This window comes from Capnocytophaga catalasegens, from assembly GCF_026005215.1.
GTDB classification, from domain to species: domain Bacteria; phylum Bacteroidota; class Bacteroidia; order Flavobacteriales; family Flavobacteriaceae; genus Capnocytophaga; species Capnocytophaga catalasegens.
On sequence record NZ_BPMA01000021.1, the window covers coordinates 48801 to 106471 of the forward strand.

Sequence of the window (57671 nt, forward strand, 5' to 3'; positions counted from 1 at the left end):
CCTGTTCTCCCCATTTTTTAATCCATTGAAAAACCGTTCCATAGCTGATTTGCAATACTCTACCAATAGCACGAAAACCCATACCTTCCAAATAAAGTTGTAAGGCAAGGCGTTTTTGTTCATCGGTTTTTTCGGTGCAACGCCTCTCTACACTAAAGTGATAATTACAATTTTTACGCTTATAGCGTTGTTTTCCAGCATTGGTTTTGCCATCTTTGGTAGATTGACTAGATTTACACTTAGGACAAGTCATTCTTTTTCGGATGCAAATATAATAAACAATATTTAATTAACAATGCCCATATTTTAAAATTTTACTATTTCTTGGTAAGAGCCTAATTTAACAATCAAAGTGGTATAATTTTATAATCCATTCAACAAAAAATTACTATCACCTTGTGATTGTTATTTTTTCACTTCAATACTGACACTAAATTAAATATTTATAGAACTATTTTTTTTATAATCTTTTTTATCTATAATTTTTTTTATCTATAATTTTTTATAGTGTTCATCAATATCAGAAGTCAATGTTTTAAGAAATGTAACCACATCTTGAACTTCCTTTTCGGTAAGTTCTTTATTAAGCTGTGTCTTTGCCATAATTTGTACAACTTCTGCTAAATCACTAACTGAACCATCATGAAAGTAAGGTGCTGTTTTTTCAACATTTCTTAAAGCTGGTACTTTGAAGAAATATTTATCTGATTCTTTGTTGGTAATGTCAAAAAGTCCATTGTCTATTTTTTCACTTTTTGTATACTCCCAATAATTACCAAAAAGCCCAAATTTTTGAAACATTTGTCCCCCAAGAGTTACTCCCGAATGACAAGTAATACAAGCATTATCAATGAAAGCTTTCAATCCATCTTTTTCTTGTTGATTTAAGGCATTTTCATTTCCATCCAAATAATCATCAAAACGTGATGCAGGATTTAATTTCCTTTCAAAAGCTCCAATAGCATTCGCTATATTTTTAAAAGTTATTGGTTCTTTTTGGTCAGGATAAACTTCTTTAAAAAGAATTTGATAATCAGCAACTTGCCTTAAACGTTTTTCCAAAAATTCTGCATTTGGTATATTGTGTTCCACAGGATTCAAAATAGGACCTTCGGCTTGTTCTTCTACATCTTTAGCTCGCCCGTCCCAAAATTGCATTGCGTGAAGACTTGAATGGAAAACTGTTGGTGAATTTCGCCCTCCTAACTCCTTCGTATCGCCTGGTGATAACGACAAATTATCCACACCAAAAGTTTCCAAATTGTGGCACGAATTACAACTGATGTTCCCTTCCTTTGACAATCGAGTATCAAAATACAATTTTTTACCCAAAGCTACTTTTTGCTCTGAAATTTCTTCTGTTGGAAGTGCTGAAACAGATTTGAAAAATGTCTCAGCCTTTGTTCTCAATTCCGATTTTTCTTCTGTACCAACAACTTGTTCATCAGGTTGTGATGTATTTTTTTTGGTAATGTTATTACACGCCACAAGCAATAATCCCGAAATAATTAATAAACTTCTTTTCATTATGTAATTTTATTTAGTTTGGGCAAAGATAGTGAAAAAGAAAATATTTAAATATGACATATGTCATATTTTTATTTTTTTATAAAATCATACCTCTAACAACAATCAATTTTATAACTTTATCATCTATCTCCAACTCTCTATCCTATAACTAAAATAGAGAGTTTTTTTATTTTAATCTTTAATTTATTAAAATATTTCTTACTTTTGTACCCAAAATTATTAAAAACAATGCTAACAGTATCAAATCTATCTGTTCAATTCGGAAAACGAGTTTTGTTTGACGAAGTGAATGTTACGTTTTCACAAGGAAATTGTTATGGAATTATCGGAGCAAATGGTGCAGGGAAATCTACTTTTTTAAAAATCCTCTCAGGAAAAAAAGAACCTACAAGCGGAAATGTTATTTTAGAACCTGGCAAGCGAATGTCTGTCTTAGAACAAGACCACTATGCTTATGACGAATTTTCCGTACTTGATACGGTAATTATGGGAAACAAAATCCTTTCGGATGTTAAAAAGGAAATGGACGAATTGTATGCAAATTATACAGACGAAAATGCTGAACGCATCGGAGAACTACAAATGCAGTTTGACGAGATGAACGGATGGAATGCTGAAAGTGATGCCGCTACCCTACTCTCTAACTTAGGTATTTCAGAAGATATGCACTATACGTTAATGTCGGAAATGGACGGAAAACTTAAAGTTCGAGTGCTTTTGGCACAAGCTCTTTTTGGAAACCCTGATGTACTTATAATGGACGAGCCTACCAATGACTTGGATTTTGAAACGATTGCTTGGCTTGAAAATTTCTTAGCAAATTATAACAATACGGTCATTGTTGTTTCTCACGACCGCCACTTTTTAGATGCTGTATGTACACATATTTCTGATATTGATTTTGGGAAAATCAATCATTATTCAGGGAACTATACCTTTTGGTACGAAAGTAGCCAATTAGCTGCTCGTCAGCGCGCTCAACAAAACAAAAAAGCCGAAGAAAAAGCCAAAGAATTACAAGAATTTATTGCTCGATTTAGTGCCAATGTAGCTAAGTCAAAACAAGCAACTTCTCGTAAGAAAATGCTTGAAAAACTTAATATTGACGAAATTAAACCTTCTTCTCGTCGCTATCCAGCTATTATTTTTGAAAAAGAACGTGAAGCAGGTGATCAAATTTTGCATGTTGAGAATCTTTCTGCTTCCATTGATGGACAAATTCTTTTCAAAAATATTGACATCAATCTGGCAAAAGATGATAAAGTAGCTCTTATTTCAAAAGATTCGCGCGCAACTACTGCTTTTTACGAAATATTGAACGCAAATCAACAGCCCGATAGTGGTAACTTTCAATGGGGTGTAACTACTTCACAATCGTATTTACCGGTTGATAATTCCAATTTCTTCAATGTAGATTTGTCGTTGGTCGATTGGCTTCGTCAGTGGGCAAAAACCGAAGAAGAGCGCGAAGAAGTATTCGTTCGTGGCTTTCTAGGAAAAATGCTTTTCAGTGGTGAAGAGGCGTTAAAAAATGCTCAAGTACTTTCAGGAGGTGAAAAAGTTCGTTGTATGCTTAGCCGTATGATGATGCTTCGTGCCAATGTACTAATGCTTAACGAACCTACAAACCACTTAGATTTAGAAAGTATTACGGCTTTCAACAATTCACTCAAAAATTTCAAAGGAAATGTAATTTTCACTACGCACGACCACGAGTTTGCTCAAACAGTTGCTACACGAATTATTGAGCTTACTCCCAATGGTATTATTGATCGTTATATGACTTTTGACGAATATATGGACGATAAAAATATTCAAGAACTACGTAAGAAAATGTATACTAATTAGATAATTAGAATTCTATTCGGTCAAAATATTAAAATCTGTACATAATGATACAGATTTTTTATTTTCAGATATTTTAAAATATTTTTTTTAGAGATTATAAATAGCTCAATTTAATTTTGTATTTTTGCCTGCAAAATTAAAATAATATAGATATATGAATATTTTAGTTTGTATCAATCAAGTACCCGATACAACTTCCAAAATAAACTTAACTGCTGATACATCTGTCTTTGACCCCACAGGAGTTGTCTTTATCGTAAATCCGAGTGACGAATCGGCTCTAACTCGCGCCATACAGTTAAAAGAAAAAATAGGGGCTAGCATTACAATCATTCATGTAGGAAAAGCAGATAGCGAACCTACTATGCGTAAAGCATTTGCTACTGGTGCAGATAAAATGATACGTATTGATGTCGAACCTACTGATGGTTTTGTTGTTGCCAATGAAATTGCACAAATTCTAAAAAAAGAATCCTTTGACCTTATTCTCTGTGGAAAAGAATCTCTTGATTATCACGGAGGTATGGTGGGTGGTTTATTAGCAACGCTAGCAAATATACACTTTGTAGATGATGTAACTTCAATAGAAATTGAAAATAATCAAGCACGCGTAGAACGTGAAACTGATGGAGGAAAATCAATCCTAAGTGTGCCACTTCCTCTACTGGTTGCTGTTCAAAAGGAACTAATTGCTGATAATGAACTTCGCATTCCGAATATTCGCAATATTATGGCAGCTCGACAAGCTCCAATTGAAGTAGTAAGCGCTATCAATGAATCTGCACAGATACAAACGCTACATCTAGAAAAACCTACTCCAAAAGATGCTATCAAAATGATTGATGCCAATAATCTTGATGAACTCATTGATGAGCTACATAATGTTAAAAAATTATTCTAATTCAAAAGATATCCAATATTATCTTTTGTAAAAAAATTAACATAAAATGATATTAGTATATACCGAATTTGAAAACGGAACGTTCAAAAAAAGTGCTTTGGAACTAATTTCCTATGCCAAAGCACTTACCAAAGATACCAAACAGGTAGTTGCTCTTACCATTAACGCTACTGGGAATTCCATATTAAGCCAATACGGAGCAAATAAAATTATTTCTGTTAATAATCCTAAACTGAACGAATTTACAGCACAAGCATATGCTGCTACAATGTTACAAGTTGCCGAAAAAGAAAACGCAGACACTATTGTGTTAAGCACTTCACCTAATGCTCGATACATTGCTCCTATTTTAGCAATACGTTGGGGCGGAGCTTATTTGTCTAATGTTACTTCATTACCTATTGAAAAATGCTTTAAAAAGACGTTATTTGCAAGTAAAGCTATCGGAAATATTACAACTTCTTGTTCAAAAAAAGTAATTTCTCTATCAGGCAATGCTTTTGGAGTACACGAAAATCCTGTTCCTCCACAAATCATTGATTTTGAACCTGAACTTCCTGAGGATTTATTTGCAATAAAAACACTTGAAAATCACAAAAATAAAGGAAAAATATCCATAACAGAAGCCTCTATCGTTGTATCAGGAGGTCGAGGACTAAAAGCTGCTGAAAATTGGTATATCATTGAAGAACTTGCCGATGTATTAGGTGCTGCAACTGCCTGTACAAAACCTGTTTCTGATATGGGTTGGCGTCCACATAGTGAACACGTAGGACAAACTGGAAAACCTGTCGCTTGCGACTTGTATATTGCTATTGGTATATCGGGTGCTATACAACACTTGGCAGGAGTTCATAATTCCAAAGTAAAAGTCGTTATCAATTCTGACCCCGAAGCACCTTTTTTTAAAGCAGCAGATTATGGTATTGTGGGAGATGCTTTTGATGTTGTTCCGAAATTGATAGAAAAAATCAAACTATTAAATTAACTAATTATTTATTGCCATAATAAATTAGATTTTTAGTTAGAGCAAGGATAATTCCTTGCTTTTTTCGTTTATCTTCAATTAAACCTATCTAAATTTTAACTTGCTCAATAATAAAATAAAAAAACGAATACATATAACAAAATGAAATACTTTTGAAATGAAAAATATTACCTCTGAAATATAACGAAATATCTTTGAGGTAAAAAATATTATCTAAAAGGTCTAACAAAATATCTTTGAAATAAAAAATATCATCTAAAAGGTCTAACAAAATATCTTTGAGATAAAAAATATCATCTAAAAGATCTAACAAAATACCTTTGAGATAAAAAATATCATCTAAAAGATCTAACAAAATACCTTTGAGATAAAAAATATTACTTAAAAGAGTAAACCGAACATCAAAAATGTATAACAGAATATCTAAAAGATGCAACGAAACATTAAAAAGACTATTCGAAAAGTATTGCAGATATTTTGAAAGATTGAAAAGATAAAACTGAATCTGTTTAAGATATTTTGGAATATTAAAAAGTAAAAAATAAAATTTGTCTAAATTTTTTTGTAAAGCAAAAGTTTAAGCGTTTTTATTCTCGCTTATTACTTCAATTTTTGTCCTGCCCAATTGGTTGCCAACGTTGTGAAAAGAACTATGCTTATAGAACTTATTGGCATCAGAATTGCAGCCACAACAGGAGATAATTTTCCCATAATAGCCAAGGTAATACCAATAATATTATAACACAACGAAAGCGCAAAACTAAATTTGATAATAATGAGTGATTTCTTACTAAGTATCAAAAATAAATCCATTTTATTCAGTACATTAGCATCCATTATTCCATCACAAGCTGGAGAAAACACATTGATATTTTCCGATACCGAAATACCTACATTACTCTGTTTGAGAGCACCAGCATCGTTCAATCCATCACCAATCATAAGCACTTTTTGGTTACTCTCTTGTAAAGAAACAATGTGTTGAAGTTTATCATCAGGTTTTTGGTTAAAAAACAACTGTGTTTTAGATGGAAGTGTTCTTGACAGATATGATTGCTCACTTTGGTTATCTCCTGACAGAATAGAAAGTTGATAATTAGGGGCAAGTCGTTCAAAAAGTTGTTTTATGCCTTTTCGATATGAATTTTGAATAATGTATTTACCTTTGTAATTGCCATTTATCGCAATATATACGGCTGTTTCGAATGTATTTTGTGGAGTTTGTATTCCTACAAAATTGGCAGAGCCAACCTTAATCGTATTTTCATCAAAAGTTGCTATTATCCCTTTGCCACTAATTTCTTCAAAATGAGAAAGGGATAAAAATGTTTCTTCTTCAATCGTTTGATAAAGCTGCCGACTTAGCGGATGATTAGAGTTACGAAGTGTGTTTTTAAGAAGTTGTATTTCTTTATGACTTAAAGTCGTTCCTTCGTAACTAATTTTATTTTTGTTAGAAGCTGTTATGGTTCCTGTTTTATCAAAAAGAATTGATTGAATTTGAGCCATTTGCTCAATAATATTGGTATTTTTTAGGTATAACTTGTTTTTTCCGAAAATTCGCAACATATTTCCCAAAGTGAAGGGAGCTGACATTGCCAAAGCACACGGACAGGCAATAATAAGAATGGCTGTAAAAACATTGAAAGCCTGTTTTACATCAATAAAATACCAGAAAATCAAAGCTATAAACGAAATAATTAAAATACTGATAGTAAAGTATTTACTAATTTTATCTGTAAGTGTTTTTACTCCTTCAAACTTATCTTTCTGGAAGATTTCGTTGCTCCAAAGTTGTGTTAAGTAACTTTGTGAAACATTTTTTATTGCTTCAATTTCAATAGCCGTTCCTTTTTGTTTTCCTCCCGCAAAGAGTTTATCTCCACTTACTTTTTCCACAGCATCAGATTCGCCTGTTACAAAGCTATAGTCAATATGAGCTTTACCTTTTAGCAAAATAGCATCAACAGGGATAAGTTCTTCATTACGAATAAGCAAGCGATCTTTTTCTTGAATATCATATACTTGTATGCTTTCTTCGCTGCCATCGGGGTGTAATTTAGTAATCCCAATGGGGAAATAACTTTTATAATCTCGTTCAAAAGATAAAAAATTATACGTTTTCTGTTGAAAAAATTTGCCAATTAACAAGAAAAAAACAAGACCATTCATACTATCCCAGAAACCTTGTCCTGAGTCGGTTACTATATCATAAACACTACGTAAAAACATAGCCAAAATACCTAAAGCCAAAGGAATATCAATATTTAAAATCTTGGAACGTATCCCTTTATATGCCGAAACAAAATAATCTGATGCCGAATACAAAAGTACAGGCAATGATAAGAAAAAAGATAACCAACGGAAAAAATATTTGTATTGATTGAGCCAAAACTCATCATTCTCAAAATATTCAGGAAAAGAAAAAAGCATTACGTTACCAAAGGCAAATCCGGCTACGCCCAATTTGTATATCAAGGTTTTATCTTGCTTTTTGATTTCTTTTTTCTGATAATCGTCAAGACTAATATATGGAGCATATCCTATATGTGAAAGTAATAAGACCAATTCTTTGAGTGAGAGTTTGTCCGATTGATAGGTAATACGAACACTTTTCTCGGGAAAATTAACAATCGAATGAATAACGTTTTTATTGAGTTTTTGCAAATTTTCCAACACCCAAATACACGAGCTACAATGTATATGCGGAATGTATAACGATACAATTTGTCGATTAGCATCATCAAACTCTAACAACTTGGTTACTATTTTATAATTATCCAAAAAAGCATATTTTTCGGAAGAATTTTCAGGGCGACTTCCCGGAGATTTTTCTAAAATATAGTAGCTCTCCAAGTTATTTTCAGACAAAATTTCATACACCATTTTACAACCTAAGCAACAAAAATGCTTGTCATCAATCGTAATAGCAGATGCGTTTTTGTCACATTCATTTCCGCAATGGAAACAAGTTTGCAAATTATTACTTTCCATAGTTTACAAATATCCTAACTATTTTAATGCAAAAATATGATAAATATCATAAATATTATATATATTTGCCTCATATTTACAATAAAAATGACAGAAAAACTAATCAATATCGAATGCAAAGATTGTAGTGCATACGAAAAAGGTATATTAAAGTCTCTTGAAATGAATAAGTTACAAGAGTTAGTATCGTGTAAAAATTCGTATTCCATAAAGAAGGGAACTATTATTTTTGAAGAAGGAGATATGCTCACAGGAGTATATTGTATAAAAGAAGGTGTTTGCAAATTGACCAAACTTAGCCTCAACGGAAAAAATCAAATTGTCCGTTTTGTTAAAAAAGGAGATATACTCGGTCAATATAATATCGTTGGGAAACAGGCAGCTAATCTCACAGCAACAGCACTCAAAGATATGAAAATTTGCTTTATTCCCAAAGAACAAATACTAACTTCATTTGCTGAAAATCCAAATTTTTCAACAGAAATCATAAGAGAAATGAGTGCTAAACTGCAAAAAGCTGATAATATTATCGTTGATTTGGCTCAAAAAAATGTAAAACAACGCCTTGCCGATACACTCTTATTTCTAAAAGAAACCTTTGGAGAAGATACACAAGGTTACATTGATATTCAGCTTTCTCGTGAGGAAATAGCCAATATTGTTGGTACAGCTACCGAATCGCTAATACGTATGCTCTCTGAGTTTTCCAAAAACAAATACATAGAAACCCACTGTAAATATATCAAAATTCTTGATCAAGCCAAGCTAAAACGTGTTTCTGTTGGTTAAAATTTTAAGGATTTTTCTTGATCCATTCGCGGAATGAATAAAAATTTTGTGGAGAAACACTATGCCCTACGGGAAATTCTTCATAAGTAAAATCAATATTCAAATTTTGTAAAAAAGGTACAGATTCTCTCGCCCATTCAATTGGAATTACTTGGTCAGAAGCTCCATGTGAGAGGTATATTTTCAGTTGTGAAAAATCATTTTGAGAGAAATTACTATCTAACATTGAAGATTCTATATAGCCACTAAGTCCAACTACTCGATGTACTTTATCAGGAAAAGAAAGAGCAATAGAAAGACTTAAAATACAGCCTTGACTAAACCCCAACAACGTTACATTATCTCTATCTAAGTCATAAGAATTACAAATTTGGTCAATGAATGTAAGTATCTGTCCTTGCGAGGTTTTGGCTTGAACAATATCACACCAACGTTCCGAATACAAATCAATAGCGTACCAAGCATATCCAAAATCTGACAGCGGATAAGGGGCTTGTACCGAAACAATAACATATTGCTCGGGAAGTTCTTCGGCAAACGAAAACAAATCTTCTTTATTGCTTCCATATCCGTGAATCATTACTATCACAGGCGATTTACCTTCCTGAGGAACTATTTTAGCAGGGCGTAGTAAATAATCTAATGAAAAAACTTGCATTATATTTTAATTTAATAAAAATTTATCTTTAACAATAATACCTAACACTTTTCCTTTGAGTTTTTCTCCTACAAAAGCACTATTTTTGGAAGTTGAGAAGATATCTTTTTTCTCAAAAATATGAGTTTCATCAACAGAAAATAAGGTCATATTGGCTATTTCATCAATATTGATAGAGTGACAAGGTAGCGAAAAACGTTTTTTAGCATTGGTTAGTAGTTCAATTACTTTTTCTATCGAAGCGTATTGAGTAAGGATACCAAAAGTAGTTTCAAGCCCGATAGTTCCGTATGCAGCCAAGTCAAATTCTACTTGTTTTTCCTCAATATCCATCGGACAATGGTCTGATGTTGCAAAATCAATAATTCCATCGCGTAGTGCTTTTCGCAGTGCTTCAACGTGTGCAATATCTCGCAGAGGTGGTAGCGTTTTATAATTTGTATCAAATCCTTCCAAAACATCATCTGTCAGATGCAGATTATAAATAGCTACACTACACGTTACGTCCAACCCTTTTGCTTTTGCCTGTGCAATAAGCTCTACTGATTTCATTGATGAAATGGTGGGAATATGTAATTTACCTCCTGTATATTCCAAAATGGCTAAATCTCGTGCAATAATCAGTTCTTCTGCCAAAGAAGGAATACCTTTTAATCCTAACTTAGTTGAAATAACATGTTCATTAACAACACCTTTGCCAGCAATATTTTTATCATTCGCAAACGAAATGACTATTCCTCCAAAATTTTGCGTATATTGAAGTGCTATTTTGAGCAAATTGGCATTAGAAATCGTCTTTTTATAATCTCCAAAAGCAACAGCTCCTGCTGTTGCCATATCGTATAGTTCAGCCAAGTGTTCTCCTTGACTTTGTAAAGTTAAAGCTCCTATCGGAAATAGCTCACTTACAGCATTTTGTGTATTATTTTTTAAAAAAGTAATTGCTGATTTGGTATCAGAAATAGGATGTGAATTGGGGTTTAACATAATTTGCGTAAAACCACTATGAGCCGCTACGTTCATTCCATTTTCAAGTGTTTCTCGTTCTTCGTGCCCTGGTTCACCAAAAGAAACGCTACTATCTGCCCAACCTTGCGAAACATATACATTTTCTATAACATTATCTGTTTCGACAGATAACGCAGGTTGTATCTGCCTTATAATTCCGTTTTCTATCAAAATATCTTGTTTTGACAAGTGAAAAGGACTTGCTTTATCAATAATAGTTGCAGATTTCAGTAGTAGTTTCATACAATAAAATTTGTTATCAATGAATTCAGCTACAAAGTTAAAAAGAAATACTCAAAACAAAAACTATAAAAAGTAAAAAAATTCTTAAAACTTAAAATAAGACACGAAAAAACTAAGGAGAAGAATTTTTCCCCTTAGATTCTGTCATTTAAAAGTAAAAAATAGTCTGAAAAACTACTATTTATTAGGTGTTTCGTTGTTTGTAGGCGTAGAAGGCAACACAGGCGTGGTTGTTTCTTGTTTGTGTCCTTCAAGAACGCGAGAGTTAGAAATATCTCCTTTGTTTTGTTTTAGTACAATATTTGATAGCAAAATACATACAATTAGTAGTGTGCCTAGTGTCCAAGTGCTTTTGTCAAGAAAATCACCTGTTTTCTTAACTCCACCTACTACTTGTGCATTACCACCGAACGAAGAAGAAAGTCCTCCTCCTTTGGGTTGTTGTACCATTACCACAAGTATCAATAAGAATGATACTAAAAGAATTACTCCTAAAAGAATGTTGAATGTAACCATAAATTATAAACTATTTTGTTGTAATTTTTTAATTGCTTTTATTTGGTCTGCAAAGAAACGACTTTTTTCTGGAATTTTCAAAATTAAAATTTGATAAGCATGAATAGCCTCCGAATATTTACCTTGTTCCAGATATACTTTTGCCAAAGTTTCAGTCATTAGTTGTTGTTCATTGGGTTGTACTTCATCAGCTAAATCAATGGTTGAGCGATAATTTCGTTTAGCTTCTATCTTTGGATTTTTTTCTAAAAATTTATCAATTAAATCGAATTTTTTAGCACGTTTATCATCTTTGTCAAAGATATTTTTTTCAGCAGAAGCGTCTTCTTGTAGCTCTTCATTTTGTCGTTTTATAGGTTGATAACGTGTTATTTCAAGCCATTGCGCAAATGAATATTTATCATTTTTTTTGAAATCCAGAGGTTTGCCCATATCTAACGACTCTTCAATTTCTCGTGTTTTGTCTGAGGTAGGGACAAATTTACCCACAATCGTATCAATAACAGCCTGTCTTTCTTCAGGAGGAATCCAAGTAGTTTTTTCTTCCGTTTTAGAAGGAGTTTTCTCAATTGTAGGCGTTACAACTTCGGGCTGCCGAGGTTCAAAAACATCTTCGCCAACGTATTGAGTAAAATCAGCTGGAATGGCTTCATCGTAGTAAGTTTTAGGCATTTCAACACGTTTTTCAGCTTTGAAAAGTGGTGTTTTTGCCTCTTTAAATGACTTTGATGTAATAAAATCAAAAAGCATTGTTCTGTCTCCTACAAGTGAAGCTGTTATTTTAAGAGCTTTATTATACCGATAGCTATTTTGAGTATATAAAACTCGCAGATGTACAGCTCTTGCCGACTGAAAATACGGATGCTCGTGTATGATATTTTCCAATTCATATACTTGTGAGAGCGTAATACTATCTGGATTGCTCACTATATTTGAAAACTCTTGTGTAGTCATTACCAATTAGCCAATGAAGCGTTAAAAATATCTTGGGAAATTCGTTCAAAAATATCTTCTAAAGCTGCCATTTTAACTGAATTAAGTTGCGCTTCGGCAGGATAGTCGTAATAATGAGAAAAACGTTTTTCAAAATCTTTTTCTGGGTCTGTATTATTTGTAAAACGTACGTTAATACTTACCGTAAGTCGGTTTTGAGCTGCGGTCTGTGAAGAAGTTGCACTCATTGGCGAAACAGAAAAATCAACGATTTCACCTTCATAAATAAGGTCTCCACCTCTATCAGTCAATGATAAATTAGTCTGATTATTTATCAAATCTTGTAAATACGTTGTGAAATCTCTATCCATTCCGGGTTCAACAATAGGAGCTCGATTTTGAAAGAAATTCACTTGAAAAGTTTTTGCATTACCGGTACTTCCCCCTGTAAAATTGTAGTATTTACATGAAAAAAATAAAAAAAATATCCCTAAAAACAATAAGATTTTTCTCAAAATAAAAAGTTTTTCAAAACTTGGGCAAAATTACAATATTAGATTTAAAAAAAATATTTTTTGAGCATTTATTTTAAAAAAATAAAAAAAACAAAAATCTACTAGAAAAACCTAGTAGATTTTATGAATTTAAGATTTATGATAAAACAATTCTTATACAATTATAAATGAATTACCTCATCGTAAGCAGCTGCCACAGCCTCCATAACTGCTTCACTCATAGTAGGATGTGGATGAACGGCCTTGAGTACTTCGTGTCCCGTGGTTTCAAGTTTGCGAGCAACAACTGCTTCGGCAATCATATCTGTTACACCAGCACCTATCATATGACAACCAAGCCACTCTCCGTATTTGGCATCAAAAATAACTTTAACAAATCCGTCTGCATTACCGCCTGCTTTGGCCTTGCCTGATGCTGAGAATGGAAACTTACCTACTTTTATATCATAACCTTTTTCACGAGCTTGTTTTTCGGTAAGTCCAACCGAAGCGATTTCGGGAGTACAATAGGTACAACCAGGTATATTTCCGTAGTCAATCGGTTCTACATGCATACCTTTTATTTTCTCTACACAGAGAATACCTTCGGCAGAAGCCACGTGAGCCAAAGCCTGTCCTGGAACTACATCACCGATGGCGTAATAACCCGGAACGTTGGTTTGATAAAATTCATTAACCAAAATTTTATCTCTTTCTGTCCTAATTCCTACGGCTTCAAGACCAATATTTTCAATATTTGTCTTAATACCTACGGCAGAAAGAAGTATATCAGCTTCTAATACGACTTCTCCTTTGGCTGTTTTTACAAAGGCTTTCACACCTTCGCCCGAAGTATCTACTTTGGTAACTTCTGCCGATGTCATAATATTGATACCCAGCTTTTTAAAACTTCTTTCTAATTGTTTTGAAACCTCTTCATCTTCCACAGGTACGATATTGGGCATAAACTCAACAACGGTAACTTCGGTTCCCATTGAATTGTAAAAATAGGCAAATTCTATTCCGATAGCACCACTTCCTACCACAATCATTTTTTTAGGTTGTTTGGGTAGGGTCATCGCCTGTCTATATCCAATAATTTTTTTTCCATCTTGAGGCATTGCAGGAAGTTCTCGACTGCGAGCTCCTGTTGCAATGATAATATGGTCTGCACTATACTCAGTAACTTTACCTTCTTTGTCTTTTACATCAATTTTTTTATCCGATTTGAGCGTTCCGTATCCTTCGATAACATCAATTTTATTCTTTTTCATCAAGAATTGAACTCCTTTGCTCATTCCTTCGGCAACACTGCGACTACGCTTGATAACAGCTTCAAAATCTTTATCAAATTCTTTTACTGAAAGTCCATAATCCGAAGCATGTTTCAGATATTCAAATACTTGCGCACTTTTCAAAAGTGCTTTGGTAGGGATACAGCCCCAATTTAGACACACTCCGCCCAAATTTTCTTTTTCAACAATAGCTGTTTTAAAACCTAATTGAGAAGCACGAATAGCTGTAACATATCCACCAGGACCACTTCCTAATACTATAATATCGTATTTATTCATCGTTATAATTATTTTGTTTGTAAAAATCGGCACGAAGGTACGATTATTTTTCTCGAAAAAAAAACATTTTTGATTCTTTTGTAAAATTTGATATTTAAGTTACTGAATTATAGATAGATGTATATTTGTATCGTTTTTAATTTTATCTAAATGAAATCTAAAAGTAAATTTTTAACAATTTTAAAAATACTCAGAATATTTGAAAAGATGTAAGACTTGTGTTTTAACAATAATATTAAAATTTTATGAAAATAGTATATATTATATTGCTATTATGTACAAGTTTTGCATATACGCAGGAAAATAAACGATGGAACTCTAATCTGGATTTAGATATTCTTTTCCCAAGCAAAGAAAAAACTACTTATTCTTATCATAATGGAGATATTTCACAAATTGCTTTTGAAAATAAAAGCGAAATAAAACTAAAAGAAAAGGTATCTTTTGGCTTTACCTATTCTTTTCAGTATCGTTTTTGGGGAGGGCTTAGCGTAGGTGCTGTTACAGGGTTAAATCATTTACCTTTGCCACAAGCCTCTCTTACAACGGTAAAACTTGGCGGACAGCTTCGCTATACTTTTGTAGAAGAATACAAAGCAGGGCTATACTTGCAGTTGGTCAGCTTTCTCCCTTTACGGAGTAATATCGAAGCAGACTTTGGGGAGGTTCGCTTGGGAGTTACAATTCCTATTTCGCAAGGAGAAGATTATAATTTTACCTTAGGCCTCTTTACTTCATATATTTCATATAGATTAAATAGACCTTTATTTTATGATGAAGTTCCCGATATATTAGAATATCGAGGTATTGGAGTTAATTTAGGTATACATTTTTAGTTAATTTAATTTGTAAAAAGTCATTTGAGTAACTCAAATGGCTTTTTTTGTCAAATCTTCGTTTTCCTTCCAAATAAATTTGTATTTTTGTCGGCACATTTTAAATAATTTTTTTTGAGATATTTTGTAGAATTTGCTTATAACGGAAAGGCATATTGTGGGTGGCAATCACAACCCAATTCGGTGAGTGTACAACAGATAATGGAACATTCGCTTAGTGTGTTGCTTTCTTGTCCTATTGCTCTTACAGGTGCAGGACGTACCGATAGCGGTGTGCATTCCAGACAAATGTTTGCTCACTTTGATTACGAGGGTATTATTCAGCATAATTTTGTTCATCGAGTAAATACTTTTTTGCCTCACGATATTGTAATATATGGCTTTTACCAAGTTGAAAATGAAGCCCATGCCCGTTTTGATGCACTTAAACGTACCTACCAATACTATATCGTACAGCATAGAAATCCTTTTTTAACAGATTTTGCCTATCATTTTCAGTGGAGTTTAGATATTGATTCGATGAACAAGGCTTGCGAAATTTTAAAAACCTATACTGATTTTCAGTGTTTTTCCAAATCAAAAACAGACATAAAAACCTATTTGTGTAAAATAGAAAAAGCTTTTTGGGAACGAAATAATGAAAATATTTTGATATTTGAAATAACCGCAGATCGATTTTTGCGCAATATGGTGCGAGCCATTGTAGGTACAATGCTCAATATTGGGCAAGGAAAACTTACATTGGAGGGTTTTAAGCAAGTTATTGAAAGTAAAAATAGAGGGAAAGCAGGGTTTTCCGTACCTGCACACGGATTATATCTAACTCAAGTTGTATATCCTGAGAGGCTTTTCAAACCAGTAAAATGATTTTTCTATTTAAAAATTAAAAGATTTTTTATTTATTAAAGATTAAAAAAATTTCTGATGCATAAAACAAAAAATTAAGAACAAAACATAGGAAATGTCAGAAAAAACCAAATACACACATACAATCAAGCAATTATTCGAGTTTGTAAAACCTTACAGAAACTTATTCGTTTTTGTAGCCTTAATTTCCATACTATTATCTGGATTGGGAGTATTACGAACCTATTTTTTCAAAGTAATCATAGATGATTTTATAGTTCCGAAAGACTATCAAGGAATGGTAGAAATAATCTGGATTATGTTAGGATTGCTTTTTGCCGAAGTCATCTCTCAAGTATCGTTTATGTATTATACCAGTTGGCTTGGTCAATATATAATTCGCGATATTCGAAATAAACTTTTTGGTTATATGATTCGCTTTAAAATGAAATACTATGACCAATCATCAGTGGGTATATTAGTTACCCGCGCTGTGAATGATATAGAGCGTATAGCCGAAATATTTTCGTCAGGATTATTTGAAATATTCAGCGAAATACTGAAAATGCTTGTGGTAATGGGAGTTATGATTTATTTCGATTGGAGATTAGCACTAATAGTTTTTGCTACGCTTCCCATTATTTTATATGCAACAAATTGGTTTCAAAAATCAATGAAAGTTGCCTTTACCGAAGTTCGCAAGCAAGTAGCCGAACTTAATTCCTTTGTACAAGAACGTCTTTCGGGTATGAAAATTATTCAACTCTTTACAAGAGAAAATTATGAATATCAAAAATTTGAAAAAATAAACAAAAAACACGAAAAAGCTTGGTTGGCTAACATTTGGTACAACTCCATTTTCTTCCCTATATCCGACTTAGTAACTTCTGTGGCTATGGGGTTGATTGTTTGGTATGGTGGGCTTCAAGCGGTAAATAATACGGGTATACAACTAGGTACAATCCTGATGTTTATACAGCTCATACAAAGGCTTTTTCAACCGCTTCGACATATTGCCGACAAATTTAATACATTACAAATGGGAGTAATTGCTGCTCAACGAGTATTTGCAATCATTGAAACACATCGACAATATACAGAAATAGAAGGAAATAATGAACTCTCTGAAGTACAAGGAAATATTCGTTTTGAAAATGTCAGATTTGGGTATAAAGAGAATGAAGAAATTTTACACGGAATTAACTTTTCAGTAGAAAAAGGGCAAACAGTAGCCATTGTAGGTGCTACTGGAGCAGGCAAATCAACTATTATCAATTTAATAAATCGATTTTATGACCTAAATGGTGGAACTATTCTAATTGATAATCAAGATATTAGAGATTTTACATTGATTTCTCTTCGCAAGCATATAGCTATTGTTCTACAAGATGTATTTTTATTTGCAGATACAATTTTGAACAATATAACTCTACGTAATCCTTCTATTAGTAAAGAAGAAGTTATACAAGCAGCCAAAGAAATAGGAATACATAAGTTTATCAAAAAACTTCCACAAGGATACGAATATAATGTAAAAGAACGTGGAGCAACACTATCTGCAGGGCAAAGACAACTAATCGCTTTCCTTCGAGCATATGTACATAAACCTGAAATTCTAATTCTTGATGAAGCTACCTCTTCAGTAGATTCTCATTCTGAAAAACTTATTAAAAAAGCAACCGAACGTATTACAAAAGGAAGAACCTCTATCATTATAGCACACCGATTAGCAACCATACAGCAAGCTGATAAAATTATTGTTTTGGATAAAGGTAATATTGTCGAAGAAGGTACTCACGATAAGTTACTGACCATTCCTAATGGATATTATCGCAACTTACAACAAGTCGCTACAAATCTTTATGAAGACAAAATATAATAAATATATCTATCAAAAAATTAAATAGCTAAATTTTAAATGCGTTCAAGTTGTGCCATATAGAATCCATCGTATCCACTTTGGCTTGCCAAGATATTATCTTCTTTAACAAATTTAAAATTCTGACCTACAAATGAAGAAAGAAAAGTATCAATTTGGTTTCTATTTTCAGATGGTAAAATAGAACACGTTGCATACACAAGTTTTCCTCCAATTTTTACCATTTTAGAATAATTTTGTAGAATTTCTTGCTGTGTTCTACGTATTTCAGTCAAGAATTCAGGTTTTAGTTTCCATTTAGCATCAGGATTTCGGCGAAGCACCCCCAAACCACTACACGGAACATCAATAAGCACTCTATCAAATGTTCCGTTAAGACGTTTTATATGTTTGCTGTCTATTAGCTTTGTTTCAATATTAAAAGCCCCATTTCTACGAGCCCTTCTTTTAAGTTCGTTCAATTTGTTTTGGTAAATATCCATTGCTATAATTTGCCCTTTATTTTCCATCAACGAAGCCAAATGAAGAGTCTTCCCTCCTGCCCCAGCACAACAATCAGCTATGCGCATTCCTGCACACACTTCCAAAAAAGGAGCTACTTTCTGTGAAGAAGCATCTTGTACTTCAAAAAGACCTTCTTTGAAAGCAGGTGTTAGAAAAATATTGGAACGTGTTTTAAGTTGCAACGCATCAGGGTATTCTGTAAGAGTCTCTGTTTCAACCCCTTGTGACAATAATATCGTTTGCAATTCTTCACGAGAAATTTTCAATCTGTTGGTTCGAAGCACAACAGAAGCCATACTATTAAGTTCTTTAATTTCTTTCTCCCATACAGATTCTGTAAGTTCTTCAATTGCCAAATTATCTAACCAATCTGGTATTGATTCTCTATATTTTCGTATTTTAGAAAGTTCATCAAATCTGCCTTTGATGCGCCTTGTTGGAGTATCAGAGAAATACCATTCAGGTAACAAAATGCCTCGAAGTACTGCCCATACAGCAAATACTCTACGCATTGTAGTAGTTGTGTAAGGAAATTTCACTTCTGCTATTTCTGTATATAATCGTTTCCAACGTACTATATCATAGATAGTTTCCGCTATGAATGCTCTATCTTTGCTTCCCCATCTTTTATCTTTTTTCAGAAGTTTTTCAACAACTTTATCCGCATACTGATTTTCGTTAAAAATAAACAATAATCCTTCAATAACGGCATCTACCAAGTTTTTATGCAATTTCATTTTTAAAAAAATTATTTGCAAAGATACTATAAAAATGATTTCCATCGGATTTATTTTTAGTATAATTTCAAAACTGAATCGAATATTTTTAGTATCTTTGTCGCGATAATCAATAAAAACATTTTCCAATGAAAAAAATTATATTAGTAACATTATTATTGGCTATTTCTGCTTGCAAAACCAACCCTTTTACTGGTAAAAGCACGCTAAATTTTACTCCAAATAGTACACTTTTTCCGACATCTTTTGCTCAATACAATCAATTTTTAAAAGAACATAAAGTTATCAAAGGAACTGCTGAGGCTGAGATGATTAAACGAGTAGGACAACGCATTGCTAAAGCAGCCGAGCTTTGGCTCGACCGTAACGGATACAAAGGTTATTTAAATGATTATCGCTGGGAATATAACTTGGTCGATAGCAAAGAAATCAATGCTTGGTGTATGCCCGGTGGGAAAATCGTTTTCTACACTGGTATCTTACCTATTACTAAAAACGAAAGAGGAATAGCCGTAGTTATGGGACATGAAGTGGCGCACGCTTTGGCCGACCATGGCGCACAACGTATGAGCGCCTCTACTTTGCAACAAATAGGAGCTGTGGCTGGAAATCTTCTTTTAAATGAAAAATATAGAAATACATTCAATACTGCATATGGCATTGGTACTCAGGTAGGTGTTATGTTGCCATTTAGTAGAAGCCATGAAACAGAAGCTGATGCTATTGGGTTACAAATTATGGCCATTGCAGGATACGACCCCGACGAAGGTGCAAAACTTTGGGAACGAATGAGTCAAGCCTCTGGTGGAGGAAGCTCCAACGCTTTATTAAGTACGCATCCTTCCAACGAATCACGTATTGCTCACCTAAAACAATTAGCTCCAAAAGTACGTGAAGAAGCTAAAAAATATGGAATTACTCGTTTTGAATAATTTTTATAAAATTTTTTATTTCTTAGAGATGTGAAAAAATCACATCTCTTTTTTCTAATTTTACCAAAATGAAAAACAGAATCACACAATTATTTGATATCCAATATCCTATTATACAAGGAGGAATGATTTGGGCTAGTGGGTGGCGCTTAGTTTCGGCTGTTAGCAATTCAGGAGGATTAGGCTTGTTAGGTTCTGGTTCTATGTCTTCAGAAATACTTCGTGAGCATATCAGAAAATGTAAATTACATACCAATAAACCTTTCGGAGTGAATGTTCCTATTATGTATGAAAATAGTGCTAATACAATACAAGTTATCTTAGAAGAGAAAGTTCCTATTGTATTTACATCGGCGGGGAATCCTAAAACTTGGACTTCAACCTTGCAAAAAGAAGGTATAAAAGTTGCGCATGTAGTTAGCAGTGCTAAATTTGCCTTAAAAGCTCAAGAAGCAGGAGTTGACGCCATTGTAGCAGAAGGTTTTGAGGCTGGCGGACATAATGGTCGTGAAGAAACAACCACGCTTGCACTTATCCCATCTGTAAGAGAACAAATAAACATACCACTTATTGCCGCTGGCGGAATTGCTACTGGTCAAGCTATATTCGCTGTAATGGCACTTGGAGCTGAAGGTGTACAAATAGGCAGTCGATTTGTTGCAACTCATCAGTGTGAGATGCATGAAAACTTCAAACGGGAAGTGGTTCGGGCAAAAGAGGGAGATACAATTCTGACATTGAAAGAATTATCACCTGTAAGAATGCTAAAAAATAAGTTTTTTGACCAAATAACTAATTTATATCAATTGGGAAAGGCAACACCCGAATCATTAAAGGAACTTATTGGTAAGGGAAGAACCAAAAAAGGTATGTTCGAAGGAGATTTAGATGAAGGTATATTAGAAATAGGACAAGTTGCCAGTATTATTAACGATATAAAATCGGTTGAGGAAGTTTTCCAAGAATTACTAATTGATTTTAAAAAGATTCAAAAACAAATGAGCCAATTTCAAATTGATTAAATTTGCAAAATTGGCTTTTTCTTCTCTCTTTTTTCACATTGAAAATTGTCGAAAATTATAAATATCCTTTTTTTTCTAACATAGAAATAGCTTCTTCAATAGCGTTATAAATTTCTTGTAGCTGAGGATTGGTTATCACATAGCAAGGCAGTATGTAAATAGTATTATAAACAGGTCTCAAAATAATTCCTTTGGATATAAAGAAGTTATATAATACGTTTCGGATTGTTCCATAGTAGTTTCCATCAGGTTTTACTTTGAGGTCTAAGGCAAAAATTACTCCTAAGGTTCGTATATCAGCTACTTTCGGATGTCTTTTCATTTTTTTAGCAAATTGCAAATGCTGTTTATTTATGCGCTGCAAATTTCTTTCTATTTTAATATCTTGAAATAACTTGATACTCTCTAATGCAATTGCACAACCTGTTGGATTTGCCATAAAAGTATGTCCATGAAAGAGTGCTTTACTAATATCATCATCGTAGAAAGCATTAAATACCTCTTGGGTAGTTGTTGTTGCTGCCAGTGGGATAGTTCCTCCTGTAAGTGCTTTGGATAAGCAAATAATATCAGGATTTTCATTCAGGTAGGAACAAGCAAATAGTTTTCCGGTTTTACCAAAACCTGTCATTACCTCATCAGCTATAGTCAATACATTATTTTTATAGCAAATAGAAATCAGTGTATCTAATGCTTCAGGGGAGTACATTATCATGCCAGCTGCTCCCAAAACTAGTGGTTCGAATATAAAAGCAGCAGGATTATATGCTCTGATAGCTTGCTCTAATTTTATTGCACTTTCTTCTTCTCTACCTTTTGTAGGAACAGGAATTCTAACTACCTTTAATAATTGTCCTTCAAATGCTTTTGTATATAAAGAGATACCAGAAACTGCCATTGCTGCAAAAGTATCTCCATGAAAAGCATCTTCAAAAGCAATAATTACATTTCGTTTTTCATTTTTATTATAGTAAAATTGCAGTGCCATTTTGATAGCAACCTCTACTGAGGTAGAACCATTATCTGAAAAGAATACTTTCTGTTGATTTTCAGGTAGTAAATAAATCAATTTTTCAGCCAAATCAGCAGCTGGCTGATGTGTAAATCCACCAAAAAGAACATGTTCAAGCGATATAAGTTGTCTATAAGCTGCTTTGGCTAATTGCTTATTGGTATGTCCAAATGGATTAACCCACCAACTGGCTATTCCATCAATATATTTTTTACCTTTATCATCCCAAAGTAGTGCTTTTTTACCTTTTACAATAGGTATAGGAGCTTGTTCTGTTTTATGTTGTGTATAAGCATGCCAAAGATATAGATTATCTTTTTCTCGTATTGATAAATATTTAGTTTTCATATTATTAAAATATTCTATTATCCAATTATTCTATCATAAAAATTTCTTTTGCAGAATCAAATGGGATTTTATAGTATTTTCTATCTATTATTCTACTCTGTGTATTACTTACTAAAAATTCTTTAACTACCCAAAGTGTAACTGACTTATTTATTTCATCATATTCAAAATCTAATCCATAATATTTTTTACTATTTTTAGTACTTTGAATATATAAATCTCCATATTTTTCATTAGAATTATACCAATCTCTTTCAGTATAAAAAGTAAATGAAGTAGGTATTAGGTTATTATTTTCAAATTTTTTAAATCCGCTTGGTTCTTCTACATATATTACTATATCATAAAAGTTATTTTTACTATTTTTATCAATATTTTTAGAAGAAAAAACAAGTAAATATAGCATTTTATCTTGCTTTTGCATAGGAAAATAGGTTAATAACTGCTTATCTTTTCTATTAGAAATTACTGATTTGATATAATAAGGTATAGTTATTCGTTCTGTAATATAAATAGGTATTTTATTTTTATCTTTTTTATAAATATTAACATAACTAATATAGTTATGATAAGCAGTTACAAAAAGTTCATTATCCCAAAATGAATTAGAAGCATCAAGTATTATCTGTTTATTCATTGGAAAATGTGTTAAAAAATAGGTATACAATTGAGTAAAACTTATTGTTTGAGGTACATTTTCATTTTTTAAAAAGAATAAAATATCTTGTATTTCAGACTGATTAGGAGTTTTACATTGTAAATAATTCTCAGTATAAAAATCTAATACTAATTTTAATAAATTAGTATTTCCTTTATAACTTTGTAGTTCATTTAGTAAATTAAAATTTACATCTTCACACTTATATTTTTTACTTTCTAATACAAAATAATTTTTATCAAACGAATATTCTTCTATATATTTTTTTATTAAAAATTCTTTTTTATATTTTTTATCAATATTTAATCGTTCTTCTACACTTTTTATAATTCTTTTTTTATCTATTTCAGCATTAGAAATATAATTTTTTTGTTCTATTTCTTGATTTTCAGCTATATCTAATTTATCTATCAATTCTCCTGAGCTATTATAACTACAAATAGAAATCTTTTGCCAAATATTTTTTGTATTTCTATCTTCTATTTTATATTTATATACTATAAAATAAGTATTTTCAACTATATATTTACCAATAATAGAATACGTATCAAAAAGTAATTTTTCCAAAGAACTATCATACGAAAAATATCCTATATAATTATAATGTGTTTTACTTATAAACGTATCTGTTTTTATAGGTAACTGCAAGGTAGGAAGTTCTTTTACAAAATCAGCAAATGATTTATAAGGTTGGTTAATTGGTAACTGATACTGCATTTCTATTTTATCATTCGTATTATTTAATAATTTTTTTTCACCTTTGAAAAAATTACAACTAATAATAAGAAATGCAAATAAAAATATGATATTATTTTTTTTCATACTAACTATTATGAATAATACTCAACTTTTATTGAAAATAATAGAGATACAATATATTGCATCTCTATTATATCATACACATACTTTAATTGTTTTCTTTTTTAATTCGTGACATACGACGTTTATAAGCAGTGTTTGTATCATCAATTAGTTTATTAAGCGACATAACAAATACTTTTGATTCATTTGATGGATTTATAATACTTGAAGCAAAAGCATACATAACTATTGTATCATATTGTTCTGTCGTTTTTATTCGTATTTTTTTAGCACTTTCTACATTTTGAGCTAATTGATTATCAGCTCGCTGTGCAGTAAGTTCATCATATCTTTTATTTATTTTAGACAATTGATTTACAACATCTGTTAATGACAGCTTAGCAATATAAGCTGCATTTTCGCTAGTTGATAAATCTGACAATAAACTATCTATCGCCTGTGTTTCTCTTCGTTTTGGCAAAAGTTGAATACCCTGATAATTTTTCGTAATATTATACAAAGCCATTGCAGCTTTTTGTTTTGCTTCAATTGGAGTTTTTCTTTCATTACGAACTATAGTAAGTAGATAAACAGCTACATCATCACGTTGTTTATCTAGCTTTGTCATTTCAGCAGTTTCATTACTTACTCTACTATGACGAATAACCTGTGTCAACTTTTCGATATTAGCACTGAATTCATTTACAATATCTTCTGAAACTCCCAATTTTTCAGGAGTTGCAGTAAGTATCAATCGCTCTGCACTTCGTATAAAATGCGTATATTCTTCATGATTCAATTTAGAAAATCGAGCTTCTTTTATTTTTAAAATCTCTTCCATAATTAAATTATTTTATATTTATGGTACAAAATTATAAAAACTAATTGTATTGACCAAATAAAACTATATTTTTTTTATTTTATTTTTTAATTTATCTAAAAATAATAAAATAATATTTTATCAAATACAAATTTTTATATTTTTACATATATAAATAGATAAGAATACATATATATTTATATATTCTATGTAATAAGAAATACAAAAACACTATACGCTATTTATTTTTATATAAAATAAATATGTAAAATGAATTGCGATTTAATATTATATATAATAAAAATACAAAGCGCAAAATGCGATAGGTTATTAAATAACCTATAAACTATTAGCGCAAAATGCGATAGATTATTTTATTTAATAAAAATACATAAATAAATACATTTTAGTATTTTCAATCTAGTAGAAACTATTTGAAGAATAATATACACAAAAAAATACGGACTATATGTCCGTATTTCTGGTTAAATTTATATATAATATGCAGAGAGTTCTATTAAATTACTTTCAGTTTGGCAAATTTAAGTAATAATTTTTTAGTTCCTGAAGTCTCAAAATCGATTTCAGCCTTCTTTTCATTGCCTGTTCCTTCTGTCGATAGTACTTCTCCGATACCAAAACGCTCATGCATAACACGATCTCCTATTTTCAATTCAGGTAAATCTCCTTGATTACCAATAGGTGTTGATATATTAGGCTTTTTAAGTCGGAGTTTTCGCAGTTGTTCCTCAGTTGGCTTATTACGAGAAGGTGGCGCACTATTGGTTGGCTTTTGCAATCGTAATTTACTTCTGTCTGGCTCTGAAAATATGTCTATATCAATCAATGATTTATAACGATAACTCGGATTTGACAATATCGGAGTCAAATAATCTAAGTACTGCTGGTCAATTTCATCAATAAATCGACTAGGTTCTGCATCCATTAGCTTACCCCATCTATATCGATTCTCTGTATAAGTAAGATAGGCTTGTTTTTCGGCTCTTGTAAGGGCTACATAGAACAGACGACGCTCCTCTTCTAATTCCGTACGAGTGTTAATACTTAGCGCCGAAGGAAATAGGTCTTCTTCCATACCTACAATAAATACATACGGAAATTCCAAGCCTTTGGCAAGGTGTATAGTCATCAGCGAGACTCTATCGCTGTCTTCAATGTCCTTATCAAGGTCTGTCGCAAGAGCTACATCTTCTAAAAATTCAGATAAAGCCCCTCGACTATCGGCAACTTCCTTTTGTCCCTCTACGAAATCTCGAATCCCGTTCAGAAGTTCCTCTATATTTTGCATGCGTTCTACTCCCTCAGGCGAACCATCTTTCTTAAACTCTAATAAAAGTCCCGTTTTCTTGGCAATATGCTCTGCAAGAGTGAAAGCATCTTCCGTTTCATTCATAATCTGAAAACTCTGAATCATTAAAACAAAGTCTGTCAAGCGCGCTTTGATATTCGGAGTGATTTTAAGTTGGTCACTGATTTTATCTAAGTTATAAATAATCTCAAAAACAGACTTTTTGTAGTGATTTGCGGCTATTATAAGTTTATCAATAGTGGTTTGCCCAATTCCGCGAGCAGGAAAATTGATAATCCGACTCAAAGCTTCTTCGTCTTTCGGATTTACAACCAATCGCAAATAGGCTAATACGTCTTTGATTTCCTTTCTCTGATAGAATGAAATTCCTCCATAGATTCTATACGGAATATCTCGCTTACGCAAAGCATCTTCAATCGGTCTAGATTGCGAATTGGTACGATATAAAACAGCAAAACTTCCATTGGTTAACTGATTTTGCATGCGTGTTTCAAAGATGGTACTCGCCACAAAACGACCTTCATCGGCATCGGTAAGGCTTCTATGAACCTTGATAGGCTCTCCTTGCTCATTAGACGTCCAAACTACTTTTTCTAACCGAGTTTGGTTATGTTCAATAATTGAATTAGCCGCCTCGACGATATTTTTAGTCGAACGATAATTCTGTTCTAATCGATATACAGCAACTTTCTGATAATCTTTCTGGAAGTTGAATATATTGTTGATATTTGCTCCCCGAAAAGCATAGATACTTTGAGCATCATCACCTACTACACAGATGTTTTGAAACCTGTCTGACAAAGCGCGAACAATTAAATACTGCGAGTGATTAGTATCCTGATACTCATCAACCAATATATACCGGAATCGATTTTGATACTTGGCTAATACTTCAGGATATAAAGTAAGTAATTCATTGGTTTTAAGAAGTAAATCATCAAAGTCCATTGCTCCAGCCTTAAAGCATCTATCTACGTAATGCTTATAAATCTCCCCCAAACGCGGGCGCTTAGCCATTGCATCGGCTTCTTGCAACTCCGGATTATTGTAATAGGCTTTGACGGTAATTAAATTGTTCTTATATGAGGAAATTCTCGAATAAATTTGCTTATATTTGTAAATATCCTTGTCTAATCCCATCTCTTTGATAATTGATGAGATAAGACTTTGCGAATCTTGTTGGTCGTAAATTGTAAAATTGGACGGATACCCCAACTTATCGGCTTCAATTCGCAGAATTTTGGCAAAAACAGAGTGAAAAGTACCCATCCAAAGGTTTTTTGCTTCACTTTTACCTACAATTCGAGCTATTCGCTCTTGCATTTCACGAGCTGCTTTATTGGTAAAAGTCAGTGCCAAAATATTAAAAGGGTCTATACCTTGGCTCATCAGATACGCTATTCGATAGGTAAGTACGCGTGTTTTGCCTGATCCTGCTCCTGCGATAACCATCAAAGGTCCTTCTTTATGAAGTACAGGCGCACGTTGAGCTTCATTCAATTCTGCTAAATATCTCTCCACGATTTTATACTTTTCAAAGTGCGAAATTACGGATTTTTTTAATTAAGGTTTATTATGAATTTAATAAAAAGAAAACTGGCAATTGGGTAGTTTTATTTCTTTGAACTAAATTATAAATTATTTTATACTAAAACTCTTATTTATTCTGAAAAAGATTGCATTTCTACCAATTTTCGATATGTTCCATTTTTCTCCATAAGCGAGTTATGCGTACCCTGCTCTACGATTTTGCCTTGTTCCATAACTACAATCATATCAGCGTTCTGTATAGTTGATAGTCGGTGAGCAATTACGATTGATGTTCTATTTTCCATCATTTTTTCCAAAGCATCTTGAACTAATTTCTCGCTTTCGGTATCAAGTGCCGAAGTCGCTTCGTCAAGAACCATTATCGGAGGGTTTTTCAGTACAGCACGAGCAATACTCAATCGTTGTTTTTGTCCACCCGAAAGCGTATTCCCTGCATCTCCAATATTGGTTTCAAATTGTTCGGGCAATCGTTCGATAAATTCATATGCATTGGCGACTTTCGAAGCACTTACAACTTCCTGAAAAGAAGCATCGGGTTTCCCCAATTTCAGATTATTCTCCACAGAATCGTTAAACAGAATAGAATCTTGAGAAACTACGCCAACCAAGTTTCGAAGTGAATGGATTTTCATATCACGAATATCTATTCCATCAAAAGAAATACTTCCTTTATTTACATCGTAAAAACGACTTACCAGGTTGGCAACTGTACTTTTACCACTACCCGACTGACCTACTAGTGCTACGGTTTTTCCCTTAGGAATTTCTAAAGAAAAATCTTGTAAAACATACTTATCTTGATATTTGAACCAAATATTTTTAATCGAAATTCCTTGTGTAAAATCTGTTTTTTCTATCGCATTTTCTTTATCAAAAATTAGATTTTGAGCTTCTAGTACTTCCATTACCCTATCGGCAGCGGCGGCTCCCGAACGCAACTGATACGATGCTCTACTAATAGCTTTGGCAGGAGTTAAAATATTATAAGCCAACCCCATATACGCTATAAATTCAGAACCACTGAGCGTTGCTTCAACTAAAACCATTCGCCCACCAAACCAAAGTAAAACACCTATAACTGCAATCCCTAAAAATTCACTAAAAGGAGAAGCTAAACTATGTCGATTTGATAATCGATTTGCTTGTTTAAAAATTCGTTCAGTAGAATTTTTAAATTTTGAAAGAAAATGTCCTTCAGCATTGAATACTTTAACTATGCGTAAACCACTGATACTTTCTTCAATAATCGAGAGAAAAAATCCGTGTTCTTGTTGTATTCGGTTCGAATGTTTTTTCAATGACTTTCCTATTCGAGAAATAATCATTCCTGAAATAGGTATAAAAATAAAAACAAAAAGTGTCAGCTTTGCACTAATTCCAAACATTATTATTATCGTAAAAATAATAGTAAGAGGCTCTCGTACAATAAGTTCCAATATTGAAAGATACGAATTTTGAAACTCTCCAATATCACCCGTAATCCGAGCCATAAGGTCTCCTTTTCGTTTTTCTGAAAAATATGAAATTGGCAAAGAAATCATTTTTTGATACATTACATTTCGCAAATCTTTCAAAACTCCGTTGCGAAGATAATTTATACAAATAACCGCCAGATAATTAAATATATTCTTTAACAAAAACAAAATCAGTACCATTATAATTATTATAGTCAAGGCATCAACCTTGCTCTCTCCTGTATAGGCGCTAATATAATAGTTTAGATAATCTTTAAAATATGTATTTATCTGAGAAATTCCTGTATAAATGGGCTTTTGATATACCTTCCCGTTTTCGTTAAAAAGTACTTCGAGCATCGGAATGAGAGCCACAAATGACAAGGCACTAAATAACGCATATAATATATTGAAGAAAATATTCAAAAACGCATATTTTTTATAAGGTAGTGCGTAAGGTAGTATTTTTTTTATATTTGATAAATCCATTATATTTTTATGAAAGTCAATAATTTTCGATAAATTTGTGTTTCCAGAATGCAAATATAGTGATTTTTGAGTAAAATTTTCAGCTACCATCTTTTTTTTGTTTTTTTTCTTGAAAAAGATATTTTTGGAACAATTTTTGCAGTTCAATTTAGATAGATTACGAACAAACCTAATTAAAACATCCCATGATTAAATTATTGACAAAAGAACTTATTACTCCTGTTATTGAGCAGGAAGCTAAAGAACTATTCTCTTTGCTTAGTCGACGGAAACAACTCTCTCTAAGTGAATTATTTAACAATGAAAAAGAAGCCCCTTATATAGTGGTGTATTTAGAAAATGGGCATCTTTTAGCTATGGCTTCTATGGCTATTTATAAAGTAATCTCAGGACATAAAGGTTGGATTGAAGATGTAGTTGTTAAAGAGTCTCATAGAAGACAAAGAATAGGAATGCAACTTATTGAAACTCTTATTGAAAAAGGAAAATCTTTAGATTTAGGTGAAATTTTACTTTTTGCATCACCTGAAAATTTGGGAGCTATCAGCCTTTATGAACAAGAAGGTTTCAAAAACAAAGGTGTTGCTGTGTATGTTAAAGCTCTGAAAGAAATATATCCTAAATAATTACTTGTATATTATAATAAACCTCTTATTAAAAAATCCGATTAAACTCAGTTTTAATCGGACTTTTTTATTTTTTAGACTTTTTTTGAGCTAAAATAACTTAGTAAAAACATTTTTTTACTAATTATTTTTCTATTTCAAAAAAAAATAGTAAATTCGCAACATTTTAATACACAAGCATATGAATTTTAAAGAATATAATGAATTAAATCTTCCTTTTGTTGCCCAAGAAATATTAGCTTATTGGCAAGAAAATAACATATTTGAAAAAAGTATTGAAACTCGCCAAGGAAATACACCTTTTGTGTTTTTTGAAGGACCTCCTTCGGCAAATGGTCTTCCAGGTATTCATCACGTAATGGCTCGTACGATTAAAGATATTTTCTGTCGATACAAAACTCAAAAAGGTTTTCAAGTGAAACGAAAAGCTGGTTGGGATACACATGGACTTCCGGTAGAACTCGGTGTGGAAAAAGAACTTGGTATCACCAAAGAAGATATTGGTAAGAAAATTTCGGTAGAAGATTACAACAAAGCGTGCAAAGAAGCTGTTATGCGCTATACAAATATTTGGAATGAACTGACCGAAAAAATGGGCTATTGGGTAGATATGGAAAATCCGTATATTACGTACCAACCCAAGTATATGGAGTCGGTGTGGTGGCTTTTGAAACAAATTTACGACAAAGGATTGCTTTACAAAGGCTATACCATTCAGCCGTATTCTCCAAAGGCTGGAACAGGACTTTCATCGCACGAACTCAACCAACCAGGTACGTATCGCGATGTTTCCGACACTACCATTGTAGCTCAATTTAAAGTCCGCCGTGAAAATATCGCAAATGAAACGAAATTTTGGAACGTCATCAACTCCCTCTCCTTCGGGAAGGGCTGGGGAGGGGATTTATTTTTCTTAGCTTGGACAACCACCCCTTGGACATTGCCTTCAAATACCGCATTGGCAGTGGGAAAAGACATTGATTATGTGTTAGTTAAAACATTTAATCAATATACTTTTGAGCCGATAAATATCATTTTGGCAAAAGTTTTACTGACGAAAAATTTCGGTAAAAAATATTTTGAAACTAACGATGATGGCGATTTTTGGTCTTTTGGACAATTCCACGAAGGGAATATCCCTTACCAAATTTTAGCCGAATTCAAAGGCTCGGATTTGGCAGGAACACAATACGAACAACTGATTCCGTGGTTTTTACCTGCTGAAAATACAGAAAATGCTTTCCGTGTGATTGTGGGCGATTTCGTTACCACCGAAGACGGTACGGGAATTGTGCATATAGCTCCTACTTTCGGGGCGGACGATGCTCGTGTGGCAAAAGAAAACGGCATTCCTCCGATGCTTATCCACGACCAACACGGTAATTTAGTACCTTTGGTAGATTTGCAAGGACGTTTTGTACAAGGCGAAAATGTACCTGAAATTTTCAGCGGAAAATACATCAAAAACGAATATTATGACGAGGGGCTTCCTGAAAAATCGTGGGATGTAGAACTTGCAATTCTTTTAAAAACAGACAATAAAGCCTTCAAAGTAGAAAAATATGTCCATAGTTATCCACATTGTTGGCGTACGGACAAACCTATTTTGTACTATCCGTTGGATTCATGGTTTATCAAAATTACGGACGTGAAAGACCGTATGTTTGAACTAAACGAAACCATCAATTGGAAACCGAAAGCTACGGGCGAAGGGCGTTTCGGGAATTGGTTAAAAAATGCTAACGACTGGAATTTGTCGCGTTCGCGTTATTGGGGAATTCCGCTTCCGATTTGGAGAACGGACGACAAAACTGAGGAAATCTGTATCGGTTCGGTAGATGAACTTAAAAATGAAATTCAAAAATCAATCGCCGCTGGGTTGATGTCTGTGGACGTATTCGCTGATTTTGAGGTAGGTAATCTCTCGGACGAAAACTACGAAAAGATTGATTTACACAAAAATATAGTAGATAATATCATCTTGGTATCGCCTTCGGGCAAACCGATGAAACGTGAGGCTGACCTAATTGATGTATGGTTCGATTCAGGAGCAATGCCATACGCACAATGGCACTATCCGTTTGAAAATAAGGAGTTTATCGATAAAAAAGAGAACTTCCCTGCGGATTTCATTGCGGAGGGAGTTGACCAAACGCGAGGTTGGTTCTATACGCTTCACGCCATTGCTACAACAGTTTTTGATAATGTTGCTTATAAAAATGTGGTTTCCAACGGATTAGTATTGGACAAAAATGGACAAAAAATGTCCAAACGCCTCGGAAATGCCGTTGATCCATTCAAAACCATTGCCGAATACGGAGCCGATGCCACTCGCTGGTATATGATTTCAAACGCCAATCCTTGGGACAACTTAAAGTTTGATATTGAAGGAGTTGCAGAAGTAAGACGCAAGTTTTTCGGAACGCTTTACAATACGTATTCGTTCTTTGCTTTGTATGCAAACATTGATAAATTTTCATACAAAGAAGCTGAAATTCCGCTTGAAAATAGACCAGAAATAGACCGATGGATTCTCTCGGAGCTACATACATTGATTAAAAAAGTTGATGAAGCACTTACCGATTACGAACCTACACGAGCAACACGTCTGATTTCAGATTTTGTTCAAGAAAATCTAAGTAATTGGTACGTAAGGCTTTGCCGTCGTCGCTTCTGGAAAGGAGAATACGGAACAGACAAAATATCAGCATATCAAACGCTTTACACTTGCCTTATCAATGTAGCAAAACTATCAGCTCCCATAGCTCCATTCTATATGGAACAACTTTACTTAAATCTGACCGAGGGAGTTGGAGGAAAAGAAAGTGTACATCTGACTGATTTTCCTATTTATAACGAAAATAATATAGACCTTGCTCTACAAAGTAAAATGGAAAAAGCTCAGACTATTTCGTCTTTGGTACTTTCGCTTCGTAAAAAGGAAATGATAAAAGTACGTCAACCTTTACAACGTATTTTGATTCCTGCACTCAATGACATTGAAAAACAGGAAATTACAGCTGTTGCTGACTTGATAAAATCGGAGGTAAATGTAAAAGAAATTTCATTTATTGATGATGATGCCTCGGGAATTTTGGTAAAACAAATTAAACCCAATTTCAAAACTTTGGGGCCTCGTTTCGGGAAAGATATGAAATCGGTAGTTGCTGCTATTCAATCTTTTACACAAAAAGACATTCAATCATTTGAAAAAAATGGTAATTTTGTTATGAAATTAGGTGAAAAAGATGTAACTTTATCTCTCGAAGATGTTGAAATTACCTCACAAGATATAGAGGGTTGGCTTGTGGCAAACTCGGGAAATCTTACCGTAGCTTTGGATGCTACTATTACTGAGGAACTTCGTAATGAAGGAATTGCTCGTGAACTGATAAATCGTATCCAAAATCTGCGAAAAGATAACAAATTTGAAGTTATTGACAAAATCAATGTTGTCCTTCAAAAACATTCTGAATTAGAAAAAGCTGTTTGGGCAAATATTGATTACATAAAAACCGAAACACTTACCGCAAACCTAATTTTCGAAGAAAATATCGCTGGAGAATTGATTGAATTTGACAATATTACAACAAAAATAAGTATTAACAAACATTAAACTAATGTGATATGGAAACAAATACTGTACGTTATTCTGATAAAGAATTACAAGAATTCAAAAAACTAATTGAGCAAAAAATAGAACAAGCTCAAAAAGATTTGGAACTACTAAGAAATGCTTACCAAAACGGAGCTGATAATAGCACTGATGATACTGCTCCAACCTTTAAAGCATTTGAAGAAGGTTCTGAAACCATGAGCAAAGAAGCTAATATGGCTTTGGCCAATCGGCAAGAGAAGTTCATTCGTGATTTAAAGAATGCACTTATTCGTATTGAAAATAAAACGTATGGAGTTTGCCGAATTACAGGAAAACTTATTGATAAAGAGCGACTTAAACTCGTTCCGCATGCAACAATGAGTATTGAAGCTAAAAATATGCAAAAATAATATGCTCATAAACAAGGAGTGTCCAAAAAGATTAAATAATACTTTTTGGGCACTTTAATTATTTTTTATATTTTATGAATATAATGATAGAATTTTTCAAAAATAATTCTAAACCAAACCGTATATTTTTCAGGATATAAAGCCATATCTTGACGGGTAGCTTCTGGTGTATCCCACTTATAATCAGCTACTTCGGTAGGATTTATTTTCGGGGTATCATCTGAATATCCTATCAGTACGTGGTCAAATTCGTGTTCGGTGAGTCCGTTATCAAAAGGAGCTTTGTAAATAAAAGAAAACAATTCTTTCAGAGGGATTTGCATGCCCATTTCTTCTTGTAATCGGCGCTTTCCCGCCTGCAAATTACTTTCTCCTTCTCTTTGGTGGCTACAACAAGTATTCGTCCATAACCCTGGAGAATGATATTTATTCAATGCACGTTGTTGCAACAGAATCTCACCTTTGGAATTGATAACAAATACCGAAAAAGCTCTGTGCAAGAGTGCTTTTTGATGAGCTTCTATTTTTTCCATTAGCCCAATAGGTTGGTCATTTTCATCGACTAAAATTACTTTTTCTATCATTGATTTAAAACTTCAAAAGTAATATAATCTCCTTTTTGGATATCTTTTTGGTCGCAAATCCCAGCATTTAGTTCTAAAACATACTTGGCAGGTGCTTCTGAAGGGCGAGATTCTTCGCTTAAAGGTTGAGCGTTTTTAGAAATACTCACTACCTGTTTTTCAGCATCTAAATAAATGATATCCAATGGGATATATGTATTCTTCATCCAAAAAGAACGCATTTGTTCATCAGGAAAAATAAATAACATACCTCTATTGTGAGCCATTGTTTTTCGATACATCAGCCCAAGTTCTGTTTCAAGAGGATTTTGAGCCAATTCTATTTGAAAATCAGCAATTCGTTCACCCGTTTTCTTGAAAAAAGATAGGTTTCCTTCGTGAGTAAAAGGAGGTTCTTGCACCTGAATATCAGAGGTTTGTATCTCTACTCTTGATTGTTTCTCTTGTATAAAATATGGTAATACAGAAGCCAAAATAACAAGTCCTATTCCGATTACCAATATAAGTACAAAGTTTTTTCTGAAAAAATTCATTCTTTTTTTATTAAAATTTCGCTTGCAAAAATAGAAAATTTATTGCAATTCGCATTACAATAATACAATATTTTTATTTTTATTTCATTTTTGACTAAAAATTTTAGTCAAAATAGTTCTGTTGAAAACTTTCCAAAAAATAGTTATCAAAAATGTATCTTATTTGCATTTGCTTTTTGTAATTTTGCAAAAAATAATTATATATATGTCTTTGTTATCAAGCAATGATGAACAACGTTTTTTGGTAGTTTCTCGTTATGAAAATATGCTGAAAGAAAATCAAAATATATTCTTTGATGCGTTTGAATTTGAGCAAATTATCCATTATTATTTAGAAAATAACAAATTTAACAAAGCTAAACACGCCATACAAATCGCTTTGGGACAACATCCTTATTCGTCTGTATTGCGATTGTTACAGGTTGAAGTTTTTATTTTTGAAGATAATCTGACCAAAGCCCAAGAAATTCTAGATGAAATTATTCTTTTTGAACCTGATAATTCGGAAGTTTATGTACAGAAAGCAAATTTATATTCCAAAAAAAATAATCACCATAAAGCTATCGAATTGCTCAAACAGGCTCTTCCTTTAACTGATGATGTAGTTGATATTTATTCCCTTATTGCAATGGAATATCTTTTTATGGAAGAATATACATTTGCTAAAAAATATTTCAAAAAATGTATTGATGAAGACCCCGAAGATTATCTTTCTTTGCAACAACTTCTGCATTGCTATGATTTTTTGGAAGAACACGAACAAGCTATTAGTTTCTTAACGAATTATTTGGATAAAAATCCGTATTGTGAAGTCGCTTGGCACAATTTAGGACGGCAACACGTAGCCCAACATAACCTCAAAGAAGCACTTCGTTGCTTTGATTTTGCCATAATCAGTGATGATACTTTCACAGGCGCTTATTTTGAAAAAGGAAAAGTTTTAGAACAATTGCATTGTTATAATGAAGCTATTGAAAATTATAAAATCACACTTACATTAGATGATCCTTCATCGTTTGCCTACTTACGAATTGGAAAATGTTATGAAAAATTAGGAAAAAGTGACTTAGCGGAACAATATTATTTCAAAGCAACTTATGAAGACCCTCAATCAAGTAAAGCATGGTTTGCCATTGTCACTTACTATGCACAAGAAGGTAATTATGATAAAGCAGCTAAGTACATTCCAAAAGTACTTATCAATGAAGAGGAAAATCCTTTTTATTGGAAACAAAGTGGAGATATTTATCTCGCATTAGAACACTATCAAAAAGCTATTTACGCATACGAACGCGCTATTGAAATAGGAGATTATTCTGCTGAAACCCGAAATACACTAACCGATGCTTTCCTGTCTTCACAGTCTTTTGAAAAAGCTATTATCACAGGATTAAATACACTTCAAATGTATCCAGAAGACGGAAGTACCTACTATCGTATTGCTATAGCTTACTACTTTCTTTCAGATATTGAAGAGGCTTTATACTATTTAAAAAATGGAGCTTTATATGCTAATGAATGGCTAACATATTTTGATAAACGTTTTCCAATGGTTTTTAAAAATGAACAGATACGCAAGTTAGTACAAAAAATAACTAATCAAAAAACAAATTAAATTTTCACTCATATGACAAACATTATTAAAAACAATCTTTTTTTGATAGGAATTATTCTTTTTCTAACCTCATGTGGAGCAAAAGTATATAATGCTCCCGATATAAAACAGCGAACTACAACACCAAGCCGAATCGCTATCCTCCCTCCTACCATTACCATGCTTTCAGGACAATTTACAGGAACTTTTGAACAATCAAAAGAAACGGAATCGCTACATATTCAGCAAGCTATGTTTTCGTGGTTTCTCAAACAAATGGGAAAAAGCAGAATTCCACACCAAATGCAAGATATAGAAACAACCAATGCAAAACTCAAACAAGCAGGCTATCCTGAGAAAACACTTACCAAAGAAGAATTGTGTCAAATATTAGACGTTGATGCGCTTGTAAGTTCTCATTATACACTTTCTAAACCAATGCCACAAAGTGTTGCTATTGCGACTTCCATTCTATTAGATTACGAAGGGACTACTAATAAAATTTTGGCAACAATGAATATTTTTGACAACAAAACACACAAAGTTATTTGGAGTTATAGCAACGATTTCTCAGGAACATGGCGAGAAACCTATCACGATATCGTAGATAAACTTATGCGAAACGCCAGCAAAAAATTGCCTTATGGCTCATAGTTGGAATGTATTTTTCAATATAAAGTCATATCAAAATGTTTTGGTATGACTTTATATTTTTATAAAAAGTTTAATTTTATGTAAATTGTTCATATTCTCTATTATTTTAAAAAATCTTATTGTATATTTGCCAATCTAATTTTTAAGAAATGAAACGAAAAAAGATAGATTATTTTTTTATTACTTTAAAAGGTATCGCTATGGGAGCTGCCGATGTAGTACCTGGTGTGTCGGGAGGAACAATTGCTTTTATTGCTGGAATTTATGAAGAGCTTATATCTTCGATTAACAATATCAATTTAAAAGCTTTCAAAATACTAAAAAATGACGGATTTAACACTTTTTGGAAACACATCAATGGAAATTTTTTCTTAGCGCTTCTCTCAGGAATTTTTATCAGTATTTTATCTTTGGCAAAAGGTGTAAAATGGTTGTTAGAAAATGAACCTATTGGAGTTTGGTCTTTCTTTTTCGGACTGATGATAGCCAGCATTTTCTTTTTGGCAAAAGATATTCAAAAATGGGGGTTTGTGACTATTCTAGCAATGTTGTTTTCAGGAATTATAGCTTACATTATTACAATAATTCCTCCTTTGGCGAGTCACAGTGGGTTAGTATATATCTTTTTTTCAGGAGCATTAGCTATTTGTGCTATGATACTTCCAGGTATTTCAGGAGCATTTATTTTGGTGCTTCTGGGGGCATATCATACCATTTTAGTTGCTTTGGATAATTGGAATTTATCAATTATAGGTGTTTTTGCTTTGGGAGCTATTTTTGGAATTTTGAGTTTTTCCAAAGCGCTCAAATGGCTATTTACTCATTATCGAAATACAACTATAGCAGGGCTTACAGGGTTTATTATTGGGTCACTCAATAAGGTTTGGCCTTGGAAGGAAGTGCTTCGCTACGGAACAGACTCTCACGGAAATCAGGTAGCAATTTGGGAAAAAAGCATCTTGCCTACTACTTATGATGGGAATCCACAGATAATAATGGCTATTTCGCTCGCATTTGTAGGTTTTTCCCTTCTCTACGGATTAGAAAAATGGGCTTCAAGTTTAAAAAAGAATTGATTTTTCTGAAATAAATTTTTCATCTTAATATCATAGAATACTAATGGAAGTAACACGTACACTCAAAGACAAAATTCTTCTGGTTATCAAAGGAATAGCAATGGGAACAGCCAACAAAGTACCTGGAGTTTCCGGAGGTATTGTAGCTTTTGTAGCTGGTTTTTACGAAGAATTTATTTATTCGCTCAAACGAATGAATCGTAAGGCGTTTGCACTACTTTTTAAACGTGGATGGAAGGCATTTTTTCAATATACTAATTTTCGTTTTTTAGGACTTTTGGTCTTAGGAATGGTTATTAGTTTTTTCACTGTTTCCAAGCTATTAGACTATTTTATTTCTATAAAAGAAGACTACGTTTGGGCGTTGTTTTTTGGAATGATTTTAGGCTCTATCTATTACATAGCTGTCGATTTTAAAGATTGGTCTCGCAAAAATATTCTTTGGGTAATTATTGGCATTTTGGTCGGTGGAGGAATCAACTTTTTAAAACCTGCCTCAGGGAATGATAGCTTGCTTTTCATTTATTTCTGCGGATTTATAAGTGTTTCAGGAATGACACTTCCGGGACTTTCAGGGTCGTTTATTCTAATGCTAATTGGTAATTACACCTTACTCTTGGTCGATTCTGTCAATGCGTTGTACGATGCAGGAGTTAGTGTTTTTACCACCAATTGGGCATATTTCGACAATCCTCACAACACCTATTTGTTAAAAATTTTAGCTATTTTCACCCTGGGCTCAATCTCAGGGCTTATCGGGCTTTCGTCATTACTTTCTTACCTGATGAAACACTTTAAAAATAGCACAATGGCTCTAATTATCGGATTTATTACGGGGTCTTTGGGTGTGGTATGGCCTTGGAAAACAAATATTTATAAAACAGATATGCTCGGAAATCAACTGTTGGGAAGTAACGGAAAACCTATTTTGGATAACTACGAAAGATATTTGCCCAATATCAGTTCTTGGGATACGTGGGGAGCTATTTTATTCATTATCATCGGAATTGTAATTGTCTTATTATTAGAATATTATGGGCGAGAAAAAAGAATTAAAATCAACTTACGCACTCATCGGTAGAAATATTTCGTATTCTTTTTCAAAAGGATATTTTTCAGAAAAATTTAAAACAGAACTTATCAATGCCCAATATATCAACTTTGATATAGCTTCTATCGAAGAATTGCCAAAGTTAATATCTTCTTTTCCAAACCTTAAAGGTATGAATGTAACCATTCCGTACAAAGAAGACATTATTCCTTTTTTAAACGAATTAGATCCAATCGCTCAGCAAATAGGAGCTGTCAATACAATTCAAATTCTCCCCAATGGAAAACTAAAAGGCTATAATACAGACTATTACGGATTTTGGAAATCGATTCAGCCTTTGCTAAAAACACATCATACCAAAGCGCTTATTTTAGGAACAGGTGGAGCATCAAAAGCTATTGCTTATGCGCTACAAAAGAATCATATTTCATACCGATTTGTCTCACGTACAGGAACAAACAAAAATCTATCCTACCAAGATGTAACTTCTTCATTATTAAAAGAATACACATTGATTATAAATTGTACGCCACTGGGAACTTTTCCCAATACTGAGCTCTTTCCTCCTATTGCATACGAATTTTTGAATGAAAAACACTTACTCTTTGACCTTATTTATAATCCTGAGAAAACAACTTTTCTCGCCAAAGGCGAAACACAAGGAGCAAGTACTTGCAACGGATACTCAATGCTTATTTTTCAAGCAGAAGCCTCATGGAAAATTTGGAATATGTAAAAAAATAAGTCTTTTTTTTTTGCAAAAAATAGTATTATTTTTTAAACTCTCTAATATTCGATAGATATTTATATAAAATAAAAAACTAAAATTTAGTTTTTTTTTGCTTTTTTGTTTATTTACTTGATTTATAAATAATCGTTCTGTAATTTTGTATTGAATTTCAGACGGTATTATGTATCAATGGGTCCCCTTAATCTGTTAATTATCATAAAATTTATAATATCATGAAAAAAAGTTTATTTTTCGTAGGCTTACTGTCTTTTTTTTCAGTACCTACATTCGGACAAGAAAAAATTAAAGATGTAAGAACTAACCCGGATCTTTATTTCTTACAAATTGAAGAAGTACCTAATAGTCTTGAACTCTTACCACCTCCTCCTGAACCTGGTAGCATTATTTTCCTCAATGACGAAGCACGATATAAATGGGGACTAATGCAACGAAAAACTCCTCGTGGAGATCAAGCTTTTCAAGATGCTCGTGTACACGGGAATGGAGTTCCTAATGCTTTTTCAGAAGCTTTTGGCATTACAATATCTAAAGAAACTACTCCTGAAATTCATAAACTAATTTGTCATTTTGAAGATGCAGGAGATTTAGCCACACGCCATGCTAAGAAACATTATATGCGGGTACGTCCATTTGCTCTTTACAACGAAACTACCTGTAACCCCGAAGACCAACAAAAACTTTCTACCAACGGGTCATACCCATCCGGGCATACATCTATCGGTTGGGCTACTGCTTTGATTCTCGCTGAAATTAACCCCAATAGACAAAATGAAATCTTGAAAAGAGGTTATGAAATGGGGCAAAGTCGCGTAATATGTGGATATCATTTCCAAAGTGACGTAGATGCAGGACGCTTAGTAGCAAGTGCCGTTGTCGCTCGCTTACATGCCAACGATGCTTTTATGATTCAATTAGGAAAAGCTAAAAAAGAATTTGCTGAACTTTCAAAGAAAGGGAAAATTAAAAAAAGTGAACGGATGATGAACTAAAATTTTAGGATATGAAAAGATTGCTTTTATCAATTCTTTTTATTCTTATAAAAAGTTGGAATGGATATTCACAACAAGAAATAAGTGGAGAAGAAAAAACAAATGAACTAACACCTTCTGCCATAAGTACAGAACTAAATTCCTTCTCCCCCCCCCATGAAGAAAAATTAGAAATAAAACCTTTGGGACGTATTTTACTGGATGCGGGTATTTTTTATGCAAATGAATATAAAGATAAATTTGTTAGCGGAGTAGCAATTCCTGATGTGAGAACAGGAATGGGAATATATTATGGTAAATGGAAAGGTAAAATTGATATAGCATATGCATATGGCAAAATTACTCCCAAAGATATTTTTCTTGAATACAAATTCAATAAACAAAATCTATTACGAGGTGGTTTTTTTGTGCATCAATTTGGTTTACAAAGTTCTACAAGTTCATCATTCAAAGTATCTATGGAAGAACCTCAAAGTAACCAAGCTTTCTTTAACTCCCGTTTATTAGGATTGATGTTTGTACATAACAAAGATAATTTCTTTGGTACTTTGAGTATTTTTGCTGAGAATGAAACTATACAAAGTTCTTCGGACAAAATAGGTAATGAAGGATATGGAATGATGTCACGTTTATTATATCGTCCTTTACGAGAAAAAGGTAATATTCTTCATATAGGGATTTCTGGTTCCTTTGAATCACCCCGTTACAACTCCGATCCGTCAATAAATCATAGTTTTTTTCGCTTAAAAACAAATTTTCCAACACGAATAGCTAGAGTAACTGCACAATCAGCTGAAATTATTGATGCAAAAATGCTATATAAATGTACTCCTGAACTTGTTTTTGCTAAAAATAAATTAGGTTTTGAAACTCAATATTATTATCTCACTATAAACCGAAAGAATGGAGCAACAAATTATCAAGCTAGTGGTTTTTATACTTTAGTACGTGGACTTATCAGAGGAGATTCCTATACTTATTCTGAAAATGACGGAGGAATAAAACTGCCAAGTTCTGGTTCGTTAGAACTTGTATTTGATTATAATTATACTGACCTCTCTGACCATAAAATAAACATATTAGGAGGTAGACTCAATGATTTTTCCTTAGTTTTTAATTATTATATCAATAAATATATGATTTGGCGTGTAAGAGGTTCTTATACAACAGTTACTGACCGGGCAAATTTTCTCAATACTAATGTAAGCCTTATTGAAACTCGCCTTCAATTTAAATTTTAAATCGTTAACATTATGAAATTAAAAATTATATTTCAGATATTATTATTTTTATTGTGCCCGACACTAATAATAGCACAACAAGAACGAACAGAAGTATTTAAAAAGAAATATAAACTGAAAGAAGTAGTGATTTTAAGTCGCCATAATATTCGGTCTTCACTTTCGGTAAATGGAAGTATGCTTAGTAAAATCACACCTCATCAATGGATAGAATGGTCTTCTTCTCCTAGTGAATTAACGTTAAAAGGAGGTATTCTCGAAACAATGATGGGACAATATTTCCGCAAGTGGACAATTAGTGAAGGTCTTTTTACAGAAAATGCTATTCCAAATACTGATGAAGTAAATTTCTATGCTAATAGTATGCAGCGTACTATTGCTACTGCTCAATATTTTTCATCGGGGTTTATGCCAATGGCTAATCTTAGTGTGTATCATCGTTTTTCTCATAGTAAAATGGATCCTGTGTTTTTTCCTCGCCTAACTAAAATAAGTGAAGATTTTAAAGCTCAAGCAATAAAAGAAATTTCAGCAATGGGTGGTAAAAAAGGAATTGTAGGAATTAACGAAAATATCAAAAATTCATATCAAATCATTGCTAAATTACTTGATATAAAAAATTCTCCTGCCTGCAAATCAGGTGAAGTATGCGATTTTAATGACTATAATACGCAAATCATTCTTAAAAAAGATGAAGAACCTAATATGAAAGGTGCTTTAAAACTAGCAAATTCTGCCTCTGACGCTTTCATTCTTCAATATTATGAAGAACCTAATTCCAAAAAAGCAGCTTTTGGTCATATCATTTCAACAACCGATTGGCAAAAGATTGCAAAAGTAAAAGATGTATATGGTGATGTATTATTTACAGCTCCTATTATTGCTGTCAATGTAGCTCATCCATTGCTTGTTTATATGAAAGACGAATTAAATGCTTCTGCTCGTAAATTTACTTTTTTATGCGGTCATGATTCCAATATTGCAAGCATAAACGCAGCTTTAAGAGTAGAACCTTATGAGCTTCCACAATCTATTGAAAAGAAAACTCCAATAGGCTGTAAGCTAGTTTTTGAAAAATGGCAAGATAATAATGGAGAGAATTTTATAGCAATCAATTTAGTTTATCAAACGACCGAACAATTACGTGAACTTAAAATGTTAACTATGGAAACACCCCCAAAAGTAGTATCTTTAAAATTGAGCGGATTACAAGCAAATGCTGATAATTTATATCCTTTGGATAGTGTTATTGCTCGATTTGAAGAAGCCATCCAAGCATATGAAAATATAAAATAACCAATATTTCTAAATACATGTTAATATTTTCATTAATAAATATTTAATTTTTCATATAAAAATAGGAATATTTTGAATATTCCTATTTTTTTATAGAATTTCCCCCTTTTGTCATACAAAATAAAAATATTTTTCGTAACTTGCCCTCGTTTTTAATTTACTAAAAATGACAAATACAAAAGAATATCTACAATCGTGGGCAACATCGTACAAAAACGATTTGACAGAAAATATTCTGCCCTTTTGGTTGCAAAACGGATTAGACAAAAAACATGGCGGTGTATATACATGCCTTGACAGAAAAGGAAGCTTAATGGATACAACCAAATCGGTTTGGTTTCAGGGGCGTTTTGCTTTTGTTGCAGCAACGGCTTATAGCGAAATTGAAGCAAATCCCAAGTATTTAGAAGCTGCCAAAAGCTGTATTGACTTCATTGAAAAATATTGCTTTGACTCCGACGGGCGTATGTATTTTGAAATTACCCAAGACGGGCGAGGTATCCGCAAACGGCGATATGTTTTTTCAGAAAGTTTTGCTGTGATTGCTTATGCGGCTTATGCAAAGGCTTCAAAAGACGATTCGTTTGCACACAAGGCTCTTAAACTCTTCAAAAGAATGCAATATTTTCTAAGTACCCCCAATTTTCTTCCTTCCAAATATGAAGATTGGGTCAAAGGCAAAGGACATTCTATCACTATGATTATGCTCAATACTGCGGCACAAGTACGCAAAGTTATCAAAGACCCTATTCTTGATAAGCAAATCAATGATTCTATTTATCTCCTGAAAAATGATTTCTTAAAACCTGAATTTAAAGCCTTACTCGAAAGTGTAGGTGAAAATGGCGAATTTGTCGATACACTAAACGGACGATTGATAAATCCTGGACATTGCATCGAAACCGCATGGTTTTTGCTCGAAGAGGCAAATTACAGAAATTGGGACAACGACATTAAAAATCTGGCACTCACTATTTTAGACTGGTCGTGGGATTGGGGCTGGGACGAACCTTACGGCGGAATTATCAACTTTCGCGATTGCAAAGGTTTTCCTTGTCAAGATTATGCCCAAGATATGAAATTCTGGTGGCCTCAAACCGAAGCTATTATTGCTACTTTATACGCTTATTGGGCTACTAACGACCCAAAATATTTGAAAAACCATCAACTTATTTCCGATTGGACGTACAAACATTTCCCCGATAAAGAATTTGGCGAATGGTACGGATATTTGCATCGTGATGGAACAATTGCCCAAAATGCCAAAGGAAATATTTTCAAAGGTCCTTTTCATATTCCACGAATGATGATAAAAGGATATGAACTCTGTAACGAAATTTTAAAACAATAAAATATGATTTTTGGAGATTTAAAACACAGTAACCGATATGAAAACCTACATCGTGATTTTAAAAAGGCTTTTGAATATATCAAAACTACGAATTGGGTAGAAATGGATTTTGGAAAAACAGAATTAGATGGTGAAAACTTATTTATAATCTATTCAAATCCAGAATGTTTGTCAAAACAAGACCAAGTACTCGAATACCATCAAAAATATTTGGACATTCATATATTATTAGAAGGAAAAGAAACCATCGGGTGGAAATCTCTTGATAGTTGTACTAAACTAAAAAAACCTTTCAATCCTTCTGAAGATTATGGTCTATATAGCGATAAACCAACAACTTACATTACGCTATATCCCAATGAGTTTGCTATAATTTACCCCGAAGATGCACACGCACCTATTATTGGTGAAGGAAAAATACGCAAATTAGTTGTCAAAATCAAAGTCTGAGCTTCATTCTGTTTTTAGTACAAATTCATCTTTATTTTTGCTAAAAAATTAAAACAATATCAGTTTTTTTATTATTTCATCTTTTATTCAATATTTATTTTTAACAAAACTATTTAATAATCAAACACTTAAAATATAAAAATATTTTTTTGAAAAATTTTTTCTCAATTTGTTTGGAAGAAATACAAATTTTGATGTATCTTTGCATCGCAATACCAAAGGCGGGAGTAGCTCAGTTGGTAGAGCGTCAGCCTTCCAAGCTGAATGTCGCGAGTTCGAACCTCGTCTCCCGCTCTAAAAAAGCCTGACAAATGTCAGGCTTTTATTTTTATATTTTTTTAGATATAAAAAATAGCTTTTTTCATTTTTAATAGTATCTTTGCATCTGTATAATATTTAATTCAATGACTTTAATTCGTGAAAAATTAGTACTTCCCAACGAAGGGAAAAAATTGTTATTACATTCGTGCTGTGCACCTTGCTCAGGTGAAGTAATGGAAGCTATTACAGCTTCGAATATCGAATTTACTATCTTTTTTTATAATCCAAACATTCACCCTAAGAAAGAATACGAAATTCGTAAAAATGAAAATATTCGCTATGCCGAAAAATTGGGTATTCCAATAATTGATGCCGATTATGATGTTGATAACTGGTATGAAAGAGCCAAAGGAATGGAATATGAACCCGAGCGAGGCATTCGTTGCACGATGTGTTTTGATATGCGTTTTGAGCGAACTGCCTTGTATGCATACGAAAACGGATTTGACACTATTACAAGTTCGCTCGGTATTTCACGTTGGAAAAATTTTGACCAAATTAACGACTGTGGTTTGCGTGCCGTTGCTCCTTATGAGGGATTAACATATTGGACACATAACTGGCGTAAAAAAGGTGGTTCAGCTCGTATGCTCGAAATAAGCAAGCGTGAAGAGTTCTATATGCAAGAATACTGCGGTTGTGCTTATTCACTACGTGATACCAATCAGTGGCGCTTAGCTAATGGACGCGAACGTATCAAAATTGGTGAAAAATATTATAGTTTTGACAGCTAATTTTTCTTTATTTATATAGTAAAATCAATACTTATGAATATAAAAAAATTCCTTTTACCTCTCTTTGGCATCAATATTTTCTTAATTACAGGAATACTTTACATTGTATTACATCTTACTGATACAGAATATTTTATTCCTGCTATTATTGGTTTGTTTATTATTCATCTAGTATGTATATTTGGATTCTTATACTATATTTTTAATAAAATTTTCGACACAACTAATCGGAAAATTCCCAGTGTATATCAAAAACCATACAAAGAAGGTCAAAATATCAGTTTGGACAATACACCTTTGAAAGCTATTAGCAGAAATCCTAGTTTTTTATTTATAAAAAAGGTAGATTATGAAGAGTTTTTCTTCTCTGAACAACATTTATATATTCTAAATCGCTCAAAAGCAAAAATTTACACCTTTGCACTGAGTGAAATTACTGAAATTAAACGTTCTTTTTTTCAAATGAACTCACGATACGTTTGGACTATCAAAATAAAACCTCTTACAGGTGAGCTTATCTCCTTTAATCTCCTTCCGAAAGATACAATTTTTGATAGTACTTCTTTTGGAGACTTTTACAAAAAGATGCAAGCAATCAAACCTGAGGTCATAAAATCAAAAAACAATTTATTTTTTTAATTTATTTCATTTTTCAATACAAATATTTAAACAAAAACGATAAAAGAATAAAAAAGAATGACTCAAAAGTCGCTTTCATTACAAGAAATCCTTGATGGACAGATTATTTTAATTGACAAACCGCTACATTGGAGTTCATTTCAGACAGTAAATAAGCTCAAATGGGCTATTTTGAAAAAATATAAAATAAAAAAAATTAAAATAGGACACGCCGGTACGCTTGACCCTTTGGCAACAGGGCTTTTGATCATCTGTACTGGAAAATTTACTAAAAAAATTCAACAAATACAAGACGCTCCCAAAGGCTATACAGGAGTAATTACCTTGGGAGCTGCAACGCCTTCGTATGATATGGAAACACAGGTGAATATTACTTTCCCAACCGAGCATATTACGGCTGAATTAGTTAAAAAGGCAAGAATGCAATTTTTGGGAAAAATAGAACAACAACCTCCTATCTTTTCTGCTTTAAAAAAAGACGGAAAACGCTTGTACGAATTTGCCCGCGAAGGAAAAGATATCGAAATAAAGGCACGCACAGTTTATATTGAAACACTTAATTTTCAAACAGATAAACTACCAAATACACTACCTTTTGAAGTATATTGTAGTAAAGGTACTTATATTCGTTCGCTTGCTGATAGCTTTGGGAGAGCCTTGCAAAGTGGTGGATTTCTCTCTGAACTTCGGCGAATAAAAATAGGTGAATTCTCGGTAGAAAATGCACTCTCTCCTGATGATTTTATAACGAAATACATTGACAATGGCTAATATATTCAAATCGCTCATAGATGAAATAAAAAACTTTTACTTGTCTCGACAAGAAAAAGCGCTTGTACTTACCTTGGTGGTGATGATATTTATTGTCTTAGGGCTTATGATATTGCAACTACAAAACGCCCCAAAAGAAATTATGTTAGAGTTTCAGATACCTCCTGAGGAGTTTGTTGATATGGAAAAAGTATTGGAACAAGAGAAACTCGAACAAGAAATAGCAGAGACCAAAGCTACCACCAATGCATACAACGAAGCAGATTCACGAATTAAGCATTCCGATGAACCTTTTAAGACCTTAGAAGAGCTCATTGAGGAGCAAAATGCACTCAGACAAGGTGAAGAAGGCGACCCTAATGATGACGGAATTGAAGAAGCTGGTGAAAAAAGCCCAATTAAAGACCCTGTTGTAGAGCGTGTTCGTGAGTTGATGAAACAAAACACACCCAAGCAAGGTACTATATCTGCCAACAAGAATGCGTATGTCAAATATTATCTTGCTGACCGCTCTGATGTTGCACTTCCTGTACCTATTTATACGTGCGATGCTTCTGGAATAGTGGTTATCAATATAACAGTCAATCACTTAGGGCAAGTAACGAATGCATTGTACAATGCCAAAAGCTCAACCAGTAGCAATGGCTGTTTGATAGACCAAGCACTGATATATGCACGTAAAGCACGTTTTGACAAAAGTAACAAAACACAACAACTCGGTACGATAACCTACCATTTTCAACCTAAATAATCCTTCAAATTATGATACGCCCTGCCACCCGATACGATGCCCAACAAGTTGCCCCACTGATGTTTCAAGCAATGGAAGATATTGTTTATAAAATTATAGGAAAAACAAGTGCCAACGAGGGAATTCGTTTTCTGAAAATCTTATTTGAACAAGAACATAATCAGTATTCTTTTCAAAATGCTTTTGTATATGAATTGCACAATGAAATAGTTGGTTCTGTAGTTTTCTATAATGGAGCAGACTTGCATCGGCTTCGGCAACCTGTACTCACTTTTGCACAAAAACAATACAACCATACCATTATCTTGGAAGATGAAACACAAGCGGGCGAATACTACCTTGACACCCTTAGCGTCTCTCCTAACGTGCAAGGAAAAGGTATTGGCTCACAGCTTATTGCTTATTTAATTGAACATATTGCTAGCAAAACACCTAAATGCATCGGATTACTGGTTGATGAGAAGAACCCAAAGGCTGAAAGATTGTACACATCGCTGGGTTTTAAGTTCCAATCGATTAAGAAGCTTGCCGGCGGAACGTACAAACACCTTACTTACAACTATAAATCTGTAGATTGAATTATTTTTACAAAATAAAATTGGCTGTTCAATCGCCATTATTTTTTGCAAATAAATAAGTTATTTATATTATTTTGATAAAAAAATACATTTTTTTCTAACTTTTAAAAAATATTTCCTACCTTTGCTACTACTTTAAAAGCGTAGAGATTATGTTAATAGCTATTTTGACGTGTTTTTTGTTCTCATTATCTTTGGTGATTGCTCACAAATGGATTAAAGGCAAGGGCGCAATTATCACATCATTGATTCCGATAGGGCTTTTCGGATACTTTCTAAGTTTTATTCCTATTCTTGCCAAGGGTGCAGTGGTGCGTGAGTATGTTCGATGGATACCTTCACTGGGAGTTAATTTCAGTTTGGTAATCGATGGACTTTCGCTAATATTCGCTTTGATGATAACAGGTATTGGAGCTTTGGTTTTTATCTATACATCGGTATATTTGAAGGGACACAGATACTTAGATCGCTTTTACGGATACTTGGGGGTATTTATGGGGGCTATGTTGGGAGTCGTACTATCGGATAATCTTATCACACTTTTCCTCTTTTGGGAGCTTACAAGTATTAGTTCGTTCTTTCTTATTGGGTTTAATAATGATAAAGAAGACTCGCGTAAGTCGGCTATATTAGCATTGGCTATTACCGGATTGGGCGGGATGCTTTTGCTAGCGGGTGTTATCCTTTTAGGACACATAGGAGGCACTTATACGATTTCCGAATTGATAACGCAAAAAGGGATTATCCAACAGAATCCTATCTATCTTATTATTATATGGCTTATCTTCGGAGCGGCATTTACTAAATCGGCGCAATTCCCTTTTCATTTTTGGTTACCAGGAGCAATGAAAGCACCAACGCCTGTTTCTACTTATTTGCATTCGGCAACAATGGTCAAAGCGGGCGTATATCTGCTGCTGAGACTAACTCCTGTTTTGGGCGACAATCCATTATGGAACACGCCTTTGCTTATCGTAGGAGCGATTACAATGCTATATGCGGCATTCCATACGCTCTTTCGTACCGATTTGAAAGCCATCTTAGCCTACTCAACTATAGCAGCGTTAGGCATTTTAACCTTTCTTATTGGGATTGGGACAAGCGCAGCTCTTTTGGCGGCGGTGGTTTTTATCATTATACACGCCACATACAAGGCAACTTTATTCCTTGTAACTGGAATTATCGACCACGAAACAGGTACGCGCGATAGCACACGCCTTTCAGGATTAGCAAAAGTGATGATGCCCTTGGCGCTGATTGCCTTCTTTGCAGCACTATCACACGGAGGAATACCTCCCACATTCGGTTTCGTAGGCAAAGACCTCATTTATGAATCTACTTTGGGACACACCAATGGTTTCCTACTAACGATTTTATCGGTCTTAACCAATGCTTTACTACTATATGCCGGATTAGTAGCTGGGCTGAAGCCCTTTACAGGTAAGTTGCCAAGCGAATTTTCAAAGCTACATATGCCCAGCCCTGTCATGTGGTTACCTCCTGCTATGCTTTCGGTATTGTGCCTTGTCTTTGGATTGTTCCCATCGATATTAGAAGCGGGTTTGGTACGTCCTGCACTTGTGTTTTTAGGGAAAAACACAGATTTCCACCTACAACTTTGGCACGGATTTAACGAGATTCTTCTTTATAGCGCCCTTACGCTTGGCTTAGGTATTGGTCTTTATTGTATAATGAAGCCTTCTGCCAAGAAAGAAACGTTTATTAGTCAAGTTCAATGGGCTTCACCACAACATATTATAGAGCAATTTGCCCAGATTTTTGAAAAAATATCTCTTATGTGGTCTCGTTTTCTACAAAATGGATACTTGACTATCTATGTAAAAAATACGATTTTAGTTGCTACACTCATTTTAGGATATAGCCTTTGGAATAATTTTTCATATCGATTAGACCCTGCATCATTTTCAGAAATAACCTTTCACGAGGTTGTAATCCTTATTGTAGTTATTGTAGCAATTATTTTTGCTACTTTGACCCAATCACGCTTGGCTGCGGTGGCATCATTAGGGTTATTGAGTTTCGGTATGTGTATGATTTTTATGATGTATAGTGCCCCTGATTTAGCAATGACACAGTTTTCTATCGATACACTTACGGTAGTACTCTTTGTCTTGATATTATACAAATTGCCTAATTATCTAAAAATACACACGCAAAAGATAAAACTATTAGATGGCATACTTGCACTATCCTTTGGTGCAGTTATCACGATTATGTGCTTAGAGGTTTTGACCACTCCACAGAATACCGAAGTAAGTTCGTTCTATGCACAGAACTCGTACATTCAAGCGCACGGAAAGAATATTGTCAATGTAATCCTTGTTGATTTCCGTGGAGCGGATACTATGATGGAAATATCTGTACTTTCAATTGCTGCCATAGGGGTTTTTGGCCTTATCAAATTGCGATTGAAAACCAAAGAACGTTTCAAAGCCTAAGTAAAGCTATCAATCATCAACAGACAAATACAACTTATTGATTAAAAAAATTACACAAATGAAAACCATCATCTTACAAACAGCTACAGCGCTTTTGTTGCCCTTGTTACTTTTGTTCTCTATATTCATCTTATTACGAGGACATTATCTGCCCGGAGGGGGATTTGTAGGCGGACTTATTGCTTCGATTGGATTTGTTCTATACTTTTTTGCACACGGAATAGATAAAACCCGCAAAATGTTTGCTATTCACCCAGGCTTTCTAATGCCCTTAGGGTTACTTATGGCATTCACAGCCGGAACAATGCCTATTTTACTCGAACATCTCCCCTATCTTAAAGCACTTTGGATAAGCACACCCTTACCTGCAATAGGATCACTGGGAACACCTGTATTGTTTGATACAGGCGTATATGTAGTAGTACTGGGAGTTACCCTAACAATCATCTTTACTATTACAGAATCAGCTTAGTAAGACGACTATTTTTAACAGACAACTAATATTTTTAATTAGAAAAACCAATCATCAACTACAAACAATCCATACTCAAAATACAAAATAAAACAATTGCATATTGACATTTTACATTCAAGTTATAAAATAAAACAATTGTATATTGACATTTTATATTCAAGTTATAAAATAAAACAATTGTATATTAACAAAAGAGAAATAAAATTATAAAATAACTTAAAAATAATAATACTAACATATAAATTTTATTCAATATGATAAAAACAAACAACTTACAGCGTGTCCGTATTATGGACGTATTCTTAGTAATCTCAAACATCAAAGATTACGCAGAGAAAGAAGATTTAGAAACCTTAAAATTGAAGGATTTTTTTGAACAAAAGTTTATCCCTGCTTTTGAAAAGTTTGACCTTTCTTTAACTCCAAGCAAACAAAAGGAGCTTACCAAGAAAATTCATAGCTTGGATAGCAATCGCGCTACGAACATCAAAGGTCTTTATGCACACCTTAGGTCTTTGGTCAATTTTCCAGACAAGAATATTGCAGAAGCATCTATTCGTTTGAAGAATACAATTGATAGCTTTGGTAAAAGTATCCACAATCTTCCATTAGCAGAAGAGACTGCCGTAGTGATAAATCTATTACAAGAACTTGACCAACCCAATGCTAAGACAGATATTAACCTTGTGGGAGTTAAAAAATGGATTGATGAAATACGTAAAGCAAATAATGAACTCCATACATTATTCAAAGAACGCATCAATAAAGAAGCTACGGTCGAAGTAGGTAAAAGCAAAGCATCACGAGAGGTTATGCAAAAAGTGCTTGCAGACTTCTGCAACCGAATCAATGCCCTTGCGCTCTTAGAAGGAGAAGAACCTTACCGCACACTTATAGATAATATCAATCGTGAAATAGAACGAGCTAAACAAGTAAAAAAGCAACGCACAAGTGCTGCTAAGGCTTCTACACTTATTGATACTTCGTATCAAAGTGACGCAAAATAATTTTATATTCAAAAGATACAAATCATCCCCTATGCAATATATAAATACGTATTGTACTACTATACTTGGGGACTAAATAAAAAGAACTATGGAATTTATACTAGCTATCATAGTTGGACTGCTCTATGCTTCGGGTATTTACCTTATGATGCGACGTAGTTTCGTAAAACTCATTGTAGGGCTTACTATGTTGGGTAATGGTGCAAATCTACTCATTTTCCTTCTTGGACGTATCGTAAAAGGACAACCACCTATTATTGGAGGTGCAGACCAAGTAATTAAAGAGATTTATGCTGACCCTGTACCACAGGCGCTCATTCTGACAGCTATTGTTATTGGTTTTGGGTTACAATCGTTTGCAATTGTACTCATACGAAGGGTATATAAAGTAGTAAAAACTGATGATTTAGATAAGATTAACTCAACAGACGAATTTGCATAATGAATAATTTAGTTGTTTATCCAATACTCATACAATTTATAACAAGCATTGTACTGATGTTCTTATGGCGCAATATCAAAGTACAAAAATATATTAGTGTCGTAAGTAGTATATGCTCTGTATTTGTTACAAGTTATTTATTTTGGCACGTATATACAAAAGGATTTATATCGCTCAATGCGGGTATGTGGAAAGCTCCTTTTGGTATTACATTTGTTGCAGATACGCTTTCAGCCACTTTGACCTTGCTAACATCATTGAGCGGATTAGCCGTTTCAGCCTATGCTACAGCAACTATATCCAATGCACGCATACGTTTTGGATTTTTGCCCGTATTTCACTTTTTGCTTACGGGACTTTATGGAGCCTTCTTAACAGGAGATGCCTTTAATATGTATGTTTGGTTCGAAATCATTATTATTACTTCCTTTGTGTTGCTTTCCCTTGGTGGAGAAAAAGCACAGCTTGAAGGAGCTGTTAAGTATTTTACACTGAATATTATATCATCAACCTTCTTTTTAACAGCGTTGGGAGTACTTTATGGTATTACAGGCACGCTTAATATGGCAGACTTGAATGCTAAAATGGCAGCTGTTCCCCACGAAGGCTTGGTACAACTCTGTGGTTTATTATTTCTGATAGGTTTCGGTATGAAGGCGGCAATATTCCCATTTTTCTATTGGCTTCCTGCCTCGTATCATACACCTCCCAGTGCTGTATCAGCTATCTTTGGTGGGTTGCTTACAAAGGTAGGTGTATATGCGCTATTGCGATTTTTTACGTTAATCTTCCCGATGAACGATTTTACTAACGAATTGTTACTATTTTTAGCTGTATTTACAATGATTACAGGGGGTATGGGCGCATTGGTACAGAATAATATTGTCAAAGTTTTTGCTTATTTAATCATATGTCATATAGGTTTTATGATATTGGGACTGGCTTTACACAATTTGCAAGGATTAGTAGGCGCTGTGAGTTATCTTATTCACGATATTATTGTAAAGACAAATTTATTTCTTATCGTTGGTCTATTGTATAAGATAAGCGGAACACATAGTTTGCGAGACTTAGGAGGAATGTACAAGAATTATCCGAAGCTCTCTCTGCTTATGTTCATTCCATTTTTAGCAGTAATTGGTGTGCCTCCTTTCTCTGGTTTCTGGCCTAAAATAAGCCTTATCAAAGGGTCATTCCTTTGGACAGGTTGGGAAAGCTGGGTTTTCATTGTAGCTATACTCTTTGCTTCGTTCATAACACTCTTTGTAGTTGCCAAAGTATGGGTCAACGCCTTTTGGAAAGATGCTGGTAACTTACCTAAGCTAAAAGATTTCAGATATTTTGATACGCTTACTCCTGAAAAGAAACTTGAAATCGTATTGCCCATTATCTTTTTAGTAGGTATAACACTATATATTAGTTTCGGAGCTGAGCAAATACAGATAGTATCACAACGCATCGCACACGAATTATTATCTAATGAACGATATATCAATACCGTCTTTGAACGATAATCATTTTTCAGTTATAAATATCCTTATTGTAAGGATACAAAACTAATAGATTATTATAAAATACCTTCATTAAAAGCTATTTTTGGTATATATAAATATATAAATCTATCCAAAAAATTGATTTTTATAAAAATACAAATTAAAAAATACTATGAAACAACTACTATATATCATATTCTTATCGCTATTTATCCCAAATACAACTACTATATGGGGGCAATCTCTTGTTGGATATTGGAAGATTAAAGAGTTTATATGGAATACATCTAAAAATGAATATACACTCTATGAACATCGAAAAGTTGAGAAAGCTGGATATGGTAATCGTATTCAATTTAATGAAGACGGAACTTTCAGGTGCTCCTATTCAGCTCCTTGTGGTAATGATTGTTTTCCTTTTTCATCAGGGAATTATCGAATACTCGATAATAACTATATAGAAATTATTGTAAATTATATTTCTCAAGATGGTTTTTGTGAGGAGATAAACGAAGAAGGCAATTGGAACTTAGGCAACTACTACATGTACTTTGGTAATGGAGGTATTTGTAAGCTAGTCAAAAGTTCAAATACAATTGATGTCGATAAACAAAAAGCTATATATACTGCAATGATAGATACTTATATGATATATTACTTTATCATTAACCGAAATAAAACCTATGTAAAGACACCTAAGGAAAGTCCGCTACAAGAACTTCTCAAAACACATCTTTCGATAACTAATTACAAAGTTATAGCTAAGCGACAACAAGGAGTTTATGATATCTTTTTAATTAAAAACTTAGATAAAAACGATGACTATTGGATATTCAACATATACAAAGATGGTTCATTCTGTTATAATTATAAGGAACTCAAAGAAAAATACTTTAAATAACATATAAATATATGATATTATGATAAAACAATTCTTACTCAACGTCTTACTGATGATAGTCTGGGTACTACTTACGGGTAGTTTTACCTTGGCAGACTTCATCTTCGGGTTTGTGTTAGGTTATGGTATCTTATGGCTTGTATATCGACTTTCCAAAGGAGAAGGAAGGCGGTATTTTATAGTCGTTCCCAAGTCTATTATGCTATTCTTGTTCTTTATCAAAGAACTAATTAAAGCTAATTTGCACGTTGCCTATGAGGTTATGACCCCAAAGCTTCGTATTACACCAGGTATTGTAGCGGTTCCACTAAGTGTTACTTCCGATTTTGAAATCTTATTGCTTACTAATCTTATATCACTCACACCTGGAACCTTCTGTATTGATGTATCCAAAGATAGAAAAACACTCTATGTACACGAAATGTACGTAGGCAATAAGGAGCAATACATAAAAAATATTAAAAACGGATTTGAAAAACGAATATTAGAAATTACACAATGATACACTTAGACACTATACTTACCTATGTGGTACTCCCTATGGTAGGAGTTGCCATCTTACTTATCGGGTATCGCTTTTTGAAAGGTCCTAAAATATCAGACCGCATCTTATGTTCCGATATGTTATTTACCTTAGGTACAGCGGTTATAGCCCTATATGGTATCAAGGTTAATAATCCTATCTTTCTGGACATAGCCCTGATGTTTGCTTTGATAGCATTTTTAAGTACGGTAGCCTTCTCGTACTATTTAGTAAATCGACATAAAAATAATACACGGAAAAAATGATAGAAATACTTATTGGCGTACTTGCCTTTCTGGGAGCTTTGTTTATCCTTATGGCAGGAATCGGGGTTGTAAGAATGCCCGATACATATCTGAGAATGTCTGTAGCTACCAAATCGACAACTTTGGGCGTAGGACTTACACTTGTTGCCTTTGGACTGCATTTCCAAGAGCAAATGACTACAATGCGCGTACTTATTATTATACTTTTTGTAATGATTACAGCGCCTGTATCAGCACATCTAATGGGGCGTGCTACTTATATTAGCAAAAACAAGCTTTGGGACAAATCCGTTTCCGATGACCTCAAAGACAAATACGATGAAGAGGATCATTGTTAGCAAAAGACCCTTTTTATAACCATATAATTCTTATCTCAGTATGAAAAAAGGAATTGTTATAGCTGTACTTTGCC

Annotated in this window: 53 protein-coding genes, 1 tRNA gene and 1 pseudogene (1 of these 55 only partly in view); 38 read left to right on the forward strand and 17 right to left on the reverse strand. The window is 33.4% G+C overall.

The annotated features are described in order from the left end of the window. A partial coding sequence (locus tag OO775_RS07025; RefSeq protein WP_264846373.1) for a helix-turn-helix domain-containing protein occupies positions 1-253 on the reverse strand: 253 nt, incomplete at its 3' end. A 239-nt stretch (positions 254-492) separates the two neighbouring features. Further along, positions 493-1527 (reverse strand): cytochrome-c peroxidase, encoded by a 1035-nt coding sequence (locus OO775_RS07030; RefSeq protein WP_264846374.1) that lies wholly within the window; start codon positions 1525-1527, stop codon positions 493-495. A gap of 231 nt (positions 1528-1758) precedes the next feature. On the opposite strand from OO775_RS07030, the gene OO775_RS07035 reads away from it, so the two are divergent. From OO775_RS07035 to OO775_RS07045, 3 genes are all read left to right on the forward strand, one after another. Continuing rightward, positions 1759-3378 carry an ABC-F family ATP-binding cassette domain-containing protein gene (locus OO775_RS07035; RefSeq protein ID WP_264846375.1) on the forward strand — a complete coding sequence of 540 codons (1620 nt, stop codon included), beginning with the start codon at positions 1759-1761 and terminating at the stop codon, positions 3376-3378. Positions 3379-3532: 154 nt separating this feature from the next. Then, positions 3533-4279 carry an electron transfer flavoprotein subunit beta/FixA family protein gene (locus OO775_RS07040; protein WP_264846376.1) on the forward strand — a complete coding sequence of 249 codons (747 nt, stop codon included), beginning with the start codon at positions 3533-3535 and terminating at the stop codon, positions 4277-4279. 46 nt (positions 4280-4325) lie between these two features. Beyond that, entirely contained in the window at positions 4326-5267 is a 942-nt protein-coding gene (locus OO775_RS07045; protein ID WP_264846377.1) for an electron transfer flavoprotein subunit alpha/FixB family protein, read from the forward strand. Between the two features lie 600 nt (positions 5268-5867). Here OO775_RS07045 and OO775_RS07050 read toward each other — a convergent pair. Next, entirely contained in the window at positions 5868-8261 is a 2394-nt protein-coding gene (locus OO775_RS07050) for a heavy metal translocating P-type ATPase (RefSeq protein ID WP_264846378.1), read from the reverse strand. Positions 8262-8348: 87 nt separating this feature from the next. Here OO775_RS07050 and OO775_RS07055 point away from each other — a divergent pair, with 87 nt between their 5' ends. Further along, entirely contained in the window at positions 8349-9050 is a 702-nt protein-coding gene (locus OO775_RS07055; protein ID WP_264846379.1) for a Crp/Fnr family transcriptional regulator, read from the forward strand. A gap of 4 nt (positions 9051-9054) precedes the next feature. On the opposite strand, the gene OO775_RS07060 is transcribed toward OO775_RS07055, so the two are convergent. The 6 genes from OO775_RS07060 to lpdA all read right to left on the reverse strand — a co-directional run bounded on the left by OO775_RS07060 (position 9055) and on the right by lpdA (position 14476). Then, positions 9055-9708, reverse strand: a complete 654-nt coding sequence (locus OO775_RS07060) for an alpha/beta hydrolase (RefSeq protein WP_264846380.1) — start codon at positions 9706-9708, stop codon at positions 9055-9057. Positions 9709-9714: 6 nt separating this feature from the next. Beyond that, entirely contained in the window at positions 9715-10959 is a 1245-nt protein-coding gene (locus tag OO775_RS07065; protein WP_264846381.1) for a dihydroorotase, read from the reverse strand. A gap of 177 nt (positions 10960-11136) precedes the next feature. Then, positions 11137-11475, reverse strand: a complete 339-nt coding sequence (secG, locus tag OO775_RS07070) for a preprotein translocase subunit SecG (RefSeq protein ID WP_264846382.1) — start codon at positions 11473-11475, stop codon at positions 11137-11139. A 3-nt stretch (positions 11476-11478) separates the two neighbouring features. Beyond that, entirely contained in the window at positions 11479-12429 is a 951-nt protein-coding gene (locus tag OO775_RS07075) for a DUF8458 domain-containing protein (protein ID WP_264846383.1), read from the reverse strand. Beyond that, positions 12429-12923, reverse strand: a complete 495-nt coding sequence (locus OO775_RS07080; protein WP_264846384.1) for an LptE family protein — start codon at positions 12921-12923, stop codon at positions 12429-12431. The genes OO775_RS07075 and OO775_RS07080 overlap by 1 nt, the downstream gene beginning before the upstream one ends. 161 nt (positions 12924-13084) lie before the next feature. After that, positions 13085-14476 carry a dihydrolipoyl dehydrogenase gene (lpdA, locus tag OO775_RS07085; RefSeq protein WP_264846385.1) on the reverse strand — a complete coding sequence of 464 codons (1392 nt, stop codon included), beginning with the start codon at positions 14474-14476 and terminating at the stop codon, positions 13085-13087. Positions 14477-14721: 245 nt separating this feature from the next. On the opposite strand from lpdA, the gene OO775_RS07090 reads away from it, so the two are divergent. The 3 genes from OO775_RS07090 to OO775_RS07100 all read left to right on the forward strand — a co-directional run bounded on the left by OO775_RS07090 (position 14722) and on the right by OO775_RS07100 (position 18037). Beyond that, the gene (locus OO775_RS07090; RefSeq protein WP_264846386.1) at positions 14722-15312 is read left to right on the forward strand and encodes a hypothetical protein; all 591 of its coding nucleotides are present in this window, start codon (positions 14722-14724) and stop codon (positions 15310-15312) included. Positions 15313-15426: 114 nt separating this feature from the next. Then, positions 15427-16179, forward strand: a complete 753-nt coding sequence (truA, locus tag OO775_RS07095; RefSeq protein ID WP_264846387.1) for a tRNA pseudouridine(38-40) synthase TruA — start codon at positions 15427-15429, stop codon at positions 16177-16179. A gap of 94 nt (positions 16180-16273) precedes the next feature. After that, a complete protein-coding gene (locus OO775_RS07100) occupies positions 16274-18037 on the forward strand; it encodes an ABC transporter ATP-binding protein (protein ID WP_264846388.1) in 1764 nt (587 codons plus the stop codon). A gap of 35 nt (positions 18038-18072) precedes the next feature. Here OO775_RS07100 and OO775_RS07105 read toward each other — a convergent pair whose 3' ends face one another. Continuing rightward, positions 18073-19278: an RsmB/NOP family class I SAM-dependent RNA methyltransferase gene (locus OO775_RS07105; RefSeq protein WP_264846389.1), complete on the reverse strand. Its 1206-nt coding sequence runs from the start codon at positions 19276-19278 to the stop codon at positions 18073-18075. Positions 19279-19406: 128 nt separating this feature from the next. On the opposite strand from OO775_RS07105, the gene OO775_RS07110 reads away from it, so the two are divergent. Together OO775_RS07110 and OO775_RS07115 are read left to right on the forward strand one after the other, a co-directional pair. Beyond that, entirely contained in the window at positions 19407-20210 is an 804-nt protein-coding gene (locus OO775_RS07110; protein WP_264846390.1) for a M48 family metallopeptidase, read from the forward strand. 38 nt (positions 20211-20248) lie between these two features. Then, positions 20249-21232 (forward strand): NAD(P)H-dependent flavin oxidoreductase, encoded by a 984-nt coding sequence (locus OO775_RS07115; RefSeq protein ID WP_264846512.1) that lies wholly within the window; start codon positions 20249-20251, stop codon positions 21230-21232. Between the two features lie 55 nt (positions 21233-21287). Here OO775_RS07115 and bioA read toward each other — a convergent pair whose 3' ends face one another. The 5 genes from bioA to OO775_RS07140 all read right to left on the reverse strand — a co-directional run bounded on the left by bioA (position 21288) and on the right by OO775_RS07140 (position 29695). Continuing rightward, the gene (gene bioA / locus OO775_RS07120) at positions 21288-22592 is read right to left on the reverse strand and encodes an adenosylmethionine--8-amino-7-oxononanoate transaminase (protein WP_264846391.1); all 1305 of its coding nucleotides are present in this window, start codon (positions 22590-22592) and stop codon (positions 21288-21290) included. Positions 22593-22617: 25 nt separating this feature from the next. After that, entirely contained in the window at positions 22618-24072 is a 1455-nt protein-coding gene (locus tag OO775_RS07125) for a hypothetical protein (protein ID WP_264846392.1), read from the reverse strand. Positions 24073-24157: 85 nt separating this feature from the next. Then, entirely contained in the window at positions 24158-24850 is a 693-nt protein-coding gene (locus OO775_RS07130) for a DUF6261 family protein (RefSeq protein WP_264846393.1), read from the reverse strand. Between the two features lie 538 nt (positions 24851-25388). Then, positions 25389-27722 (reverse strand): ATP-dependent helicase, encoded by a 2334-nt coding sequence (locus OO775_RS07135; protein ID WP_264846394.1) that lies wholly within the window; start codon positions 27720-27722, stop codon positions 25389-25391. A gap of 140 nt (positions 27723-27862) precedes the next feature. Next, entirely contained in the window at positions 27863-29695 is a 1833-nt protein-coding gene (locus OO775_RS07140) for an ABC transporter ATP-binding protein (protein ID WP_264846395.1), read from the reverse strand. Between the two features lie 185 nt (positions 29696-29880). On the opposite strand from OO775_RS07140, the gene OO775_RS07145 reads away from it, so the two are divergent. From OO775_RS07145 to OO775_RS07155, 3 genes are all read left to right on the forward strand, one after another. Further along, positions 29881-30321 carry a GNAT family N-acetyltransferase gene (locus tag OO775_RS07145; protein ID WP_264846396.1) on the forward strand — a complete coding sequence of 147 codons (441 nt, stop codon included), beginning with the start codon at positions 29881-29883 and terminating at the stop codon, positions 30319-30321. A gap of 181 nt (positions 30322-30502) precedes the next feature. Further along, a complete protein-coding gene (ileS, locus tag OO775_RS07150; protein WP_264846397.1) occupies positions 30503-33937 on the forward strand; it encodes an isoleucine--tRNA ligase in 3435 nt (1144 codons plus the stop codon). 11 nt (positions 33938-33948) lie between these two features. Next, positions 33949-34329, forward strand: coding sequence for a TraR/DksA family transcriptional regulator (locus OO775_RS07155; protein WP_264846398.1), 381 nt, complete (start codon positions 33949-33951; stop codon positions 34327-34329). Positions 34330-34394: 65 nt separating this feature from the next. On the opposite strand, the gene idi is transcribed toward OO775_RS07155, so the two are convergent. Further along, entirely contained in the window at positions 34395-34913 is a 519-nt protein-coding gene (gene idi / locus OO775_RS07160; RefSeq protein ID WP_264846399.1) for an isopentenyl-diphosphate Delta-isomerase, read from the reverse strand. Beyond that, a complete protein-coding gene (locus OO775_RS07165; RefSeq protein WP_264846400.1) occupies positions 34910-35446 on the reverse strand; it encodes a DUF192 domain-containing protein in 537 nt (178 codons plus the stop codon). Before OO775_RS07165 ends, idi begins: the two co-directional genes overlap by 4 nt. A gap of 205 nt (positions 35447-35651) precedes the next feature. Here OO775_RS07165 and OO775_RS07170 point away from each other — a divergent pair, with 205 nt between their 5' ends. From OO775_RS07170 to OO775_RS07295, 26 genes and pseudogenes are all read left to right on the forward strand, one after another. After that, a complete protein-coding gene (locus OO775_RS07170; protein ID WP_264846401.1) occupies positions 35652-37061 on the forward strand; it encodes a tetratricopeptide repeat protein in 1410 nt (469 codons plus the stop codon). 12 nt (positions 37062-37073) lie between these two features. Further along, the gene (locus OO775_RS07175; protein WP_264846402.1) at positions 37074-37694 is read left to right on the forward strand and encodes a hypothetical protein; all 621 of its coding nucleotides are present in this window, start codon (positions 37074-37076) and stop codon (positions 37692-37694) included. Positions 37695-37843: 149 nt separating this feature from the next. Continuing rightward, positions 37844-38770, forward strand: a complete 927-nt coding sequence (locus OO775_RS07180; RefSeq protein ID WP_264846403.1) for a polyprenyl-phosphate transporter — start codon at positions 37844-37846, stop codon at positions 38768-38770. 43 nt (positions 38771-38813) lie between these two features. Further along, on the forward strand, positions 38814-39851 hold the full coding sequence (locus tag OO775_RS07185) for a DUF368 domain-containing protein (protein WP_264846404.1): 1038 nt from the start codon (positions 38814-38816) through the stop codon (positions 39849-39851). Further along, positions 39805-40557: a shikimate dehydrogenase family protein gene (locus OO775_RS07190; protein ID WP_264846405.1), complete on the forward strand. Its 753-nt coding sequence runs from the start codon at positions 39805-39807 to the stop codon at positions 40555-40557. The genes OO775_RS07185 and OO775_RS07190 overlap by 47 nt, the downstream gene beginning before the upstream one ends. A gap of 227 nt (positions 40558-40784) precedes the next feature. Then, positions 40785-41561: an acid phosphatase gene (locus tag OO775_RS07195; protein WP_264846406.1), complete on the forward strand. Its 777-nt coding sequence runs from the start codon at positions 40785-40787 to the stop codon at positions 41559-41561. An 11-nt stretch (positions 41562-41572) separates the two neighbouring features. Then, positions 41573-42802 (forward strand): porin, encoded by a 1230-nt coding sequence (locus tag OO775_RS07200; protein WP_264846407.1) that lies wholly within the window; start codon positions 41573-41575, stop codon positions 42800-42802. A gap of 12 nt (positions 42803-42814) precedes the next feature. Next, positions 42815-44098 carry a histidine-type phosphatase gene (locus OO775_RS07205; RefSeq protein WP_264846408.1) on the forward strand — a complete coding sequence of 428 codons (1284 nt, stop codon included), beginning with the start codon at positions 42815-42817 and terminating at the stop codon, positions 44096-44098. A 166-nt stretch (positions 44099-44264) separates the two neighbouring features. After that, positions 44265-45449: an AGE family epimerase/isomerase gene (locus tag OO775_RS07210; RefSeq protein ID WP_264846409.1), complete on the forward strand. Its 1185-nt coding sequence runs from the start codon at positions 44265-44267 to the stop codon at positions 45447-45449. A 3-nt stretch (positions 45450-45452) separates the two neighbouring features. After that, complete coding sequence (locus tag OO775_RS07215; RefSeq protein ID WP_264846410.1) at positions 45453-45899, forward strand: NanQ anomerase/TabA/YiaL family protein; 447 nt, start codon at positions 45453-45455, stop codon at positions 45897-45899. Between the two features lie 221 nt (positions 45900-46120). Then, positions 46121-46193 (forward strand) — tRNA-Gly (locus OO775_RS07220). A gap of 110 nt (positions 46194-46303) precedes the next feature. After that, positions 46304-46954, forward strand: coding sequence for an epoxyqueuosine reductase QueH (locus OO775_RS07225; protein WP_264846411.1), 651 nt, complete (start codon positions 46304-46306; stop codon positions 46952-46954). A gap of 33 nt (positions 46955-46987) precedes the next feature. After that, entirely contained in the window at positions 46988-47593 is a 606-nt protein-coding gene (locus OO775_RS07230; RefSeq protein ID WP_264846412.1) for a hypothetical protein, read from the forward strand. Between the two features lie 57 nt (positions 47594-47650). Then, positions 47651-48352 (forward strand): annotated as a pseudogene (gene truB, locus OO775_RS07235) (tRNA pseudouridine(55) synthase TruB); the annotation flags it as partial. A 4-nt stretch (positions 48353-48356) separates the two neighbouring features. Then, positions 48357-49115 carry an energy transducer TonB gene (locus OO775_RS07240; RefSeq protein WP_264846414.1) on the forward strand — a complete coding sequence of 253 codons (759 nt, stop codon included), beginning with the start codon at positions 48357-48359 and terminating at the stop codon, positions 49113-49115. Between the two features lie 11 nt (positions 49116-49126). Further along, positions 49127-49693, forward strand: coding sequence for a GNAT family N-acetyltransferase (locus tag OO775_RS07245; RefSeq protein WP_264846415.1), 567 nt, complete (start codon positions 49127-49129; stop codon positions 49691-49693). Positions 49694-49845: 152 nt separating this feature from the next. Next, positions 49846-52152: a putative monovalent cation/H+ antiporter subunit A gene (locus OO775_RS07250; RefSeq protein ID WP_264846416.1), complete on the forward strand. Its 2307-nt coding sequence runs from the start codon at positions 49846-49848 to the stop codon at positions 52150-52152. Between the two features lie 58 nt (positions 52153-52210). Continuing rightward, positions 52211-52624, forward strand: a complete 414-nt coding sequence (locus OO775_RS07255; protein WP_264846417.1) for a Na+/H+ antiporter subunit B — start codon at positions 52211-52213, stop codon at positions 52622-52624. A 257-nt stretch (positions 52625-52881) separates the two neighbouring features. Next, positions 52882-53634, forward strand: a complete 753-nt coding sequence (locus OO775_RS07260) for a DUF6261 family protein (protein WP_264846418.1) — start codon at positions 52882-52884, stop codon at positions 53632-53634. Between the two features lie 88 nt (positions 53635-53722). Further along, complete coding sequence (locus OO775_RS07265; protein WP_264846419.1) at positions 53723-54076, forward strand: Na+/H+ antiporter subunit C; 354 nt, start codon at positions 53723-53725, stop codon at positions 54074-54076. Then, entirely contained in the window at positions 54076-55590 is a 1515-nt protein-coding gene (locus OO775_RS07270) for a proton-conducting transporter transmembrane domain-containing protein (RefSeq protein WP_264846420.1), read from the forward strand. Before OO775_RS07265 ends, OO775_RS07270 begins: the two co-directional genes overlap by 1 nt. A 151-nt stretch (positions 55591-55741) precedes the next feature. Beyond that, positions 55742-56470 carry a lipocalin family protein gene (locus tag OO775_RS07275; protein ID WP_264846421.1) on the forward strand — a complete coding sequence of 243 codons (729 nt, stop codon included), beginning with the start codon at positions 55742-55744 and terminating at the stop codon, positions 56468-56470. A 19-nt stretch (positions 56471-56489) separates the two neighbouring features. Then, on the forward strand, positions 56490-56972 hold the full coding sequence (locus OO775_RS07280) for a Na+/H+ antiporter subunit E (protein ID WP_264846422.1): 483 nt from the start codon (positions 56490-56492) through the stop codon (positions 56970-56972). After that, the gene (locus OO775_RS07285) at positions 56969-57259 is read left to right on the forward strand and encodes a cation:proton antiporter (protein WP_264846423.1); all 291 of its coding nucleotides are present in this window, start codon (positions 56969-56971) and stop codon (positions 57257-57259) included. The genes OO775_RS07280 and OO775_RS07285 overlap by 4 nt, the downstream gene beginning before the upstream one ends. Next, positions 57256-57597, forward strand: a complete 342-nt coding sequence (mnhG, locus tag OO775_RS07290; protein WP_264846424.1) for a monovalent cation/H(+) antiporter subunit G — start codon at positions 57256-57258, stop codon at positions 57595-57597. The genes OO775_RS07285 and mnhG overlap by 4 nt, the downstream gene beginning before the upstream one ends. 40 nt (positions 57598-57637) lie before the next feature. Then, a protein-coding gene (locus OO775_RS07295) for a hypothetical protein (protein ID WP_264846425.1) crosses the window boundary here: on the forward strand, positions 57638-57671 show its start. Its footprint extends 395 nt past the window's final position; only the first 34 of its 429 coding nucleotides appear in the window; it begins with the start codon at positions 57638-57640; its stop codon lies beyond the right edge, outside the window.

What these genes read in the sequence shown, in the direction of transcription:
- OO775_RS07030 (WP_264846374.1), bottom strand. Translation starts at nt 1,527, where the DNA reads ATGAAAAGAAGTTTATTAATTATTTCGGGATTATTGCTTGTGGCGTGT.
- OO775_RS07035 (WP_264846375.1), top strand. Translation starts at nt 1,759, where the DNA reads ATGCTAACAGTATCAAATCTATCTGTTCAATTCGGAAAACGAGTTTTG.
- OO775_RS07040 (WP_264846376.1), top strand. Translation starts at nt 3,533, where the DNA reads ATGAATATTTTAGTTTGTATCAATCAAGTACCCGATACAACTTCCAAA.
- OO775_RS07045 (WP_264846377.1), top strand. Translation starts at nt 4,326, where the DNA reads ATGATATTAGTATATACCGAATTTGAAAACGGAACGTTCAAAAAAAGT.
- OO775_RS07050 (WP_264846378.1), bottom strand. Translation starts at nt 8,261, where the DNA reads ATGGAAAGTAATAATTTGCAAACTTGTTTCCATTGCGGAAATGAATGT.
- OO775_RS07055 (WP_264846379.1), top strand. Translation starts at nt 8,349, where the DNA reads ATGACAGAAAAACTAATCAATATCGAATGCAAAGATTGTAGTGCATAC.
- OO775_RS07060 (WP_264846380.1), bottom strand. Translation starts at nt 9,708, where the DNA reads ATGCAAGTTTTTTCATTAGATTATTTACTACGCCCTGCTAAAATAGTT.
- OO775_RS07065 (WP_264846381.1), bottom strand. Translation starts at nt 10,959, where the DNA reads ATGAAACTACTACTGAAATCTGCAACTATTATTGATAAAGCAAGTCCT.
- secG (WP_264846382.1), bottom strand. Translation starts at nt 11,475, where the DNA reads ATGGTTACATTCAACATTCTTTTAGGAGTAATTCTTTTAGTATCATTC.
- OO775_RS07075 (WP_264846383.1), bottom strand. Translation starts at nt 12,429, where the DNA reads ATGACTACACAAGAGTTTTCAAATATAGTGAGCAATCCAGATAGTATT.
- lpdA (WP_264846385.1), bottom strand. Translation starts at nt 14,476, where the DNA reads ATGAATAAATACGATATTATAGTATTAGGAAGTGGTCCTGGTGGATAT.
- OO775_RS07090 (WP_264846386.1), top strand. Translation starts at nt 14,722, where the DNA reads ATGAAAATAGTATATATTATATTGCTATTATGTACAAGTTTTGCATAT.
- OO775_RS07100 (WP_264846388.1), top strand. Translation starts at nt 16,274, where the DNA reads ATGTCAGAAAAAACCAAATACACACATACAATCAAGCAATTATTCGAG.
- OO775_RS07105 (WP_264846389.1), bottom strand. Translation starts at nt 19,278, where the DNA reads ATGAAATTGCATAAAAACTTGGTAGATGCCGTTATTGAAGGATTATTG.
- OO775_RS07110 (WP_264846390.1), top strand. Translation starts at nt 19,407, where the DNA reads ATGAAAAAAATTATATTAGTAACATTATTATTGGCTATTTCTGCTTGC.
- bioA (WP_264846391.1), bottom strand. Translation starts at nt 22,592, where the DNA reads ATGAAAACTAAATATTTATCAATACGAGAAAAAGATAATCTATATCTT.
- OO775_RS07125 (WP_264846392.1), bottom strand. Translation starts at nt 24,072, where the DNA reads ATGAAAAAAAATAATATCATATTTTTATTTGCATTTCTTATTATTAGT.
- OO775_RS07140 (WP_264846395.1), bottom strand. Translation starts at nt 29,695, where the DNA reads ATGGATTTATCAAATATAAAAAAAATACTACCTTACGCACTACCTTAT.
- OO775_RS07145 (WP_264846396.1), top strand. Translation starts at nt 29,881, where the DNA reads ATGATTAAATTATTGACAAAAGAACTTATTACTCCTGTTATTGAGCAG.
- ileS (WP_264846397.1), top strand. Translation starts at nt 30,503, where the DNA reads ATGAATTTTAAAGAATATAATGAATTAAATCTTCCTTTTGTTGCCCAA.
- OO775_RS07155 (WP_264846398.1), top strand. Translation starts at nt 33,949, where the DNA reads ATGGAAACAAATACTGTACGTTATTCTGATAAAGAATTACAAGAATTC.
- idi (WP_264846399.1), bottom strand. Translation starts at nt 34,913, where the DNA reads ATGATAGAAAAAGTAATTTTAGTCGATGAAAATGACCAACCTATTGGG.
- OO775_RS07165 (WP_264846400.1), bottom strand. Translation starts at nt 35,446, where the DNA reads ATGAATTTTTTCAGAAAAAACTTTGTACTTATATTGGTAATCGGAATA.
- OO775_RS07170 (WP_264846401.1), top strand. Translation starts at nt 35,652, where the DNA reads ATGTCTTTGTTATCAAGCAATGATGAACAACGTTTTTTGGTAGTTTCT.
- OO775_RS07175 (WP_264846402.1), top strand. Translation starts at nt 37,074, where the DNA reads ATGACAAACATTATTAAAAACAATCTTTTTTTGATAGGAATTATTCTT.
- OO775_RS07180 (WP_264846403.1), top strand. Translation starts at nt 37,844, where the DNA reads ATGAAACGAAAAAAGATAGATTATTTTTTTATTACTTTAAAAGGTATC.
- OO775_RS07185 (WP_264846404.1), top strand. Translation starts at nt 38,814, where the DNA reads ATGGAAGTAACACGTACACTCAAAGACAAAATTCTTCTGGTTATCAAA.
- OO775_RS07190 (WP_264846405.1), top strand. Translation starts at nt 39,805, where the DNA reads ATGGGCGAGAAAAAAGAATTAAAATCAACTTACGCACTCATCGGTAGA.
- OO775_RS07195 (WP_264846406.1), top strand. Translation starts at nt 40,785, where the DNA reads ATGAAAAAAAGTTTATTTTTCGTAGGCTTACTGTCTTTTTTTTCAGTA.
- OO775_RS07200 (WP_264846407.1), top strand. Translation starts at nt 41,573, where the DNA reads ATGAAAAGATTGCTTTTATCAATTCTTTTTATTCTTATAAAAAGTTGG.
- OO775_RS07205 (WP_264846408.1), top strand. Translation starts at nt 42,815, where the DNA reads ATGAAATTAAAAATTATATTTCAGATATTATTATTTTTATTGTGCCCG.
- OO775_RS07210 (WP_264846409.1), top strand. Translation starts at nt 44,265, where the DNA reads ATGACAAATACAAAAGAATATCTACAATCGTGGGCAACATCGTACAAA.
- OO775_RS07215 (WP_264846410.1), top strand. Translation starts at nt 45,453, where the DNA reads ATGATTTTTGGAGATTTAAAACACAGTAACCGATATGAAAACCTACAT.
- OO775_RS07225 (WP_264846411.1), top strand. Translation starts at nt 46,304, where the DNA reads ATGACTTTAATTCGTGAAAAATTAGTACTTCCCAACGAAGGGAAAAAA.
- OO775_RS07230 (WP_264846412.1), top strand. Translation starts at nt 46,988, where the DNA reads ATGAATATAAAAAAATTCCTTTTACCTCTCTTTGGCATCAATATTTTC.
- OO775_RS07240 (WP_264846414.1), top strand. Translation starts at nt 48,357, where the DNA reads ATGGCTAATATATTCAAATCGCTCATAGATGAAATAAAAAACTTTTAC.
- OO775_RS07245 (WP_264846415.1), top strand. Translation starts at nt 49,127, where the DNA reads ATGATACGCCCTGCCACCCGATACGATGCCCAACAAGTTGCCCCACTG.
- OO775_RS07250 (WP_264846416.1), top strand. Translation starts at nt 49,846, where the DNA reads ATGTTAATAGCTATTTTGACGTGTTTTTTGTTCTCATTATCTTTGGTG.
- OO775_RS07255 (WP_264846417.1), top strand. Translation starts at nt 52,211, where the DNA reads ATGAAAACCATCATCTTACAAACAGCTACAGCGCTTTTGTTGCCCTTG.
- OO775_RS07260 (WP_264846418.1), top strand. Translation starts at nt 52,882, where the DNA reads ATGATAAAAACAAACAACTTACAGCGTGTCCGTATTATGGACGTATTC.
- OO775_RS07265 (WP_264846419.1), top strand. Translation starts at nt 53,723, where the DNA reads ATGGAATTTATACTAGCTATCATAGTTGGACTGCTCTATGCTTCGGGT.
- OO775_RS07270 (WP_264846420.1), top strand. Translation starts at nt 54,076, where the DNA reads ATGAATAATTTAGTTGTTTATCCAATACTCATACAATTTATAACAAGC.
- OO775_RS07275 (WP_264846421.1), top strand. Translation starts at nt 55,742, where the DNA reads ATGAAACAACTACTATATATCATATTCTTATCGCTATTTATCCCAAAT.
- OO775_RS07280 (WP_264846422.1), top strand. Translation starts at nt 56,490, where the DNA reads ATGATAAAACAATTCTTACTCAACGTCTTACTGATGATAGTCTGGGTA.
- OO775_RS07285 (WP_264846423.1), top strand. Translation starts at nt 56,969, where the DNA reads ATGATACACTTAGACACTATACTTACCTATGTGGTACTCCCTATGGTA.
- mnhG (WP_264846424.1), top strand. Translation starts at nt 57,256, where the DNA reads ATGATAGAAATACTTATTGGCGTACTTGCCTTTCTGGGAGCTTTGTTT.